Source organism: Actinophytocola sp. (genome assembly GCF_050699915.1).
Classification (GTDB): Bacteria; Actinomycetota; Actinomycetes; order Mycobacteriales; family Pseudonocardiaceae; genus Actinophytocola.
In genome coordinates, this window is record NZ_JBOHGA010000018.1 from 1 (window position 1) to 52,113 (window position 52,113).

Here is a 52,113-nt window from a genome sequence, read left to right on the forward strand (position 1 = left end):
GCCGGGACGCGCCCCGCCGCACCGGCCGCCGCTGCGGCGTCTTCACGGCGGCCACGGTCGCGGACTCCGGCTCCGAGGAATCCGCCTCGACAGGCTGTTCGGCCTGGTCGGGGACGGGCTCGGCGTCGGGAGTGCGGCCGTTCGCCTGCTCGGGCTCCCCGCCATTGTGGTCGCTCGACCGGGTGAAGCTCTCCGTGCCGGCCGGGACGGTCGACACGGCGGGCTCGGCCGGCTCGACCGCGGCGCTCGGCTCGCCGGCACTGCGACGCGAGCGGCGCCGGGACCGGTTGACCGGCGGCGCGGCCGGCTCCGAGGCCGACTCCGAGGCCGCTGACGACACGGCGTCGGAGTCGTCGGAGTCGTCGGTGTGCGAGTCGCCGTTGGCCTTGGTGGTCGCCTTGGCGATGTCGCGGACGGCCTTGGCCGCCTCCTTGGCCGCCGCCTCCTTCGCGGCGGCCTCCTTCGCCTCCTTCGCCTCCTTGTCCTCGCCGCGGCCGCGGGAGCGGCGCCCGCCACCCGAACCGCTCGAGCCGCCGGAGCCACCGGAGCCGTTGGCCCCGGCCGCCTTGCCCGCCGGCTCGGTGGACACGATCACGCCACGACCCTTGCAGTGCTCGCACGTGGTGCCGAACGCCTCGAGCAGGCCCGTACCGACCCGCTTGCGCGTCATCTGCACCAGGCCCAGCGAGGTGACCTCGGCGACCTGGTGGCGGGTGCGGTCGCGGCCCAGGCACTCGGTGAGCCGGCGCAGCACCAGGTCCCGGTTGGACTCCAGCACCATGTCGATGAAGTCGATCACGATGATGCCGCCGATGTCCCGCAGCCGCAGCTGGCGCACGATCTCCTCGGCGGACTCCAGATTGTTGCGGGTGACCGTCTCCTCGAGGTTGCCGCCCGACCCGGTGAACTTGCCGGTGTTGACGTCGATGACGGTCATCGCCTCGGTGCGGTCGATCACCAGGTACCCGCCCGAGGGCAGCCAGACCTTCCGGTCGAGCGCCTTGAGCAGCTGCTCCTCGATGCGGTACTCGGCGAACACGTCCTTCGAGCCGACGTGCTTGCGGACCCGGTCGGCCAGCTCCGGCGCGACGTGGCGGACGTAGGCGTCGACCGTCTCCCAGGCGCCCGCGCCCTCGATGACGAGGGCCGAGAAGTCCTCGGTGAACAGGTCACGGACGACCTTGACCAGCAGGTCCGGCTCCTCGTAGACCAGCGCGGGCGCGCTGACCCGCTTGGTGCCGTTGGTCCCCTGCGTCTTGTCCTGGATGACCTGCCACTGTGCCTGCAGACGGCGCACGTCGCGGCCGAGCTCGTCCTCGCTGATGCCCTCCGACGCGGTGCGGATGATCACGCCGGCGTCCTCGGGGACGACCCGCTTGAGCACGTCCTTGAGCCGCCGCCGCTCGTTCTCCGGCAGCTTGCGCGAGATGCCCGTCGCCCCGCCGCCCGGCACGTAGACCAGGAACCGGCCGGGCAGGGAGATCTGGGTGGTCAGCCGGGCGCCCTTGTGCCCGACCGGGTCCTTGGTCACCTGGACCAGGACGCTGTCGCCGGTGGACAGCGCCTGCTCGATCTTGCGGGCCTTGCCCTCGAGGCCGGCCGCGTCCCAGTCGACCTCGCCGGCGTACAGCACGGCGTTGCGGCCGCGCCCGATGTCCACGAACGCCGCCTCCATCGAGGGCAGCACGTTCTGCACGCGGCCGAGGTAGACGTTGCCGACCAGCGAGCCGGTGCCCGACGAGGTGACGAAGTGCTCGACCAGCACGCCGTCCTCGAGCACGCCGATCTGCACCCGGTCGCCGCGCTCGCGGACGACCATCGCCCGGTCGACCGCCTCGCGGCGGGCGAGGAACTCGGCCTCGGACAGGATCGGCGCTCGCCGACGGCCCGCCTCCCGGCCGTCGCGGCGCCGCTGGCGCTTGGCCTCCAGCCGGGTCGAGCCGCGCACGCTGCGCACCTCGTCGCGGCCGTCGGACTCCGGCTTGTCCTTGTCGTCGCGCGCCTCGCGGACGTGCACGACCGTGTTGGGCGGATCGCCCTCGGTCGGGCCGCCCTCGTCGTCCGCGCCGCCCTTGCGCCGCCGGCGCCGGCGGCGGCGCCTGCTCGCGGAGTCGGAGTCGTCGTTCTCGTCGGTGTCGTCCTCGGCGTCGGCCTCCTCGCTCTTCTCGGCCTTGCCCCTGCCGCGCCGGCGGTCGGACCTCTCGGACTTTTCGGGCTTGTCGGGCTTGTCGTCCTTTTCGGACTTTTCCGCCTTGCCCGGCTTGTCCGTGTCGTCGTCGGGACGGTCGTCGCCGTCGTCCTCGCCCTGGCCGCCCTTGCCCCGGCCTCGGCCCCGGCGGCCCCGCCTGCGGCGCGGCCGCGAGTCGTCGCCGTCGTCGTCGGTGTCCGCCGCGTCGTCTGTCGTGTCCTCGTCCTCGACGTCCTCTGGCTCGGCCCGACGCGGCGCGGGCGGCGGTGCCGCCGGCGGCTCGGGCGGGCGGAACAACGGCGCCGCGGACGCGAACACCGGCGTCGGCGGAATCGCGCGGGCCGACTGGGCGGACGCCTTCGCCGGCTCGGTGGCCGACTCCTCCTCGGCGGAGGCGGCGGGGACGCCGAACGACTCGGCGACCTTGAGCGCGACCTCCTTGTCGATGCTCGACTGCACGCTCCGGCCGGTCACCCCGGCCTCGGTCACCGCGGCCAGGACCTCGCGGCTGTTGCGGCCGAGCAGCTTGGCCAGCGCGTGGATGCGGATTCGGGCAGGCAGCTCGGCCAGTGCGGCGGAGATGGCTGCGGTGTCATCCCCGCCGGTCTTCCCGGCGGGGGTCGTCTTTTCCGACATGTAGCTCCTTCGCCCCCGGGCGCGTCCGCCAGGGTCGGTGGCAGGCACCGACCCTTCGCTGACGCGGCCGCACGAGGGCCTCGTTGTTCGGCTGCACCGTGCTCCTCCGGTGCCGCCAGTTGTCGTTCCGCCGCGGGGCGGCGGGAATCCTCGCCTCTCGCCGTGCGGCCGCCGGGCAGTGCTCGCCGGCCGGTCACGGCAGGTCAGTCTCAACGTCGCTCCGAGCGGTCCCGCTCCCCGAGCTTCCGTCCGAGCCGTCAGCCCGCCGGGTGATTCGCCCGGTCTGGGGCCAACGGGTCGGACAAACCTCCGCCGTCGTCGAGCCGTCCCTGGGCCATCCGGGTCGCCTTCGCGGGCACCGGCGGTTCCAGAGCGGCGACGACGCGAAGCGCACTCAGCACGTCGTCCGGGCGAACGGCAGGTGTTGTCTGCCGAACGACCACGTCGAGTATCCCACACGGCGGGGTGGCGGGTCCCGGGTCCGATAGGTGGGTCTCGTCGAGACCGGTGTCGCTCACCGTGGCGGACACGATCGCGGCACGCGCGTCGATCGTGCGCATACCGTGCTTGGTCAGGCGTTCCACCTCGACGACCGGCTCCGCGAGCGTGGGCTCGACCGCCGCGCGCAGCTGCGCCGGCGACACGCCCGGGAGCTCGATCCGCCACCGGCTCGCCTCGACGCGATCGGCCAGCGAGTCACCGCCGCCGGCCACGACCGCCTCGAGCACGTCCAGGCCGGTCGGCATGGCGCCGTCCAGCATCGCGACCAGCTCCGCCGGCTCGACGGCCTCGACCAGCTGGATCTCCACGTACTCGGCCTCGCTCGCCACCCCCGTCGGCGCGGCGCCGATCCAGGAGATCTTCGGGTGCGGGTTGAAGCCCTGCGAGTACGCCATGGGCACGTGCGCCCGGCGCAGCGCCCGCTCGAAGGCACGCGCGATGTCGCGATGGGACGTGAAGCGGAGCCGGCCACGCTTGGCGTAGCGCAGCCGCAGCTTGCGCACCGCGGGTGCGGACGGGTTGGGCCGGTCCTGCCTGGTCAGGATTACTCCTTCTGGTGGGTTGTGGCTACTCCGGTGGTGTTCGGACGCGCCTGCTGGCACGGTACCCGCAGGTCCAATTCCGCCTTCGCGCTTGTCTGGTCAGGACCTAGTGGCTACCGTCCGGACATTGGACTGCCGGTGTCCCGGACCGGCCGCCAAACAACTGGAGGTCACCCGTGCCTTCGCTGCGCCGAGTATCGGTGGCAGCGGTCATGGCGGTGGTGCTCGCTGCGAACCTGGTCACGACCGGCGTGGTGGCGAGCGCACAGCCGCCCGACGAACCGCCCGCGTGTTCCGACACCCTGCCGAAGCTGCGCTACCTGGTGTTGTTCGACACCGGGATCGCACAGCGCGCCGCGGGCAAGGAGATCTCTGCCGCGTGCGGTCGACTGTCCGGGTACTACCCCCAGATCGGCGTCGCGGTGGCCACATCCCGCGATTCCCGCTTCCCGCACCGGATCGGCACCGACCGGGCGTTCAGCGCGCAGCGGGTGATGCGCCTGCAGCAGGGGCCGCGCAAGTCCGACGAGACGGATTCCACGCAGGCACAGGTGACCGGGGACCCGACGGCGGTGTCCACCATGGACCGCACCGGTGAGCAGTGGGACATGGACCTGATCCACGCGGACCGCTCGCGGCGGATCGACAAGGGCAGCAAGGACGTCGTGGTCGGCGTGCTGGACTCCGGTGTGGACCCCAACCACCCGGACCTGCGCAAGGCACTGGATCCCGCGCTGTCGGCCGGTTGTCTGTCCGGAGTGGCCGTTCGGGCGCGCACGGCGTGGGAGCCGACCGGGTCGCCGCACGGCACGCACGTCGCGGGCACGATCGCGGCCGCCGACGACGGGCGTGGTGTCGCGGGCGTCGCGCCCGGCGTGCGGATCGCATCGGTCAAGGTGGTCGACGACGACGGGTTCATCTTCCCCGAGTACGCCGTGTGCGGGCTGATGTGGGCCACGGTCAACGAGATGGCCGTGACGAACAACAGCTACTTCGTCGACCCGTGGCTGATGACGTGCAACCGAAACAGCGAGCGCGTGGTGTTCGAAGCGGTGCGGCGCGCGGTCGACTACGCGACGCGGCAGGGCACGCTCACGGTCGCCGCGGCCACCAACGAGGGCGCGGACCTGTCCGACCCGAGTGGACAGACGGCCGGCGGTCCCAGCGCGTCCGGAATGGAGCGCCGCACGCTGGACGGAGGCTGCAAGGTCCTGCCGGCCGGGCTGCGCGGTGTGGTCGCGGTGTCGGCGACCGGCCCGGACAAGCTCAAGGCGGGCTACAGCTCCTACGGGCTCGGGGTGATCGACGTGACCGCGCCGGGCGGCGAGCCGCGCGGATCGTCGGCGCCCGGGGCGGCCCCGTCGGCGAAACCGGCGTGCGTGCTGTCGACCGTGCCGGGCGGGTACGACCGGTACTGCGGCACGTCGATGGCCACGCCGCACGTGTCTGGCGTGGCGGCCCTGCTCGCGGGCAAGCACCCGGAGGCGTCGCCGCCCGAGCTGACGCGGATGCTGACCGACCAGGCGGAGTCGGTCCCCTGCCCGGCCGACTACGACCTGGACGACACCGGCGCGCAGGACGCCTACTGCGACGGTTACGCGCCGTACAACGGGTTCTACGGGCACGGCATGGTCGACGCGGAGTCCGCGGTGTCCGAGGCCGCGTCCACCGAGTCCGCGTCCGAGTCGTCGGGGAACTAGGTCTGGCCGTGGAGGTCCTTCGGGCCTGCGGGTGATGAGAGTCCGGGGCCGACGGCGGATTTTACGGGCTCCGACTCACGCCTCAAGAGGTCGCATCTGTTCCGGCGCTGGTCCTTGTCGTTGGCGACCTCTTGACCCGCGAGCCTCCGTCGCCCTGAGGGCAGGGCATTGCGGGCAGGGGCTGGCGCCCCTGCCCTGATGTGTGGCCCGCCGCCGGCCCCGGACTCGTTCCTCGAATTTGGCCGGGCCGTGGCCGGGCTGTTGGGCGCGCGTCGGGCGGGCCGGGCGGCGAACCAGCGGCGCTAGACCGGGGTCAGCGGCAGGAGCTTGCGGCCTGTTGGGCCGATCTCTATGTCCGTGCCCATCGCCGGGCAGACGCCGCAGTCGAAGCACGGCGTCCAGCGGCAGTCCTCCAGCTCGCGGCCGTCCAGGGCGTCCTGCCAGTCGTCCCACAGCCAGGCCTTGTCCAGGCCCGAGTCGAGGTGGTCCCACGGCAGGACCTCGTCCTCGGCGCGCTCGCGGGTGGTGAACCACGCCAGGCTCACGCCCAGCGGCTCGAGCTCCGCGGCGGCCGCGGACGTCCAGCGCTCGTAGGAGAAGTGCTCGCTCCAGCCGTCGAAGCGGCCGCCCTCGCGCCAGACCCGCTCGATGACCCGGCCGACGCGCCGGTCGCCGCGGGAGAGCAGGCCTTCGATGAGGCTCGGCTTGCCGTCGTGGTAGCGCATGCCGATGTTGCGGCCGATCCGGCGGTCGGAGTTGACCGCCTCGCGGAGCTTGCGCAGCCGGTCGTCCACCGTGTCGGGGTCGCACTGGGCGGCCCACTGGAACGGCGTGTGCGGCTTGGGCACGAACCCGCCGATGGAGATCGTGCAGCGGATGTCCTTGCGGCCGCTGGCCTCCCGGCCGGCGCGGATGACCTCCTGGGCCATCGCGGCGATCTGCAGCACGTCGTCGTCGGTCTCGGTCGGCAGGCCGCACATGAAGTACAGCTTCACCTGCCGCCAGCCGCCCGCGTAGGCGGCGCTGACGGTGCGGATGAGGTCGGATTCGGACACCATCTTGTTGATGACGCGGCGAATCCGCTCGCTGCCGCCCTCCGGCGCGAATGTCAGCCCGGAGCGCCGGCCGTTGCGCGACAGCTCGTTCGCGAGGTCGATGTTGAACGCGTCGACCCGTGTCGACGGCAGCGACAGGCCGGTCTGCGAGCCCTCGTACCGGTCGGCGAGGCCCTTGGTGATCTCGGCGATCTCGGAGTGGTCCGCGCTGGACAGCGAGAGCAGGCCGACCTCCTCGAAGCCGCTCGCCTCGAGTCCCTTGTGGACCATCGCGCCGATGCCCTCGATGGACCGCTCGCGCACCGGCCGGGTGATCATGCCCGCCTGGCAGAACCGGCAACCCCGTGTGCAGCCGCGGAAGATCTCCACGCTCATCCGCTCGTGCACGCTCTCCGCGAGCGGCACCAGCGGCTGCTTCGGGTAGGGCCACGCGTCGAGGTCCATCGTGGTGCGCTTGGCGATCGTGGCGGGCACCCGGTCGCGGTTGGGCGTGACCGGGTCGAGCGCGCCGTCGGTGTAGCCGACGTCGTAGAACCGCGGCACGTACACGCCGCCGGTCTCCGCGAGTCGGGTCAGGATCTCGTCCCGGCCGCCCGGCGAGCCCTCCTGCTTCCACCGGCGCACCAGCTCGGTGATCTCGAGAACCGCCTCCTCTCCGTCGCCGAGCACGGCCGCGTCGACGAAGTCGGCGATCGGCTCGGGATTGAAGGCGGCGTGCCCGCCGGCGAGCACGATCGGGTGGTCCTCGGTGCGGTCGGCGGCGTGCAGCGGGATGCCGGCGAGGTCGAGCGCGGTGAGCAGGTTCGTGTAGCCGAGCTCGGTCGCGAGGCTGACCCCGAGCAGGTCGAACGCGCCGACCGGCCGGTGCCCGTCGACGGTGAACTGCGGCACGCCGTGCTCGCGCATGAGTGCCTCGAGGTCGGGCCAGACCGCGTAGGTGCGCTCGGCCAGCACGTCGGGCTGCTCGTTGAGCACCTCGTAGAGGATCATGACGCCCTGGTTGGGCAGGCCCACCTCGTACGCGTCGGGGTACATGAGAGCCCAGCGCACGGCGGCGGCGTCCCAGTCCTTGACGGTCGAGTTGAGCTCCCCGCCGACGTACTGGACCGGCTTGGACACCCTCGGCAGCAACGGCTCGAGCATCGGGAAGACGGACTCCATAGTGTCCCCAGCCTAACTCGCACGCCCTTCCGTCAGCGCAGCAGCAGCGCGCCCAGCCGGCGCGACGCCACGACCACCCCGATCGCCGCCATCACGACGAAGTACAGCAGGTGGCCCAGCATCGAGACGTCGACGAAGCCCGTGCACAGGCCGCGCATGATCTCGATCGCGTGGTAGAGCGGCAGGCACTGGACGACTACCTGCACCGGCTCCGGGTAGACGCTCAGCGGGAAGAACGTGGTGGAGAACAGGAACATCGGCAGCAGTGCGAGCTGAATCAGGTCGAAGTCCTGCCAGGAGCGCATGAAGGTCGTGCACGCCATGCCGATCGCCGCGAACGAGAAGGCGATCATCAGCGCCGCCGGCAGCGCGAGCAGCGCCCACGGGGAGGCGATCAGGCCCATGCCCAGCATCACCGTGAGGAAGCCGACCGCGTACATCCCGCCGCGCAGCAGCGCCCACGCGATCTCGCCGATCGCCACGTCCAGCGGGCCGAGCGGGGTGGCCAGCATCGCGTCGTAGAGCTTGGCGTACTTGAACTTGAAGAAGATGTTGAACGTCGCGTCGTACACCGCGCCGTTCATCGCCGACGCCGCCAGCAACGCGGGCGCCACGAACGCCACGTAGCCGATCGGCTCGCCGCCGGGCCCGGCCACCTCACCGACCAGCTTGCCGAACCCGACGCCCATCGCGAACAGGTAGAACACCGGCTCGAAGAACCCCGAGACGACGGCGAGCCACGCACGGCGGTTGACCAGCCACGATCGTTCGACGAGCACCCGCGCCCGGCCCGCGTACAGCCCGGTCGGCAGCACGCGCAGCAGCAGGCCCACCCGCGGCGTTGCCTCGACCGTCTCCAACGTGTCGGTCCGCGCCGACGATTCGCTCGCAAGCTCGCTCACGACTCCCCCTCGCAGGCTCGGTCGAGCCGCTCGCGGTCGCTCTGTGACATTGATTCGCTCGCAAGCTCGCTCTGTGACATTGATTCGCTCGCAAGCTCGCTCACCGGGCCAGCCTCCGACGGAAGTTGCGCACCGCGAACCACACCCCGATCGCCGTCACCGCGACCAGGAACGCGACGTGGCCGAGCGCCGGACCCCAGCTCAGCGAGCCGAACGCGGCGTCGCGACCGACCTCGGTGCCGTGCCAGATCGGCGTGACCCAGGCGAGCGGTCGCAGCCAGGCCGGCAGCTGCTCGATCGGAAAGAACGCGCCGGCGAACAGCGTCATCGGCATCACGACGAACCGGAAGATCGAGGGGAACTGCTGACCCTCGGTCTCGATCGTGGCCGAGTAGGCGACGACCGGAGCCGCGAAGGCCAGCCCGGTGAGCACCGAGATCACCAGGGTGAGCAGCACGCCTGGCCCCGTCAGCGTGCCGAGCAGGCCCGCGACCAGCAGGTACGCCGCGCCCGAGGTGAACAGCCGGATCGCGACCCAGCTGAGCTGGCCGGCGCAGATCTGGGCGGGCGAGATCGGTGACGCGGCGATCGCGAGATAGGTCTGCTGCCACTTGAACGCCGACAGCACGGGGTAGGTCGACTCGAACGCGGCGATCTGCACGGCCGTCACGACGAGCAGCGCGGGCGCCAGGTACACGACGTACTCCATGCCCCCGGTCGCCGCCGTCGGCTGGACCTGGGTGCCGAGCCCGTACCCGAGCGCGAGCAGGAACAGCACCGGCTGCACGACGCTGGACACCACCGTGGCCCGCCAGTTGCGCTTGTACCAGGTCCACATGCCCTCGACGACGATCAGCGCCGCCCGCACCGTGCCGAGCGCCTGACCGGTGCTCCGTACCGGAGTGTCCACTGTAGACATCAGTCCACCAACGTCCGTCCGGTCAGCCGCAGGAACACGTCCTCCAGCGTGCTGCGCCGCACCAGGCTCGACACCGGACGCACGCCCCGGGCGTGCGCGGCCGCGAGGACGGCCTCGCCGTCCCGGGCGTAGAGCAGGACGCGGTCGGGCAGGACCTCGATCCGGTCGGCGAGCCCGTCGAGCGGGTGTTCGGTGGTGTCTCCGGGCGGGAAGCGCAGCTCGAGGACCTCGCGGGTGGAGTAGCGGCCGATCAGCTCGGCCGGGCTGCCCTCGGCGACGATGCGGCCGCCGTCCATCACGACGAGGCGGTCGCAGAGCTGCTCGGCCTCGTCCATGTAGTGGGTGGTGACGATGAGCGTGACGCCGCGCTGCTTGAGCCGGAACAGGCGGTCCCACAGCAGGTGGCGGGCCTGCGGGTCGAGGCCGGTGGTCGGCTCGTCGAGCAGCATCAGCTCGGGGTCGTTGATCAGCGAGCGGGCGATCGTGAGCCGACGCTTCATGCCGCCCGACAGCGGCTCGACCTCGTCCTCGGCGCGCTCGGTGAGCTGGGCGAAGTCGAGCAGCTCGGCCGCCTTGGCGCGGACGTGGGACTTCGACAGGCCGAAGTAGCGGCCGTAGACGTGCAGGTTCTGCCGGACCGTCAGCTCGGAGTCGAGGTTGTCCTGCTGCGGGACCACCCCGAGCCGGGCACGGATCCGCGGCCCGTCCCGGTCGGGGTCCATGTCGAGCACGCGCAGCTCGCCGCCGGAGCGCGGGGACACGCAGCCGACCATGCGCATGGTCGAGGACTTCCCGGCGCCGTTGGGCCCCAGGAAGCCGAACGCCTCGCCGCGCCGCACCTCGACGTCGATGCCGCGGACCGCGGCGAAGTCGCCGAAGCGTTTTTCCAGGTCCTTCGCGTGTACCAGTGCGCCGTCGTCTCCCACGTCCGCAGACTAGAGGGACCCACCGACAACGCGAACGGGATTACGCACCCGGCGTGATGTCCAGGACTGCCGCGGTCCGGGTGACCGTCGCGACCTCGTCCGGCGTGGTGAAGACAGCCGTGACCTCGACGGGTCCGGCGGGCAGCCGGCCGGTGTCGAACGGCACGTCGCAGTGCGCCCGAAAGCCGGGCGGCACCGTGACGGCCTCTGCCACCGCGCCGCTGTCGTGACCGAACGTGACCCGGACCCGCGTACCCGCGCGGGCGAACACTCGCAGCGTGATCTCACTGCCACGCGGGACGGCCGCGGCGTTCTCCGGTGTGCCGAGCCACAGCCGGGGCTCGCCGTCGAGCGGTGGCAGGGCGGGGCGCAGCGCATCGAGCGTGTCCGCCATCTCGCCGGCGAGCGCCACCCAACTCCGGCGTGTACCCCGGTGGAACAGCGCCAGCATGCCCGCGCCGATCGCGACGCTGCCGCCCAGGATGCCGGCAGGCAGGAGGTACCACGCCGGTTCGCCGAGCACGACCGCGGCGGCGAGCGCGAACCCGGTAGTGCCGGCGATCCACGCGATCACGCCCACGAGGCCTCGCGCGTGCTCGGTGCGAAGCCACTCTGCCCGCGGCCGGCTCGGCAGCTCACGCAGCTCGGCCAGCCGGCGCGCCAGCTCGGTGTGCAGCCAGTGCACCTGGTCGCGGTGCTCGCGGCTGGCGTCGGCCTGCGGATCGGCCAGCTGTTCGCGCAGCACGGCCAGCCCCTGCCGGATCGAGGCCTCGTCGAGGGTGACCGGTCGGCTCGGCGGCCACAGCGACACGTCGGGCGGAAAGCGCAGGACGACGATGCCGACGGCCACGACCCCGAGCACGCAGGCGAGGGCCAGCATCAGCACCGATTCCGTTGGGTCGGACTGCCGCACGGCGAACGGGACGCCGAACAGCAGCAGGACCACCAGCGGCACGCCGAGCATGAGGACCAGGCCGAACAGGCGCCGGGCCGAGCCGTCGACCTGCAGAGCCCGGGTGGAGTGGCGCGAGGCCGCCAACACGGCGGGCCAGGCCGCGACGACGATCAAGCCGCTCACCGCGAAGATGACCGATACCAGGGCCAACGCCGCGAGCAGGTTGAACGCCGCCCCAGGGGCCACCGGATCGGCGACCACGGTCAGAACCGGCGGCAACGCCAGCCCGAGCAGCGCGACCAGCGCGCCGAGCAGGCGCATCCGGCCGGCCCAGATCGGCCGCCGGCGGTGCGGCGGCGGGTCCGGCGGCGGCTGCCAGGCGCGGGCGACCATGGTCTCCAGTGCCCGGATCAGGTAGGCCAGGTCCCGCTCGAACGTCCGCCACTGGATGCGACAGACCTGCCGCAGCAGCAGGCCGTGCAGCTGTTCGGGCAGGTCCACCTTGCCGGGCAGGATCGTATCGTTGAGCAGTACGGGAAGCACCGTGGTCCTGCCCGAGCCGAGCGCGGTCGCGATCTCCTCCCGCACCCAGTCTTGCTCCCCGGCGCGGGCGACAACCTCTTGCTCCCAGGTGGGATGGATGATCGCCAGCAGGACGTCGACGCCGGTCAGCCGCGCGCGCAGGGCACCCGGGTAAACCTCGCCGGGGCGCATCGACCGGGTGTCGAAGAAGACCTTGTCCTCGCCGAAGTGACGCGCCAACCGCTCCTGCAGCGCGGCGACGAACAGGGCGTGATCGACCTGCCGGTAATTGACGAAGATCCCGCCGTCAGGCCCCAACGCAATCTCGACGCCCTCCCTCGGCACGCCCATGGCGCGGTGCGAGGTCAGCTCACAGGCCCGGGAACCAGAGGTCGATCTCGCGCTTGGCCGACTCCGGGGAGTCCGAGCCGTGCACGATGTTGTACTGGACCTCGACCGCGAAGTCGCCGCGGATGCTGCCGGTGTTCGCCTGGACCGGGTTCGTGGCGCCGGCCAGCTGCCGGAACGCGGAGATCGCGTTCTCGCCCTCGACCACCATGGCCACCAGCGCACCGCCGGTGATGAACTCGAGCAGCGACTCGTAGAACGGCTTGCCGGCGTGCTCGGCGTAGTGCTGCTCGGCCACCGCGCGCTCGACGTTCCGCAGCTCGAGCGCGGCCAGCGTCAGGCCCTTGCGCTCGATCCGGGAGATGACCTCGCCGACCAGGCCACGGCTGACGCCGTCCGGCTTGACCAGGACCAACGTACGCTCGCTCACGACACTCCTCTGTTGAACCGGGGTTTCGGGCGCAGCCTAGCGTCCGCCAGGCGACCGCTACCGTGATGGCCGTGCCCGCCTCCCTGATCACGATCGACGCCGGCTCGTCGCTGCCCCCGTTCGAGCAGGTCCGCTCCCAGCTCGCCCGCCAGATCAGCGACCGCACGCTCGCCGTCGGCACCCGGCTGCCGACCGTCCGCGGGCTCGCCACCGAGCTCGGCCTCGCGGCCAACACGGTGGCTCGGGCCTATCGCGAGCTCGAGGAGGCCGGGTTGGTCGAGACTCGGGGTCGGGCGGGGACGTTCGTGAGTGCGCTGGGTGAGCGGAGTCGGGTGGCGCTTCGGCAGGCGGCCGCCGAGTACGCGGCTACCGCGCATGCGTTGGGCATCGGAGTCGGGGAGGCGCTGGACGTCGTCCGCGCCGCACTCAGGTAGCCCAGGCTTGGCCTCCGGCCCCCGATTTCCAGTCTACGGGCGGACACTGACGATTCTGGTGGGCGTGCGCCGCTCGGCGAATATCTGTGGATGGTCGAGCGAGTTGTGGACAACCGCGAGGGGTCCCCCTGTTTTCCAGTCTACCGGGTAGGACCGATGATTTCGGGCGCGCGGGGAGTCGCCTGTGGACAACTCGGCTGCCGCGGCGGTGGCGGTCAGTCCTCTGTGGACTTCGACGGGGAGTTCGGCGGCTCGGCCGGCTCTGGGGCCGCAACGGGCTCCGTGGGCTGCTGACTCGGTAGGCGGCCCTCGGCCATGCGTTTCGCGACGTCCCAGCGCATCCACAGCAGGATCGCCCACACCAGGCCGAACACCACGCCCACGACGCCCAGCGCCGGCAGCGCCACCCAGCACACGATCAGCGCCACCTGCAGCCCCGCGGCCACCCAGATCCCCCACGGCCGCCGCAGCACCGCGCACGTCAGCAGCAGCGCTACCGCGACCACGACGACCAGCACGCCCTGCCACGTCGCCATCCCGCTGCCCAGCTTCGCCACCACCGGGATCGACAGCAACACCACGATCATCTCGAGCAGCAGCGTCGCCGCCATCACCCCGGCGAACGACCGCAGCGGGTCGACCGGCCGGGACGTCACGCCGGGTCCTTGCCGAACAGAGCCCGCGCCTCGCCGGCGGTGACTACCGAGCCCGTGATCACCACGCCGACGCCCGACAGCGGCTCCCCCGCGTCCTCCTCGGCGAGCCCGATCGCGGCCTCGACGGCGTCGTCGAGCCGCGGGTACACGTTGACCCGATCGACGCCGAAGATCTCGGTCGCCGCGTCGGCCAGGTCGGCGGGGTCGAGCGCGCGCTCCGAGGAGTTCGTGGTGATCACGATCTCGTCCAGCACCGGCTCCAGCGCGGACAGGATGCCCGCCACGTCCTTGTCCCGCATGGTTCCCACCACACCGACGAGCCGGCGGAAGCCGAAGTCCGACTCGAGCGCCTCGGCGAGCGCACGCGCACCGTGCGGGTTGTGCGCGGCGTCGACGAACACCGTCGGCGCCGAGCGGACCCGTTCCAGCCGACCGGGCGCGGTCACCGACGCGAAGCCCTCGCGGATCGCCTCCGCGTCCAGCGAGCGCTGGGCGCCGGCACCGAAGAACGCCTCCACGGCAGCCAGCGCGAGGGCCGCGTTGGCCGCCTGGTGCGCGCCGTGCAGCGGCAGGAAGATCTCGTCGTACGCGCCGCCGAGCCCCTGCAGCTTCAGCAGCTGCCCGCCGACCGCGACGTCGCGGCGCAGCACGCCGAACTCCAGGCCGGCCCGCGCCACGGTGGCGTCCACCTCCGCGCACCGCTCCAGCAGCACCGCCGCGACCTCTGGCGGCTGCTCGGCCAACAGCGCGACCGAGCCCGGCTTGACGATGCCGGCCTTCTCGCGCGCGATGCCGGCGAGGTCCGAGCCGAGGTACTCGACGTGGTCGACGCCGATCGGGCCGACGACCGCGACCCGCGCGTCCGCCACGTTCGTCGCGTCCCACGTGCCGCCGAGACCGACCTCGAGCACGGCGGCGTCGACCGGCGCGTCCGCGAACGCCGCGAACGCCATCCCGGTGAGCACCTCGAACTTCGACAGCTGCACCTCGGCGCCGCGGTCGATCATCGCCACGTACGGCTCGACGTCGCGGTACACCTCGACGTAGCGCTCGGGTGCGATCGGCGCGGCGTCGACCGCGATCCGCTCGGTCACCACCTGCAGGTGCGGGCTGGTGAACCGGCCGACCCGCAGGCCGATCCGGGTGAGCAGCGCGTCGATCATCCGCGCCACCGACGTCTTGCCATTGGTGCCGGCGACGTGCAGCACGGGATAGGTCGTGTGCGGGTCACCGAGCAGGTCGACCAGCGCTGCGATCCGGGTCAGCGACGGCTCGATCTTCGTCTCGGGCCAGCGGGTGTCCAGCTCCGCCTCGACCTGACGGAGATCGTCCCAAACGGATTCCTCCACTGTGGACACTCAGACCTTCGGCAGGAGCTCGAGGCGCGCGGTGATCCGCTCGATCTCGCCCGCGGCGAGCTCGCGCCGGGCCTTGATCTTCGCGACCACCTCGGCCGGAGCCTTGTCGGTGAAGTTGGGGTTGCCCAGCTTCGCGTCGGTGCCGGACAACTCCTTCTCGGCCGCGGCGAGGTCCTTCGCGAGCCGCTTGCGCTCGGCGGCGAGGTCGACCGTGCCGGACAGGTCCAGCTCCACGTGCACCGTGCCGTCGGCCAGCGCCACCTCGACCGACGCGCTCGGCGTGAAGCCCTCGCCGGGATCCTCGAGCTTGGCGAGCGAGGCGACCGCCGGGGCGAGCGCCGACAGTCCTGCGGCGTCCACACCGGACAGTCGGGCCGGAACCCGCTGGCCCGGCCGCAGATCCTGGTCGGACCGGAAGCGGCGGATCTCCGTGACGAGCTTCTGCACGCCGGCGATCCGGCGAGCCGCGCCGGCGTCGGCCGCGTGCCCGTCCGCCTTCGGCCACTTCGCGACCACGAGCGACTCGCCGCCGGTCAGCGTTGTCCACAGCCGCTCGGTGACGAACGGGATCAGCGGGTGCAGCAGCCGCAGCACGATGTCGAACACGTGCCCCAACACTGCCCGCGTCGAGTCGGCCCGCTCGCCGCCCTCGGCCATCTGCACCTTGGCGAGCTCGAGGTACCAGTCGCACAGCTCGCCCCACGTGAAGTGGTAGAGCCCGTCGCAGAGCTTGGCGAACTGGTAGTCCTCGTACAGATCGTCCACTTCGGACACAAGAGCGTCGGTGAGGTCGAGGATCCAGCGGTCCGCGTCGGTGAGCGTCTCGCGCGCCGGCACCTCGCCCGCCGCGGTCGCCCCCTGCAGAAGCGCGAACCTGGTGGCGTTCCACAGCTTGTTGCCGAAGTTGCGCGAGCCGCCCGCCCACTCCTCGGAGATCGCCATGTCCGCGCCCGGATTGGCGCCGCGAGCCAGGGTGAACCGGGTGGCGTCGGCGCCGAAACGATCGAGCCAGTCGAGCGGGTCGATGACGTTGCCGCGCGACTTGGACATCTTCTTGCCCTTGGCGTCGCGCACCAGGCCGTGCAGGAAGACGTGGTCGAAGGGCTGGCGTCCGTCCATCGCGTAGAGCCCGAACATCATCATCCGGGCGACCCAGAAGAAGAGGATGTCGTAGCCGGTGACCAGCAGGTGGTTCGGGTAGAAGCGCTCGAGATCGGCGGTCTCGTCCGGCCAGCCCAGCGTCGAGAACGGGAACAGCGCGGAGGAGAACCACGTGTCCAACACGTCGGCGTCCTGACTCCAGCCCTCGCCCTGCGGCGGCTCCTCGTCCGGCCCCACGCAGACGACCTTGTCGTCCGGGCCGTACCAGACCGGGATCCGGTGCCCCCACCACAGCTGGCGCGAGATGCACCAGTCGTGCATGTTGTCGACCCAGTCGAAGTAGCGCTTGGCGAGCTCCGGCGGGTGGATCGTGGTCCGGCCGTCGCGCACCGCGTCGCCGGCCGCCTTGGCGAGCGGCGCGACCTTCACGAACCACTGCAACGACAGCCGCGGCTCGACCACCGTGCCGCAGCGCGTGCAGTGCCCGACCGCGTGGATGTAGGGCCGCTTCTCGGCGACGATGCGGCCCTGCGCGCGCAGCGCGGCGACGACCGCCGGCCGCGCCTCGAACCGGTCCAGCCCCTCGAACGGTCCGTGCGCGGTGATCACACCGCGCTCGTCCATGATCGTCAGCGCCGGCAGCTCGTGGCGGCGGCCGATCTCGAAGTCGTTGGGGTCGTGCGCGGGAGTGACCTTCACCGCGCCGGTGCCGAACTCGGGGTCGACGTGCTCGTCGCCGACGACCGGGATCATCCGGCCGGTCAGCGGCAGCTCGACCTCGGTGCCGATCAGGTGCCGGTAGCGCTCGTCGTCGGGATGGACGGCGACCGCGGTGTCGCCGAGCATCGTCTCGGCGCGGGTGGTGGCCACGATGATCGACTGGTCGCCGTGCCCGTAGCGGATCGAGACGAGCTCGCCCTCGTCGTCGGAGTGCTCGACCTCGATGTCGGACAGGGCGGTGTGGCAGCGCGGGCACCAGTTGATGATCCGCTCGGCGCGGTAGATCAGGCCGTCCTCGAAGAGCCGCTTGAAGATCGTCAGCACGGCCCGGGACAGCACCTCGTCCATGGTGAACCGCTCGCGGCTCCAGTCCACGCCGTCGCCGAGCCGACGCATCTGGTTGAGGATCTGGCCGCCGGACTTGGCCTTCCACTCCCAGACTCGGTCGACGAAGGCCTCCCGGCCCAGGTCGTGGCGGGACTTGCCCTCGTTGCCGAGCTCGCGCTCCACGACGTTCTGTGTGGCGATGCCGGCGTGGTCCATGCCGGGCAGCCACAGGGTCTCGTAACCCAGCATGCGGCGGCGGCGGGTCAGCGCGTCCATCAGGCTGTGTTCGAGGGCGTGTCCCATGTGGAGGCTGCCGGTGACGTTCGGCGGGGGGATGACGATGCAGAACGCCGGCTTCTCACTGTGCGGGTCCGCGCCGAAGTAACCGGCGTCCACCCACCGCTGGTACAGCTCCGCCTCTACCGCCGCCGGCTCCCAGGCCGGCGGGAGGTCGGTGGTCTGTCGCGATGCGGTGTTGGTCACGCTCGGGAGTCTACGAACCGCGCTGACCGGCTCGCATTCGAGTTCCCCCCAACAGCGGTTGTTAACACGGCGAACTGCCAAATCGATGTGCTGAATACCTGAGAAGTCTTGGGGTGACCTGGTTGATTCGTCAACCACGGCCCATTGGGGAGAAGGTGACCACTCGCCCGCCAGCCGCCGATCCGGCGGCCGACGACGCCGCCTGGACCGGCGCCGCACGTCGCGCGACCGCAAGCGCCGACGTGCGCATGCTGCTGCGCTCCGCGCGGCGGCGCCGGCACGCCCACTGGCTGGCGGCAGGGATGATCGCGCTCGCGCTCGGCGCCGGCGCCATCCTGGTGGTCCAGACCGGCACCATGGACCGGCTGATGGGTGCCGAGCCGACCACGAAGCCGCAGGTGGAGCCGCGAGTCGCGCCGAACCGTGGGCCCATGCTCGACGTCGAGAACCCGTACCGGTCGACCCCCGCGGCCGACTGGGCGGACGGCGCCGACGGGATCGCGCCGCCGACGGCCACCCCGGTCAACGGGTTCTCCGCCGAGCAGGTGTCGAACGCCACCGAGCAGGTGCGGGACGTCCTGGTGGCGAGCCGGGTGGACCGGCGGATGCTGATGGACCACGACCCGGAGGGGTTCCTGGCGAAGTTGGCGCCGGACGCGCGGCGTCAACTCGGGCCGCTGTTCGGCGGCGGGCGCGAGCCGGACGTGCAGTCGCTGGTCAGCATGGTGGCCAAGGGCAGCGTGCTGCTGCCGGTCGAGCCGAAGGTCGACGGCGAGATGGTCGTGCGCGCCGGTGACGCCGGCGAGCTCGTGGTCCGGACCAACTACGTGTTCGTGTACGCGTTCAAGCCGGAGGGCCCCACCCGGCTCGTGGACGCGATGAACGTGTTGGTCGTCGTGCGTGCCGACGTCGACTACGTGATCCGGGCCGGGGACCGGTGGACCGCGGGCAGCCAGGGCCTCTGGTACGGCGACGCCACCGGGTACGCCTACTCGATCGGCTGCGACGCCTACCGGCGCGGGTACCTGGCACCGGCCGTCACCGAGCGCACGGTCACCTCGAACCCGAACCGCGCGCCGGCGACGTACTTCGACCCGACGAGCCCGCTCCCGGCGACGAGCGGCTGCTCGCAGTGAGGTCCGTCACGCCGCGGGCATGACCCGGGGGTGTCATGCGTTATGCACCGTGGAACCTCCACCCACGGGAGCGCGCGATGACCCAGAAGCCGGGCAAGCTGACGATGTACTCGACCACCTGGTGCGGCTACTGCCGGCGCCTGAAGTCGCAGCTGGAGGGCGAGGGCATCGAGTACGCCGAGGTGGACATCGAGCGGACGCCGGGCGCGGCCGAGTTCGTGATGAGCGTGAACGGCGGCAACCAGACCGTGCCGACGGTGCACTTCCCGAACGGCGCGGCGCTGACCAACCCGACCCTCGCGCAGGTGAAGGCCCAGCTCGCCGCCTGACCGTCCACAGAGGACGCCGTAACGCCTCGGCGGCTGCACCCGCCCCGAGAAGGGCTAGCTCAGGACGGCCATCGCGGCGTTGTGGCCGGCGATGCCGCTCACGCCGCCGCCTCGTTGCGCGCCGCTGCCGCACAGCAGGAGGTTCGCCACGTCCGTCTCCACGCCCCACGGGCCCGTTTCGGTGCGGTACGGCCAGGCCAGGTCCCCGTGGAAGATGTGGCCGCCGGGCATCGCCAGCTCCTCCTCCAGGTCCAGCGGCGTACGCGCCTCGACGCACGGCCGGCCCTCGGCGTCGGTGGCCAGGCAGTCCTCGATCGGCTCCGCCAGATGGCGGTTCAGCGCGGCGAGGTAGCGCCGCGCCAGATCTTCGCGCAGGCCCGCGTTGTCGGCCTCGAACAGCGGCGCCGGCAGGTGCAAGCCGAACAGCGTGAGCGTGTGCAGTCCGGGATCCACAATGGACTCGTCGGTCAGCGTGTGGCAGTACATCTCGCCCGGCAGCAGATCCGGGACCGAGCCCGCCGCGCTCGCGGTGTACGCGTCCTCCAGCTCCACATAGGACTCGTCGAGGTGGAAGGTACCGGCGAACGCCGAGCGCGGGTCGACGCCGTCGCGCAGCCGGGGCAGCCGTCGCAACAGGATGTTGATTTTCAGCTGCGCGCCGGCGGGCGAGGCAGAAGCCTTGCCCCGCAGGCGATCCAGCACCGCGGGCGCGACTCCCGACAGGACGTGTCCGGCGGCGACCGTGACCTCCTCGCCGCCGTGGACGTACCGGACCTCGCCGCTCACCCCGTCCGCGTCGACCGACATCGCCTCGGCACCGGTCACGATCGTCGCCCCGGACTCGCGAGCGACGCGCGCCAGCTCACCGGTCACCGCGCCCATCCCGCCGACCGGCACGCGCCACTCGCCCGTGCCGTCGCCGATCAGGTGGTACAGGAAGCACCTGTTGGCCAGCAACGACTCCGAGCGCAGCGAGGTGTGCGTGCCGATCAACGCGTCGGTCGCGACCACCCCGCGCACCAGGTCGTGCACGAACGTCTCCTCGATCGCCTCGCCGATCGGGTGCTCGAACACCTGCTGCCACAACGACTCCCCGGCCGCGGAGACGACCAGCGAGCGCAGCGCGTCGCGCGACGGCAGCGGCGCGAGCATGGTCGGCGCCATCGCCTTCGCCATCGCGGCGAGCGAGGAGTACCAGGCCGACCAGTTCTCGAACTCCGTGTCCGAGCCGGTGAGCGCGCGGAACGACGCGGCCGTCGCCGGCCCGGGCTCGCGCTCGACGAGCAGCCCTGCGGCCCCCTCGACGGGCGTGTACGACGACACCGAGCGCGACCGCAGTGAGATCCGCAGCCCCAGGTCGGCGACGATCGCCGCGGGCAGCAGGCTCACCAGGTAGGAGTACCGAGAAAGCCGGGCGCCCATGCCGGCGAACGGTGTGGCGCTGACGGCCGCGCCGCCCACCCGCTCGAGCCGTTCGAGGACCAGGACAGAGCGGCCGGCACGGGCCAGGTAGGCGGCGGCGACCAGGCCATTGTGGCCGCCGCCGACCACCACCACGTCGTAGCGTTGCGTCACCCAGGCCACGCTACTAGGCGTCTGGGGCGCACGGAGCCTCCCTTCGGACGGGGTTGCGGGCACGGTTCGTCCGAACGATCGCGCGCGGCGCGGGCGGTACGCGCCGTCTCGGCCTCCTCGATGAGGTCCCGGCGACGGCTGCTGGCGATGATGTCGGCACTGAACGGATCCATGGCGAATCTCCTTCCGGGCAGGGTGAATAAGGCCAGCCGGGGTACCGGTGGCCGCGTCGTGAGCGAAGGTCAGTCGGGCTTGACGGTGGTGGAGAAGAACAGGTTGACCGAGCGGGCGCCTTCGGGCCGCTTGGCGGGGTCGGTCCGCCGCTCGCGGAAGCGGTCCATGAGGTCGCGCACCGCGCGGCGGAACTCCTCGACCTCGCCGGGAGTCAGGAACTCGTTGCCGTTGTCGATGCCGGTGGACTCCTGCCACTCGGCCGCTTCGAGGTGCAGGTGCAGCACCCGGTCGCGGATCAGCGCGAGCTCGTAGTCGAGGAACGCGCTGGATGCGGCCTGGGTGGCGAGCCGGGTGTCGACGTCGGCATCGCCGCCGGCGCCGAACCGCTGGCTGTCACCGACGAGACACCACGGCTTCTCCCGCCCCTGTCCGCCCTCGGCCTTCTCGACGTAGTCGTACCGGGCGAGCAGGTTGAGGTGGTACGAGCAGTTGGCCACGCTCTCGCCGGTCTCCTGCGCGCACTGCGTGGCCGTCGCCGACCCCTCGCGCCCCACGATCTCCAGCAGCTGCCAGCGCAACGGGTGCGCCAGCGCGCGGAGCGCCTTGGGATCGGTGATCTGCTTCTCGTCGGCCATGATGACAACATAGCTTGCTAAGCACTTCTTTAGCAAGAACTCTTTCTAAAGACTTCTTGTTAACGGCGATCGTAGGCTGTAGGCCATGGGACGGGTGACCGTGCGACGGCCGGTGCTGCGGATCTCCGAGGACGGCAGCAGCAGCCGCCAGGACGCGCTCGCGGCCGAGGAGCCGCTGGAGCTCAGGGTCGGCGGGAAGGCGCTCGCGGTCACGATGCGCACTCCCGGCCACGACGTCGAGCTGGCACACGGGTTCCTGCTCACCGAGGGCGTCATCGGCGCGGCAGGCGACGTGTCCACCGCGCGCTACTGCGACGGCCTGGACGACCAGGGCCGCAACACCTACAACGTGCGGCAAGGCGGCGCTGGACGCGGTGCGGCTGAAGACCCGGTTCTCTCCCCCCGCCGGCGACGACTGCCGGGTGCTGCCCGAGACCCTCTCGACCCTCCCCGACCGGCTGCGCGAGCAGCAGCGGGTGTACGAGTCCACCGGCGGTCTGCACGCGGCCGGCATCTTCACCACCGACGGCGAGCCGCTGGTCGTGCGCGAGGACGTGGGCCGGCACAACGCGGTCGACAAGGCCACCGGCTGGGCGCTGCTGGACGGCCGGGTCCCGCTGGGCGGCACCGTGCTGATGGTGTCCGGGCGGGCGTCGTTCGAGCTGGTACGGAAGGCCGCGATGGCCGGCACCCCGGAGCTCGCCGCGGTGTCGGCGCCGTCCTCGCTCGCGGCGGAGCTGGCCGCGGAGCAGGGCGTCACGCTGGTCGGCTTCCTGCGCGGCACCAGCATGAACGTCTACTCGCGGGCCGAGCGGATCACCGGTTCGTGACCATCCGGGTGTGCTTGTCGCGCACCCAGCCGAGGACCGCGGGCCAGGGACCGTAGCCGGCGTCGGTGTTCAGGTGCGCGCCGCCGGGGATCACGTCCAGGTCGACCTGCAGCCCGGCGGCCATCGCGACGGCGTCGTCGATCGTGCAGGCCTTGTCGTCGTCGCCGACCACCAGCTGGGTCCACGAGGCCGCGCGGCGCACGCCGGCGGGGTCGAGCGGGGCCGGGGTGAAGCCGTGCACGTCGGGGTGCTCGAAGCCCGGGCCGAGCGGCGAGACGAGCAGGACGCGGTCGAACCGCAGCGCCAGCTCGGCGTGGTCGCCGGTGAGCCGGGCGGCGTGGTGGAGCCAGAGCGCGGCGCCGGCGGAATGCGCCAGCAGGACGCGCTCGCCGCCGGCCGGGGCGGCGCCCAGATGCTGGCGCAGCTCGGCGAGCCAGACCTCCAGGTCGGGCCGGTCGGGGTCGGTGAGCTGGGGGACGTCGACGCCGCCGCCGGAGTTGGCGAGCTCGCCCGCGAGCCAGCTCTGCCAGTGCCTCGGCCCGGATCCGGTGTGCCCGTGCAGGAGCAGGACGTACGGCAGCATGGCTCATCCTTGCACCGACGAACGCCGATAGGGTTCGGCGTGCCCACTTTCCTCGCCGCGGACAACGCGTCGCTGCACTACGACGTGCACGGCGACGGCCCGCCCCTCGTCGTGCTGGCGGGTGGCGCCGCGCGGCACCCCAGCTACGTCGGCGACCTGGCCGGGCTCTCCGGCCGGCTGGTCGTGCCGCACCTACGCGGTGTCGGCCTCTCGCCCGCGCCGGCGGACCCCGAGACCGGCTCGTACTGGCGGCAGGCCGCGGACGTCGAGGCGCTACGCGAGCACCTCGGCCTCGAGCGGTTGGCGCTCGCCGCGCACTCGGCCGGCACGCGGCTCGCGATGGCCTACGCGGTCCAGTACCCGGACCGGGTGGCGCGACTGCTGCTGATCACGCCGCCGGCAGGAGACCTGGTCGACGTTCCGTCCGACGCAGACGCGCTCATCGCCGCCCGGCGGCACGAGCCGGAGGTCAGCGCGGCTCTAGCGGCGCGCGAGGCGGGACCGGATCTGGCGGACGAGGAGCGGTTCAACGACTGGCAGCGGGCCGTCGCCCCGCTCTGCTACGCGGCGTGGACGGTGGTCGAGGAGGAGCACGCGCGGACGGCGCACTACTACCTGGCCGCGGGGCTCGCGTACCTGAGCGTCGACCCGCCCGCCGACCTCGCCGAGCGGCTGTCGGCCGTGCGCGCACCCGTGCTGGTGCTGGGCGGGGCTCGGGACTGTGTCACCGGCATCGCACCGGTGACGGCGCTGGCCGGGCTGTTCCCGTCCGGGGACGTGGTGCTGCTCGAGCAGTGCGGGCACTACCCGTGGGTCGAGCGCCCGGCCGAGTTCCGCCAGGCCGCGGAAAGTTGGCTGGCCTGAGCTAGGCCGACTTCTCGCGGCGCTCGCGGCGGGACGGCTGGCGGGCGACGATCGTCGGGTTCACGTTCTCGCGGACGGTCTGCTCGGTGATGACGACCTTGGCGACGTCGGTGCGGCTCGGGATGTCGTACATCACCGGCTGCAGGACCTCTTCCATGATCGCGCGCAGGCCGCGAGCGCCGGTGCCGCGCAGGATCGCCTGGTCGGCGACCGCCTCGAGCGCGGTGTCGGTGAACTCCAGCTCGACGCCGTCCATCTCGAACAGCTTCTGGTACTGCTTGACCAGCGCGTTGCGCGGCGCGGTCAGGATCTGCACCAGCGACGGCTTGTCCAGGCTCGTCACGCTCGCCACGACGGGCAGGCGGCCGATGAACTCCGGGATCAGGCCGAACTTGATCAGGTCCTCCGGCATCGTGTCGGAGAAGAAGTCGGCCTCGTCGGTCTCGGCCTTGGAGCGGATCTCGGCGCCGAAGCCGAGGCCGCGGTGGCCGACCCGGTCCTGGATGATCCGCTCCAGGCCCGCGAACGCGCCGGCCACGATGAACAGCACGTTCGTCGTGTCGATCTGGATGAACTCCTGGTGGGGGTGCTTGCGGCCCCCCTGCGGCGGCACGCTCGCGGTGGTCCCCTCGAGGATCTTCAGCAGCGCCTGCTGCACGCCCTCGCCGGACACGTCGCGGGTGATCGACGGGTTCTCGCTCTTGCGGGCGATCTTGTCGACCTCGTCGATGTAGATGATCCCGGTCTCGGCCCGCTTGACGTCGTAGTCGGCCGCCTGGATGAGCTTGAGCAGGATGTTCTCGACGTCCTCGCCGACGTAGCCCGCCTCGGTGAGCGCGGTGGCGTCGGCGATCGCGAACGGCACGTTGAGCAGCTTCGCGAGCGTCTGGGCCAGGTACGTCTTGCCGCAGCCGGTGGGGCCGAGCAGCAGGATGTTGGACTTGGCCAGCTCGACGGTCTCGTCGCGGGACTCGCGGCCCTCACGCGCCTCCGGGCGGGCCCGGTCGCCCGCCTGGATGCGCTTGTAGTGGTTGTAGACCGCGACCGCCAGCGTGCGCTTGGCTTCGTCCTGGCCGATCACGTACTGGTCGAGGAATTCGTCGATCTCGGCCGGTTTGGGCAGCTCGTCGAGCTTGACGTCGCCGGCCTCGGCCAGCTCCTCCTCGATGATCTCGTTACAGAGGTCGATGCACTCGTCGCAGATGTATACGCCGGGGCCGGCGATGAGTTTCTTCACCTGCTTCTGGCTCTTCCCGCAGAAAGAACACTTCAGCAGGTCTCCGCCGTCACCGATACGCGCCATGACCGCTGACCTCTGTCCCCTCCGGCGTACCCGCAGCGCACGCCTGGATGTATGGCTGGAACGAACCTCGAGTGCAGTGTCGCGCACCACGCTCCAGGCCCGGTCGTGTGCCTGTTGCCTTCGACGGTACCTGCCAACCCCCACTCAATGGGAGAACCTACCCACCGAGTTGTCGGATTCGGCCGATCAGGTGGCCCACTCCCGTGGGACCCCGACCACCCTGCGAACAGGGCCCGGACAACGCCTCACGGCCTGGTGGCGGAGAGCTTCCGGTACTGCAACACCTCGTCGACGATGCCGTACTCCCGCGCCTCGTCGGCAGTGAGAATCTTGTCGCGCTCGATGTCGACTCGAATGTCGTCGGCTGACTTGTTCGTGTGCCGCGCCAGCGTCGACTCCATCAACCGGCGGACCCGCTGGATCTCGTTGGCCTGGATCTCCAGGTCGGAGACCTGACCGTAGACACCCTCCATCGCGGGCTGGTGGATCAGTATGCGGGCGTTGGGCAGGGCGAACCGCTTGCCCGGGGTGCCGGCCGAGAGCAGCACGGCCGCCGCCGAGGCCGCCTGGCCCAGGCAGTAGGTCTGCACGTCGGGGCGGGCGAACTGCATGGTGTCGTAGATCGCCATCAGCGAGGTGAAGGAGCCGCCCGGGGAGTTGATGTACATGATGATGTCGCGGTCCGGGTCGACCGACTCCAGGTAGAGCAGCTGGGCCATCACGTCGTTGGCCGACGCGTCGTCGATCTGCACGCCGACGAAGATGATCCGCTCCTCGAAGAGCTTGTTGTAGGGGTTGGACTCCTTGACCCCGTAGCTCGTCCGCTCCACGAAGGAGGGCAGCACGTACCGGGCCTGGGGGGCGTAGTCGCTCACTGTCAAGTCTCCTCGATCTGGCCCGGTCAGTTTCGGCTGCCGTTGGGGGAGTTCACCCGGGTCACCACGTGGTCCACGAACCCGTAGACGCGGGCCTCCTCAGCGGTGAACCAGCGGTCGCGGTCGGCGTCGGCGGTGATCCGCTCGACGGTCTGGCCGGTCTGGTCCGCGGTCAGCTCCGCCATCTCCAGCTTCCACTTGCCGAGGATCTCGGCGCGGATGGCGATGTCCGACGCGGTGCCGCCGACGCCGCCGGAGGGCTGGTGCATCATGATCCGCGCGTGCGGCAGGGCGTAGCGCTTGCCCGGGGTGCCGGACGAGAGCAGGAACTGGCCCATCGACGCGGCCATGCCCATCGCCCAGGTGGCCACGTCCGGCTCGATGAGTTCCATGGTGTCGTAGATCGCCATGCCCGCGGTGACCGACCCGCCCGGGGAGTTGATGTAGAAGGTGATCTCCTTCTCCGGGTCCTCGGCGGCCAGCAGCAGCAGCTGCGCGGTGATCCGGTTGGCGATGTCGTCGTCCACCTCGGAGCCGAGGAAGACGATGCGCTCCCGAAGCAGCCGCTCGTACACCGAGTCGTTCAGAGTGAGCCCTGCGGTCGCCGACCGCATCATGGGCGTCGTCCGCAGTGGTTGCGTCACGTGTGCCTGCTTTCGCTGGTTATGACCTGGGTTCGTGTCACGTCCGACATTAACGAAGGTGGGCATGGCGGCATGCCCGGGACGGGCCGCGTTCGCTCAGAGCGTCACTGGTCCGCACTTGCGGACGCGGGCTCCTCCTGCTGCTCGCGCGGGGCGAACAGCTCGTCGAGGTCCACGGTGTTGCCGGAGGCGTCGGTGACCGTCGCGAGGCGGACCACCGAGGCGAGCGCCTTGCCCCGGCGGACGTCGGCGAAGATCGCGCCGAGCTGGCCGGACTGCTGGGCACGCTGGACGTATTCGTCCGGGCTGACGCCGAAGCGCTGGGCCTGGTAGATGATCCGCTCGGTGAGCTCGTTGTCGTCGACCTGGACGTTCTCCGCGTCGGCGATCGAGTCGAGGACCAGCTGGGTCTTGACGGCCTTCTCGGCCTCCTCGCGGATGTCGGTGTCGAACTCCTCGCGGGTCTTGCCCTGTTCGGTAAGGAACTCGTTGAAGCGCTCGTCGTCGTGGTCGAAGGTGTGGACCGCGTCGTGCTGGCGGACCTCGACCTCGGACTCGACCACGCTCTCCGGCATCGGGACCTCGGTGACCTCGAGGAGGGCCTCGAGGACCTTGTCGCGGGCCTGGACGCCCTGCTGCATCCGCTTGACGCGGGTGAGGCGCTCGCGCAGGTCGGCCCGGAGCTCGTCGATCGTGTCGAACTCGCTCGCCAGCTGAGCGAACTCGTCGTCGGGCTCGGGGAGCTCGCGAACCTTGACGGTGTTGACCTTGACCGCGACATCGGCGTCGCGCCCGGCGTGCTCGCCGGCGACCAGCTTGGTCGTGAAGGTCTTCTCCTCGCCGGCGTTCGCGCCGATGATGGCGTCGTCGATGCCCTCGATCATCTCGCCGGAGCCGACCTCGTAGGACAGGCCGGCGGTGCGGGCCTCCTCGACCTCCTCGCCGTCGACCGTGGCGGACAGGTCGATCGAGACGAAGTCACCGTTCTCGGCCGCGCGCTCGACGCCGGTCAGCGTGCCGAAGCGGGCGCGCAGCTCGTTCAGCTGCTCGTCGACCTCGTCGTCGGTGAGCTCGACATCCTCGACGGTGACGGAGAGCTCCCCGAACGCCGGCACGGTGATGTCCGGACGGACGTCGACCTCGGCGGTGAACTCGAGGATCTCGCGGTCCTCCAGCTTGGTGACCTCGATCTCCGGGCGGCCCAGCACCCGGACCTCCCCCTCGGTGACCGCTTCGGAGTACTTGGCCGGGATGGCCTCGTTGACGACCTCGTCGAGGATGGGAGCCCGCCCGATGCGCTGCTCGATGACCCGCGCGGGCGCCTTGCCCGGCCGGAAACCGGGGATGCGCACCTGGCTCGCGAGCTTGCGGTAGGCGCGGTCGAAGTTGGGCTTGAGCTCGTCGAACGGCACCTCGACGTTGATCCGGACCCGCGTGGGGCTCAGGTGCTCGACGGTGCTCTTCAACGTGATCTCCTAGGAACTGGTGCGACGGACACGCCCACGGCCGGGCTCCCGCGAGTGTATGGAACTCGCCAGGTCGCGGGCGCGCCGGGGCGCCCGTGTGATGGTCGGGCTGACAGGATTTGAACCTGCGACCCTCCGCTCCCAAAGCGGATGCGCTACCAAGCTGCGCCACAGCCCGTCGACCCCACGGCCGGGGATCCGCCGACAGCGTATCGCGGCACGCTAGGCTGTTTCGGCACGGCGCCACCGCGGGTGTAGCTCAATGGCAGAGCCCCAGCCTTCCAAGCTGGTCATGCGGGTTCGATTCCCGTCACCCGCTCCACATGCAAACGCCCAGGTCACACAGTGTGCGCTGTGGACCTGGGCGTTCGTCATGGGGTGTCGAAATCCCCGTTCGTGCCAGATTCGTGCCAGATCAGGCGGCGGAGCCCTCCTCATTGGCCCCGTCGTCGGCCTCCTGGGCGGTCCTCCGGGCCTCGCGGATGAGGGCGTCCAGAGCGGCGGCGATCTCGTGGTCGCGCTTGCTCGTGGCGTGCTGGTAGATCAGTGCGGCACGGGTGCTGGCGTGGCCGATCCGCGACATGATCTCTTTGAGCGTGGCTCCCGTCTGCGCCGTGAGCGTCGCGCCAGCGTGCCGTAGGTCATGCAGGTGCAGGTCCGGGTTCGCCCCGGCCGCGCGTACGGCCGCCTTCCAGATGCCGTTGAAGTTGGTCCTCCGGGGTGTCGCCCCCTTGGGGCCACGGAACAGCCGCCCGTCCGGACCGGGGTCGGTGTACCCCGTCGCGGTGAGGTGCAGGCGCAGCTCCGGCAGGATCGCGGACGGCAGCGCCACGGTCCGGTGTCCGGCGTCGGACTTCGGTCCCTTGAGCTTCTGCTCTCCGCTATCGAGCTGCGCGAGTGCTCTATCCACCCGGAGCACTGGCGTCCCGTCATCGATCAGCGCGGCGGGATCGGTCCCGGCCGCGACCTCCTCCGCCGTCGCCTTCCTGCGCTTCGGCATGGTGAGGTCACCCCGACGCAGCGCGACCAGTTCCCCAAACCGCAGTTGCCCGAATGCGGCGAGGAGCACAAGCGCCCGATAGCGCGGCTGGATACTCGCCGCAATGCCGAACACCTCCTCAAGGGTCGCGCTCGGCCGTTCAGCCGCCGACTCCTGGCCAGCACCCTTAATGCGGCAGGGGTTCTTTCGGATCAGCTCATCGTCTACGGCCGTGTTGAGAACGGTGCGCAGGAACCGATAGGACTTCGCGACGGTGGATTCACCGACGCTTGCGTCCAGCAAGTCCTTACGCCAGGTGCGAATGCGCGGCGGCGATAGCTCCGACAGCGACATGCCACCAAGCTCAGGGCCGATGTGATTGCGCAGGTATCCGCTGTACAGCTCCCGCGTCCGGTCCTCCAGATCTCTCTCACTAATCCACTTGTCCGCGTATTCCTGGAAACTGACCTTTCCGGCATCGGGGTCAATCCACTCGCCCCGCCGCATTTCGGCTTCGAGGTCCACTAGATGTTGTTCGGCGGCCGTCTGAGTCGGGAACGTCTCTTCTGCCGTCCGCAGCAGACCGTCCGGCCCTAGATAGCGCGCCTGGAAACGGCCAGACGGCAGCTTTCGAACGCTACCGAATCGGCGCTTGCGACCTTTGTTGTTTCCACCCATTACGCAGCCCTCCTACCACGGACTGGCACCGTCTGCGATTCGATGAACTCGGCAAGGACACTCTCGGCGATACGCACGTGCCTACCAATGTGAACGAATTCGATCCGCCGCTCTTCGATCAGTCGACGCGGGAACCGCTCGGTTGTCCCGAGAATCTCGGCAACCTGCTTGACCGACAGAAACCTTCCGAGCAATTCCGCTCCCTCACTGGCGTTGTTCGAGTTGCGGTTCAGTGCTCCCATGACTCCCCCTCGGCGTCGGCGGAGTCATCCTCGGTCGGGAGGTACCGACTCCAGGCGTCATTCAGGCCCAGTTGGTTTGACGTGCCGTAGGTGACGTATCCCTTGGTGATTTGCCCGGCAGTGCGGAATGGCACCGGGGAAACGTGGTAGAGGGCGAGTTCTTTGGCCAATCGACGCGCGTCGATTGGTCGGCCAGGTCCGTTGATGTCGCCCCATGGGGATTCGTCGAGCATGACGAGGTTGGCGAGAATGTCTGTGGTCGACAGACGGTCTGTGTTGCGCTCGGAGAACACGGCGTGCAGGTCAGTCAGCAGTCGCACGCCAATGGTCACGGGTTGCCGGTCGGCTTCCCGGACGAAGTGCGCGCAAGCGCGGCGGGCGGTGTGTGGCCAGTGGCCACCGGCCGCGTCGGCGATGGCCAGGAGCGGTTCCCAGATCTCGCGGGCACGGTTGGCCACGCCGGGCGGCATCTCCGGCTCGGCCTCTCCGAGCGTCTCGGCGATGCTGTCCACCCACGCGGCGAGTGCGTCCCGAAGCGGTTCGGCGTCACGCTGGACGATCCGCTCGCGGAACTCTTCGACCGTTTCGGTGTTCTTCTTGCGGCGCATGTGGACGGTGACCGCACGAGTGGTGATGGTCGGCGGCATGCCTCCGGCCAAACCGACCAGCGCCACGGGCGAGTAGACCGGGAACCGCTGCACGCTGTGGCTGTCGCCGACACAGCGCACGACGCAGGCCGTGCGCTTGTATCCGGCGTTGAGCAGTGCCCGCAGGTCCTCATAGCCGCCCCCGCCGTTGTTGGTGAAGATGGCGTCTACCTCGTCCCACAGCAGGGTGATGGGACCGTTGTTGGCGACCATGCGGAACACGGCCGGGGTCGACGCGTTCATTGTCATTTCCGGCTTGGCCACGAGGTACTGACCAACCTCGATGACGAGAGTCTTGCCACTGCCCGGCTCCGCACTGGAGATCACCAGACGCGGAGTCACGTAGAACTGTGCAGCGGCGTGGGTGTGGGCGTACCAGAGCGCGAGCATCGGTGCGCAGTGCTCGTGAGGGAACACAATGAACCGGGAGACGAACTCGGTGATCGCGTCCAGCAGGGCGGCGCCGGTCAGGTGCTCGGTTTCCACGAGGCGAAGCGGGGTGCTCATGCTGCCCTCCGGTTGTTGGTGCGGGAGTGGGTGAGGAAGTCGCGGAACTTGGGTGCCGGGTGGGACTCGCGGTAGAGCGCGAGGTCGGTCGGGTAGCCGCCGGTGGCATGCTCGGCCGCGAGACGCCAGCACTCGGCCAGTTCCCGGAACGTGAGCACCAGGTCGGCGTGCTCGCGAGAGCACGGGTGCGGGCGGCATGGGCTCAGGGCTCGCGGGATCGTGCTCATGCGACCCTCCGGGGACGCTTGGCCCCGGCGCGCAGGCCGGAGGTGATGGTCAGGTGGGCTTGCCGCTCGGTGAATGTGGGGTCGGCCGCGATGTGGCCGGCAGCGGCGTTGATCAGCTCCGCGCGAACGTCCTGTTCGGACAGGGAGCCGCCCGCAACGAGCTGCCCGAGCGCCACGGCCGCGAGGTACAGCGCCCAATTCCGCTCACTCGTGGCGGACCTGACGCGCTCAACCTCGCCACGCACAGCGGCAGCGAGGAAGGCCCCACGGCGGCCAGGAAGCTGCGAAACCGGAGCGGCCGGGACGTTAGGTAGCGGAGCGGGCAACAAGCGCTCACAGAGCCACTGAGGCAGCGGCCGGGGTGCGCGGTCGTTCTCCACGGTGTAGGCGTGTCCGTCTACAACGGACCCGGCCGCGACGACGTGGCCGCCCCACGCGCGGGTGTCGACCTTCCAGCCGAGTCCGCGCCCACGGTCGCCTCCGGTGTTGCGCAGCTCCACCCCGTCCGGGGCGAGGAAGTAGAAGTGCGTGCCGCCGGAGGGGGTGCGGACGGTGTAGGTGTCCCACGGCACCGGCTGCCCGGCCTGCTTGCACACCGCGACGAACACGTCCAGCCCTTCCCTGATGCCCGGCAGGTTCCACGCGTCGGGCCGGGGCTTGTCGTCGGGCTTGGGGACGTCGAGGTCCACCACGAGCAGACCGGACGGCCCGGTCGCGATGGCGACGTTCCAGCCGCGCGCTGCCCACAGCTCGCGGTCGTGGTCGGTCAGGTGCGACACCGCGCGCTGTTCCGGGGTGCGGTGCCCGTCGTGGCAGTCCCCGGTCCGGGGGCAGCGGTCCGCCCCGTGCAGTGCGGGCAGCTTGCGCCCGGCCGCGAGCGGGAAGACCGACCAGCCGCGTTCGATCGCGGCCACGGCCGCGTCAAGCTGAGCTTGGTTCCTCATCGTCAGTTCCTCCACTGTGGACGCGAGTTCAGGACCGGCGGCAGGTGGCGAGCATCGCGGCGAGCGCGTCCCGCTCCGGGCGGTCGACGGACAGGCCGTAGGTGTGTTTGGTGGTCACGTAGGCGGTGGCGTAGCCACACCACGCGGCGCGGTCGGTGGGGCGCCAGCGGGCCGGGTCGTCGTCGCCCTTGCTGGTGTTGGAGTGGACAGACGCGGCCACGAGGTTGTTGCGGTCGTTGTAGAACCGCTCCCGCTGCGCACGGGTCCAGTCGGCCGCGCCGGAGCGGGCGGCCTCACCGAGCGGGACGCGGTGGTCGATCTGCACCCGCCTGGTGTCGCGGATGCGGGCACCGTCGTAGGGACTCGTCCAGCACGCCGGACCGGACGGCGGGCACACCGGACGGCAGCCGGAGCCGGGCTGGGTGCCGTGGCCCTGCTCGGTGAGCACGATCTCGCGGGTGTTGCACCCGTGGCCGTGGCTTGCCCAGTCGCCCCACTCGTCCCGGTCGTACGGGGCGGTGGTGTCCTCCGGACGGACCGGCAGCGCGGACAGCGACGCGGCGAGATCGGGCCGGGCCGACTGTGCCCCGGCGGCCGGGGTCGGCAGCGCTGCGGTCGGGTCGCACCCGCTGGCTGTGAGGACGGCGAGCGCAGCGAGCACCGTCATGGTCGTCGTGGTGGTCGTCGTGGTCCGCATGACGTTGATTCCTGTTCTGTCACTGTGTGTGACGGTGTGTGGGCGTGCGTGGTCGTGGCGAGGTCCCGCGCGGGGTGTCTCGTCGAGGGGTTTGCGGTTGTTTCCGGGGTTTCGCCTGGTCAGGCGCTAGGTGTTAGTTGCCTGGTGAGAGGTGGCGGAGGGCGCTAGCGGGGGTGCTAGGTCTAGCGGGTCTGGGTGCTAGAGCCAGCACCCGCGCTAGCCCTCCGATCCGATTACTCTCCGTTGACTTCGGCCGCCGTGTCGGTGGCGCGCTGGGTGGCGCGGTAGGCGTCGAGCACGTCCGCGCGAGCGATGCCCCGGCGGTTGCCGGACTTGCCATCCGGCCCGCTGCCCCAGGTCTGCGAGGTGGTGATGCCGTAGGGCTTGAGCGCGGCGGCGAGCTGGGTGGACTTGGTCTTGCCGTCCTGCTCTGCCCACGGCCCATAGATCTCCGGCCGCAGGTCGGCGAGACGGTCCACCACGGTTTCCGACCACACCTTGTCCTGACCGGCCGGCAACACCTCGCACAGGTCGGCGAGCAGGTTCGGACCGTCGTTGACGCTGGTCAGCGTCTCCTCACCGGCCGCGTAGCCGGTCAGCGTCCCGGCGGCGGCGCGCATCGCCCGTGCGCGGTCGGCGATCTTGTCCGCGTCCGGGCCGTCCACGTAGGCCGACCTGGTGATTTGCGGGTCGTCGGCGTTGCCCACGAGCAGGCCGATGCCCTTGTCCTTGTGCCCGAACATGGTGGCCCGGATGCCGTTCTTGTAGGCGCTGGTCCCGAGCACCATGTCGTTCGCGACCTGCCCCATCACCCGCAGGCAGAACCGCAACGCCATGTTGTCCGCCACGGCCGGGGGCAGCGACTTCGCGTCCGGCCGCTGGGTGGCCAGCACGAGCATGATCCCCAGCGCCGGGCCACGCTTGATGATCGGCACGCACAGGTCAGCGGCTTCCTGGCCCAGCTTGGGGTGGCTGAACAGTTCCTGGCACTCGTCGATCGCGAACACCACCGGATGCAGCCCCAAACCCTTGCGGCGCGCCAACTCTGGCGTGACCTTGTTCTCCGGGCACACCTCCCGGGGCAGTTCCCGGATGGTCTTCGCGCGGGTGTCCAGCTCGCGCTTGACCTCCCGCAACGACTCCAGGCATGCCTCCAGCGTGGCGTCATCGGCGCCCGTGCCGTAGTGGTGCGCGCACTTCTCACCCGGCCCGGACAGGTCCCCGGTGCCCTTGAGCTCGAAAATCCGCAGTTGCACGGACGGGTCCAGGGCGGCGGCCAACAGGACGATGCGCAGCGCGAACGTCTTGCCCTGCCGGGGCATCGCGCCAATCAAGAGGTTGGCGAACATGAGCAGGAACGACACCGCACGTCCGCGCTGGTCAGCACCGAACGGCACCGGCGCGAAGATGTCCGCTTTACCCGCCTTGGCCAGCGTCCAGGGCGCGGGCTTGGCCTGGCTCATGTCCTGGTCACCGACCCACAGCCGCAGCCGCCCGGCGTGTTCCTCGGACTCCGGCTCCGGCCACACGCACCCGAGCGGGCGACGCAGCCCGGACGCGAGCTTGTCCCGGCGCTCCATGATGTCGGTGACAACCACGCCGTACGGCAGGTCCACAGTGGCCAGCCAGCCGGGACCGTCGCGCACGATCGGGGCCGGGAAGGTGATCCCCGTGCCGCCCTTGGCGACGGCCTGGTTGATCTGGGCGATGCCCAGCGACGCCAGCGCCCGCACGACCACATCACTGGTGAGCTTCTGCGCCTTGGTGGTCACCACGGCACGCCCGGCGACGCGCTTGTCCGACGGGGTGCCCAACCACCCGAGCCCACCGAGTACGGCGGCCACGGCGAGCCACTGTGCCCACACCGGGCCGAACCCCCACAGCACGAGCACTCCGGCGATGGTGGCGATGGTCGCGAACACCACAACGCCGATGCGGCCACGTACGCGCTCGGAGCGTTCACGGGCGAGCTTGAGGTACAGCTCGCCGTCGCCCCGCCGTACGGCGTCCTGGCGCAGCGGGGAACCCTCGATGTCGAGCATCCACGCGCCGGTGTAGCCGATGGCCTTGCAGGCACCCCACGGGGCACGCAGCGCGAGCTTGGACGCGTACAGGGGCAGCCGCACCGTGTGGTACGCGGTGACATGCGTGGTGTGGTCGGCGGCCCACTTCGCGGTCTGGGTGAACTCGGTTCGCGAACGCAGCCACGGCGCGATCACCGAACGCCGCTGCCCGTTCGCCGCGTCCCGCACGCGAACGTCCAGCGAACGCGGCACCGAACGCTCCGGCAGATCCACCGGCAACGGTTCACGAACACCGTCCGCGTCGCCGTTCGTGTCGCTGTCGTCGGTCACGGGATCGGCGGCCGGGTCGGTCGCGTCGCGAACCTCGGTGAACTCACCGTCAACGACGGTCGGCTGTGACTCCGGGCCGTGCTCGCGTCGGGGCATCGGCACGATGGTCGCGTCAGGCATGCCGGTGTTGCTCTCCCTGCCGTCGTGGTGGCCGTGGCGGTGGTCGTGGTCGTCGTACGGGTCGGGGGTGTGCACGGTCGTGGTGGACATCAGGCAGCCCTCTCCTGCTCGGTGGCCTGGTCAGCGGGGGTCGGCGCCGGGTGCGGCACGGCGGTCGGTTGGGTGTGGTGGGACAGTTCGGCGTTGAGCAGGTCGGCGACGACCTTCGACGTGCCGCGCGAGATCTCCGGCACGGCCTCGCGCACCCACGCCGGGGTGATGACCACGCCCGGCCGGTACGCGGCGCGCGCACGGTCGGCGTACTCCTCGCGCGAGACCCGGCGCGGCTTGCCGGCCGTCGTGCTGCCCGTCCGGGGCGACGACTTGCGCGGCCGGGCGGTCTGCCGTTCGACGGTCGCCGGAGCGGTCGTGTCCGACGTGGACGGCGTGCCGTTCAGTGGCGCGGTGGTCGCATCGTTCGCCGTGGCGTTCAGCATGCGGGCGGCACACAGCACCGCTTCGGTGAGCCGATCACGCAGGATCGGGCCGGTCTCGGCGGCGAGGTAGACCATGGCCGGGGGCACGGAGTGCAGCACGATCCCGGCCACGTGCCCCTCACTCCAGGACTGCCAGGTGTTCATCGTGTAGGTAGCCAGGAACGCGAACACCTTGGTGCGCTTGACCCACGGGCCGGTACCGGCGGTGCGCATGTCCACCTGCCACCGCGCGGTGACCTGCTCCGCTCGCAGCACGGCGATGAGCACGAGGGAGACCATCGGGTCCAGCAGCCACGCGGCCACCCACGGCAGCGAGCCGACCGACGCGCCACCGGCGGCGAAGGTCTGAACGTTGACCATGGTGAACGCGAGTCCGAGCAGCAGACCGGCCCACATCAGACCGTCCACCTGCGACCGGGTGCGCTCCACTCGCAGCGCCACCACGTCCGGGTGTGTCTGCAACGCGCGCTTCTCGGCGGCGATGCGTGCGTCCTGGCGGAGCTTGTCCACCTCGGACAGCGGCACGTGCTGTGCGTCCTGCGGCTTGGTTGGGGTGTTCATCGGTGGCTACCTCCCCGGCGGCTGTAGACGACTTCGGTCACGGCGAACATGCGGGCGAGCTGGAACGCGCCGATCAGGGCCGGGACGGCCAGCGTCGGCACGATGACGCGGGGGTCGGTGGCGTAGTGCGTGACCAGCCACTGCACGCCGGTGATCACCCCGGCGAACAGGACCGTGCGGAACGCCATCGCGGTCAGCCGGTTGACCTCCCGCACACCCTTCGCGGCCTTCTTCGCGGCCCGGCGGGACGCGGTGATCCCGAACAGCACACCGAGCGCGGCGAGCCCGACCAGAACGAGCATCACGGTTGGGTTGTCAGTCATCACGCCACCTGCCGATCCGACGCGGCGGAAGCCTGGCGGCGCAGCATCTTCCGCTCTCGCTCGCTGGTGCCGCCCCAGATGCCCGACAGGTCCGAGCGGCCCAGCGCGTACGCCCGGCACTGGTCAATCACCGGGCACCCGGCGCACACAGCCTTGGCCGCGCGGACGTCGCTCCCCTTGCCGGGGAAGAACTCCTCCGGGTCGGTCTGTGCACACAGCCCGGCCCGCATCCAGTCGGTGTTGTCCGGTGAGCCCAGGTTCAGCAGGTCCCACAGAGAGGCCGCACCCTCCGTGCGACGGCCGCCCCTCACGCCGCACCGCCCACAACCGTGCGCAGCGCACGCGCCGCGTCACGCCGACGCGCCCGGCGCGCCGCACGCGCCAAAGCCACCTCGTCCACCGCCGGGCCGACGACCACACCCTGCCGGTGCGCGTCCATCGCGTCCTGCAGGGCGGATGCCAAAAGGTCCAGGTCAGAGAGGCCGTCCGCCCCGTAGAGAGCCTGGTTGCTGCTGTCCATCACCACTCCTCGTTAGTTCGCTAGCGAACTGGCTAGGTGGCGAACGTAGCCGACTGAGCGGCGGAGCGCAAGAGGTTCGCTAGCGAACCTGCGAACTATCTGGTTGACTGGCCCGCATGCAGCACGAACCGACCACCGGCACCGTTCCAGTGCACCTACAGATCGCGGACGCGCTTCGCGCGCGGATCACCTCGGGGGAGCTAGCTCCTGGTGATGCGATCCCGTCCGCAAGCTCCCTGGCCGACGAATGGGGTTGCTCCGTTGGCTCCGCTCGAAGCGCCATCGCTGTCCTGATGGAAGAAGGACGGCTATCGGGAGGGCGGGGAAAATCGGCGACGGTCCGGCAACCGCCCGTCAGGCGTTCGCTGACCTTGTCCTCGGACTGGAGTCAAGTGCAGAAGGATATGGTTCTGCGACCAATAGGCGAGCGCCGCAAGCGAGGTGCGGTCGAATTGATCGCTGGAATTCCGATCGACGACACGGACTCGTCTGCGTCCTATAATCGCGTTCTTGCAACACCGGAGATTGCGCAAGAGTTTGAGTTGCCTGTCGGCACGGAAATGCTCCAACGAACCTATGAGATGACGGACAAGGATTCCGGGGCGCGCATCGCGTGGAGCGTGTCGTATATTCCAGTCGAATACATCAAGGAAAACCCCGATCTACTTGATGAGACAAAAGAGCCGTGGCCGGGTGGTCATCAGCATCAACTCTTTACTGTGGGGATTGAAATTGACCGCTTTATGCGAAAAGTGACAGCGATACAGCCGACGCCGGGTGATAGGCAGAAGTGGCGCATGGAGCCAGGGGTACCGCTGTTGCATGTACGTAGCAAATCTATAGACATCTCCGAGAAAGTAGTAGAGATGTCAGATGCCACCTATCCGGTGGATAGGACGGAAATTGTGTATGTCGAGCAGCTAAAGCGGTGGACTCCGCAGGAGCTGGAGGCAGCGCATGACCATTGAGAAGGTCCACGCGCGCACTCTGGAACGAAGGTCCGCCAATATATCCGTTGTGATTCCGGCCCACAATGAAGCCGCGACTATCGCGAATGTGATTGAGGCGGCGAGAGCTGGACTGCGTCACATGGATACGCCAGGCGAAGTGATCGTGAGCGCTAGCGGATGCACGGACTCCACGGCAGAAGTTGCTCACGAGTGTGGCGCTGAGGTGATTATTGCACCGATCGGCAAGGGTGCGGCCATCAAGGAGGGAGTTAAAAAGGCTAATGGGGACATAGTCTGCCTGGTGGACGGTGATCTTGACTACTATGGGGCTGTGCCACTTGTCGCACTACTGGTGGAACCGCTATTGCAGGGCATCGCGGACGCCACAATTGCCGATCTCTACTGGCGGCCGATTTATCCGGACCAATGGTTGCATGCATTTTTTGCGCCCGTAGCGGGCCACCTGTTCCCCGAGTTGCTACCAAAGGCAGGATCAACGCCGTGGTCGGGACAACGCTCTGCGACGCGCGAGCTTTGGCCGGAATCGCTTCCGGACAATTTCACGGCGGACCTAGCGCTTGTATTGCATTGGAATGAGCACGCTGAACGGCTACGTCCTGTGCTGGCTGATGACTGGTTCAACCCGCTTCGTCCAAAGCCTGAGTTGTTGGCGATGGATTACGAGTTGCTTGCAACCAACGCCGTTGAACGTGGCCGACTTCTACCGGCTGCGCGCCCTCGCCTTGACGCGTGGTTTCGCGCGGTACAGGACTTGGTGGACGGCTATGACCCGCAGCAGCACGACCCACGGGAATACGAGCGGCGGGCGCTCAACGCTTCGATCACGGAGCTGCGAACCCGGCTTGGGCACCTGGCTTGACCCCCGGAAAGTCGGTTACATCGGTTACACCGGTAACACCGCAGGTCAGGGCATGTGCGACTCAGTTACCGACTCAGTTACTGCGGTTACATCTCACGGTCTCCCCCGGAAAGTCGGTTACATCGGTTACACCAGTAACGCCGCAGGTCAGGGCAGGTGTCCGACGGTTACCGGCCCGGTTACGTCGGTTACACCGCGAGGAAGAACGCTGCAACAGCCCGGCCCAGGCTGTTGCAGCGCTTGTGTTCCCAGCGGCAAGCAGGTGTAACCGCAGTAACCGGGCCGGTAACCGCGTCGCGACCCCTCTGACCAGGTATGTAACCGATGTAACCGATGTAACCGACTTCGGCGGGGTGAGGCGGCCGGCGGCACCTCGGTCGGTGCTGGCGCATGCCGGGCATGAAGAGATCGGCGAGCGGAGCGAGCACCGTTTGGGGCGTGCCAGATCCGTGCCAGATCCGTGCCAGACGGGGCGGGAATCTAAGGGGAATAGCGGGGACTCGCGGGCAGACTTAACAGGAACGTGCTGGTAGACGTTTCGCCTGGTCAACGTGCCTGCATGTCCCTCAACTTCCAAGCTGGTCATGCGGGTTCGATTCCCGTCACCCGCTCCACTCTTTTCCTGCAGGTCAACGGCTTGCGGACCCTCCTCTTTGGACGTCAATCGGCGTCCATTTCGGCCGTCGTGCCCCCCGCGTGCCCTCCGACACCTGATCACTCCTCAGATCTCCGCGGCAAGGCGTCGCAGGCAGCCGCGAGCAAGGCGGGAGCCTGTTTGCGATGGCGGGCTCTGCAGGTACGCCAACGAGGACGTCAACCCCGTTAGGACTCTGACGTACTCGTTTCGCTTGCTCCCATTGAGCTTAACGCAATCTGATCTTTTGTAGCGACCATGCACTCATTTACCCAGCTCACGAGACATGCCGGCGGTTGCAGGCAGCTCAACGACCCCCTGTGTAGCCGTGTCTACACTCCTTGTGATCTTGGTGCCCATACGTGTATGAAGCGGAGCGGGCCCCGAAGGTTCTCGCTTCATCTTGATCTTCAAGGTGGAGAAGGAGAGCCGGATGTGGCCCACGATCATCTTCAGTGCGTTCGCCGCACTGTCCGCCGTGCTCTCCATCGCAGCAGCGTCGGTCGGACTCCGTACCTCGTCCACCGATGCCCAGCGTGCCTTCGCGTGGAAGTTGTTTCGTGCGTCGTGGGCGTCCGGGACGGTGACCGTCACTGCCGGCATCATCAGACTCCACCAATCCGGGCTACTCAATTGGGCAGCCATCCCTCCTCCGTGAAGAGCGCAAGCGGGGCAGCAACATCACTTGCTTCTCGAAGGCCAAGGGCCGCACTCGATCGCCTACGGACATCACGCCTCGCCCTCCTTGACCTCCCCTCCGTGCCCCTTCTCCTTGCGGACCATGTCCTCGATGCCCTGCGCGATCGCCTGGTCACGCTCCTCTCGGGCGTGCAGATAGATCAGCGCAGCGCGGGTGGAGGCGTGACCCATCCGGACCATCAGCTCTTTGAGCGTCGCCCCGGTCTCGGCCGCCAGCGTGTTGCCGGTGTGCCGCAGGTCATGGAGATGCAGACCGGGGATGCCGGCCTTCTCGCGGGCCTTGGACCAGATCGTGTGAAAGTTGCCCCGCGTCAGGAGAGCGCCCTTCGGCCCGACGAACACCCAGGCCGACTTGGCCGGCCCGACCCACCGATCCAGGTGCTGGCGCATCTCCTAGACGACGAACGGCGGCACCGTGACCCGCCGCTTGCCCGCCTCCGACTTCGGGTCGGTGACGAGGATCTTCCCGCCGTTCGTCTGGATCGCCTGCCGCCGGACGTGCACGACACCCTTGACCAGGTCGAAGTCACCCCGCTGCAGCCCGATCATCTCGGCGAACCGCAGACTCGCGAACGTCGCCAGGAACACCATCAGCCGGTACCGCGGCTTGATCTCGTCAGCAGCCGTGAGCGCCTGTCCGATCGTCGCGATCGGCCGTTCCGGCGCGTCCTCCTTGCCCGCGCCCCTGATCCGGCACGGGTTCGCCTTCACCAGCTCGTCGTCGAGATGCGCGGTGTTCATCACGGCTTTGAGCAGCCGGTACGCCTTCGCCATCGTCGACGAGCTGGCGCCCGCGTCGAGCAGCTCCTTCCGCCACGTCCGCACCCGAGCCGGGGTGAGCTGGGCCAACATCACGTGCCCGATGTAGGGCTCGATGTGCAGCCGCAGCAGACCGCGGTACAGCTCCACAGTCCGGACCGCCAGCTCCGGCCGCTCCTCGATCCAGGTGGCGGCGTACTCCCCCAGCGGCACCATCCCGACCTCCGGATCCGCCCAGTCGCCGCGCCCGAGGTCCGTCTCAGCTGCCGACAACCACCGATCGGCGTCGCCCTTCCGCGCAAACGTCTGCGGCGCCGACCGCAGCTGACCGTCCGGCCCCGGATACCGCGCCTGCCACCGCCCCGACGGAAGTTGCCGAACTCTCCCGAACCTCCGCCGCGCACTCACGACGCCCGCCTGATGTGCCGCCGAACCGCCGACCGATCGAACGCCTCAACCCGACCGGCCTCCGCGAACGCGTCCAGGTCGTCGATCTTCAACCGCACGAATTTCCCGACCTTGTGGAACGGAATCCGCCGCTCAGCGATGATCCGCCGCACGAACCGCACGCCCGTTCCGAGGTACTCGGCCGCCTCGTCGACCGTCAGATACTTCTTCACCGTCGCCCCCTATGCCGCCGTTGCCGAAAGATCGCCCGCCGCGAGTAGCGCTCTGTCGTACTCGGCTCTCCACCGGATCCGCTCGGAGATCGCGTGCATGAGTAGGTGCGCTCTCGGTGGCACGTTGGGGTCTCCGGGCTGGACCTTGTGCCAGACCAGCCGGCGGGGCTCCTCGGCCGGCTTCTCGATGCCGACCTCTTTGAGCGCTTCCAGGACGAAGGCCCGCCGGTCGGCCTTGTGGTCGGCGAGTGTCTTGCCCGACCACTTCCGCGACACGAGCACTCGCCGGCCGGGGAGCCCGAGCGTGGTCCGCCGATGTGCCCGGCCCTTGCAGTGCCCCGGCGTCATCCTGGAGTTCACCCCTAGCGGCTGGATGCCGTAGAGCAGCCACACCGCGCACCGAGGCGAGCACGGCGTGACGGCCAGCTCGTCATGCAACCGGTCGTGGTGCGCCCGCTGTCGCTCCGAGTCGGCCTCGACGACCTCACCCAGGGACTTGGTTAGGTACTTCGTCAGGTAGCCGATGTGCCGGCCGGCCTCGTCGGAGCCGCCGAGGATGCCCTTGGAGTGCACCTGCCGTCCAAAGGAGACAACATGGGCCGGCTCCTCGATGTCGTCGAGTGCCTCTGTCCACGTGGTGACAGGTCGCCGAGTCTCCGGGTCGACAAATCGCTCACCGTCCCAGGTGGGCAGACGATCACCGCCGTAGACCAGTTCATCGTGGGCCGGCCACCACACCTGGTGGTAGGTCGCCGCGGTCACCTGGCGCAGCAGCTCGTGCGGAATCGACCCACGAATCGCCGCATGCAGGTGCGGAGCTACCCGCTTCTGTGGTTCGACGGTGGCGAAGTACTGCACATCCCAGCCCACGCAGCGGCGCAGGTTCTGCCACCAACGATCAGCGAGCGCGGCGAAGTGCACAGCGTCCCGCGCAGCCCGCCGATAGTCGTATGTAGACGGATCAACGGGAGTCCCGTCCTGGCGCACCCGCCCGTAGCTGTCACAGGTGAGCGTGACGAACATCGAGGGCCGGAACCGCCCAGCGAACTCCCGGCCCACGGTCCGCCGCTCGACCCGCTTGCGGGGCAGATCCGGTGCGTCCTGTCGACGCTTGGTCGACCGCTTCGGCGCGACCTTCTCCGGCAGATCCGGGGAGGGCAGCCGGCCACGCATGCCGAGCTGCCGAAGCTCCTCATCGACCGAGCGGATCTCCTCCCGTAGCTCGTCCACGTCGGCCCCGTCGGCAGCCCGGTACCCAGCCACGAGGTCCGCGCGCAGCGTGAGCAGCGCCTTGTGGTCCTCCGAGGGTGGCTTCGATGTGAAGTCCGGCTCCTCGGTGAGATGCCATCCCTCGCGACACTGTGCGATTCGCAGCGCCCGCGCCTTCCGCGCGCAGGGCCCACACTGCGTCTCCACTGTGGACCCGCACGGCACGGCGATGTGGCGGAGTTCGCCGGTGTCGAGGTCGCCCACTTCCATGGTGAACGGCCGCACACACACGCCATGCTGCTCGGCCGCCGCGGTGACGACGTCGATCGCGAGCGGCATCGCCATGCGGTCAGCTCGGGTCCGCCCGCTCATCGGCCCACCAGTCCGACCGCCCATACGGCCAGCTCCTCGAACGGCAGTGACACCCGCTCGCCGGGCTGCAGGCCGGCGCCGATCAGCGGCTCGTCGTAGGGCGCTTCGCCCCAGACCTCGACGAGGGTGTTGTCGGTGTCGAGGTGCCCGGACACGCCCAGGTGCAGGGTCATGCCGTCGGTGGTGCGCGAGGCGAAGATGTCTCCCTCGGCGAGGGTGCGCTGCCACTCCAGGAGCCCCCGCGCGGTGGTGGTCAGGTCGGTCTCGGCGAGCTGCACCAGCACCGCCGGCCGCTCCGAGGTCTCGACGTTGACCTCGATCGAGCACATGTCGGCGTGGATTGGGTAGTCGCGCAGCAGGGTGTGCAGCGAGTCGAGCAGGGGCAGGAAGTTGGCTGAGCTGTTCATGCGGCACCTCCGGTGCGCTCGGTCTGATGGGTGTTCGGGAAGGCGACGACCTCAGCCGACGACTGCACCGCGGTGCGTCCGGTGAGGAAGGTGACGAGTTGGGCGAGGTGGGTGTCGGTGACGTGGAAGACCCGAGCCCGTACCGGCTCCCGCTTGCCGTCTTCCTTCACCCAGGCCACTCCGGGCGTGTTCTCCGATATCTCATGCGCGGCCGCACCTCGCTGGCGCACCCCGTCACCGAGCACCATGTCCACTTGGGCCGGCTCATCGAGCCGCATGGCGATCCGGGTCGAGAACAGGTGCCGGAAAGCGATGATCTCCTTGCGCGGATCTTGGAGCAGCCCGAGAACACAGACACCCGGCGCGCGTCCTTGCGAGGTGATCGCCTGCACGGCCCGCGTCGCGCGATCACGGAGGCTGCGGTCGGTTTGGTAGGCGATCACGTCGGCCAGCTCGTCGACCACCAGCAGCAGGAACGGGTCTCCGGACTCTGCTGTCCACATGCGACGCCTACCTCGGTAGGACTCGGCCCGGCGCTTGACCTCCTGCGCGAGCGATTCCAGCAGGGTCACCGCGCGGGAGCCGTTGTCGTAGACGACCTGCTCGAACACCTCCGGGGCCTGACCGAGCTCCATCCCACCCTTCGGATCGATCCCGAACATGCGGACGTGCCCGGCCTTGATCGCCGGAGCCAACGCACAGGCCACCGCCCAGAGCAGCGAGCCCTTACCGGCACCGGAGACCCCGCAGGTGAGCACGTGCGTGCCGAGCAGTTGTAGCCGCAGGGGCTTGCCGGCCTCGGTCCGCCCGATCGCCACTCGCCGCAGATCCACCCCGGCCGTGTCCTCGGCCAGAGCCGGCACCGGGATCGAGAAGGCCAGCGGGTCGGAGTGGATGAAGTCCAGCTCCAGCCGGGCCGGCTTCACGACCCGCACCCGACACGACTGCGCGCCGAACGAGTGCGCCAGGCCGGAGGCGTGCAGCTCCCACTGCTCGGGTGCCTGGCCGCGGATCATCCGCACCCGCACGACATCACGCCAGCCCTCGGCACGAACCCGCCCGAGCGTCGGGCGGTACTCCTTCCCGCGCTTGTCCTTGGCCAACTCCGAGAGCCGCATCACCGTGCGCCACTCCCAGGCATAGACGAACAGCCGGCGGAACTCCGTCCGGATCCGCCGCAGCGCGAACCGCTCAAACGAGGACCGGTGCCGCCACCACCACAGGCCCAGCGCCGTCAACACCAGGACGAGCAACGCGCATACCCACCAGACGCCGAGCCCGGAGTAGGACCACCAGCCGGCCGCGAGCAACGCGAGCGAGAGCGGGTACCGGTACACGACCCGCCCGGCCTGCCAGACCAGCCAGCACACCAGCCACACCACGACAGCCGGCGAGATCACGAACTTGACCCATCCCGGCAGCAAGGTCCACCACGGCAACCGCGGCCGCGACACCTCCAACGGCGCCGGATCCACCCACCGCGAATCCTTCGGTCGGCCCATCACCGACCACCCCGCCCGAACTCCAGCGGAAGCACACCCCGGCACCGATCACACCGAGACTCGCCAGGCGACAGCCGAGCGAACCGCTTGCACGCCGCACAGCGCGGGCGGACCCGGACTGGCGTGACGGACTGGTTTCGTTCTAGCCTTGTCATTGTTCATTCCCTTGGGATGGACAGCGCAGGAGCGGACAAGGTTGGTAGCCAGCGTTCCGCTTCTGCGTCTACGGATTCCTTGCAGCACAACAAAGACGTGCGTCATCGCCACACGTCCCCTGCGTGCGTTTCTTGTGTCTATTCAGGACTTAGTGAGCTAGTTGCTGGATGAACGCCCGCGTCTCCTCGACAGGCAACGCCGCTGCAGTGATCGAGTCGAAGACCCGCCGCACACTGGCGACCCGCTCCTCACCCTCCTCTCGCAGCACACCGACAGCCGATTCCAGGAACACCACCGGAAGATCGTCCGGGTGATCGAAGTCGAGCAGCCGGAAGCCGCCCGCACGCATCTGCGCCCCCGCCGCAGCGGGAAGCACCCGCAGTGACACACCCGCCACGGCCGAGCACTCGGCAAGCCGATCGAGCTGTGCCCGCATCACCATGCGGTCACCGACCTGGTTGTGCAGCGCCGCTTCGTCTACCACCACCGACATCGCCAGCCGACCGGCCGCACCAGTCAGTTGGCCTTGACGGATGTGCCGTGCCGCCAGCTCCGCGCGCAGATCCTCGGAGTCGGTCAGCAGTGCGCGGGCGTAGTCCTCGGTCTGCACCAGCTCCGGCACACGGGCCACGGCGAACTCCCAAACCTGAGAGGCCCCAGCCTCCCAAGCCACGTAGTCCACGTCGGTGATCCGGTAGCCGTGCCACCACCCACGCCGACGAGCCGCCCGCACCGTGTCCAGCAGCTCCGGCGAGTACTGGTCGTAGAGATCCATCATGCTGCGCACCAGATGCACACTCACCTGCGAACCACCGGACTCCGCCCGATGCAACGCACTGCGAGTCAGATCCAGCCGTGGCGCCGCCTCGTCCAAGGTCAGCCGGGCGTGCTCACGCATGACGCGAACCTGCCGGGCTACCCTGCGGCGGGCCACGGCCGGACTGATGGCTCCCAGGTCAGTCACTGTTGATGTCACCGGGTCCTCAACGCGTGCCGAGGACCCAGTTCGCCGGCCGGGTCGATCTCAGCGGCGAACCGGGCTGCCTCCCGAGCCAGGTCCCGGCAGAACCGAGCCAGTTCGGGAGCGCCGACGTGGGTTGGCGGGCACTGGATGGTCATGTTCACCGGGTCCAGGTATACGACCAGCACCGGCAGACCTTCCGGCATCCGCAACATTGCGGCCGTCGCCTCCGGTCCGGGCGCGCAGGCAACCTGGTAGGCGGTGCTGTACTCGGTCATGCCGCCGACTTCCCCGACTCGTTCGCCTTCGCCGAGCCGCGATTCGGCGTCGAGGCCTGTACCGCACGCAGGCCAGTAGCTCGGACCACCCACGTGATCCACTTCGCCTGACCGGATGTCTCGGCCCGCGGCTGAACCGTCAGGCCCTCCAGCACCACCGGGCGGAACGGCAGGCTGCCCACTGCCTCGGGCGGCACCGGCTGCACATCGGCCGCGATCTCCACCGCGATCGACTTGTCGCGCTCCTTCTCGGCAGCCGGATCGGCGATCGTCGCTCGGTAGAGCCGGCGCCCGGTCTGCTCGTCGATCCGAGGCCGAACAGGACGGTTGCGCGCTTTGTCCTCTTGGGACTGGTACTCGGTCAGCGGCTGGATGTCGCCCATCAAGTAGGCGCCCTGCGGAAACATCACGTCGAACGGGATCTCAAACCGCATGCCATGCGGGACAGCCATTGCTTGCACCTCTGCTTCCTCGAACTCGCTTCTCGCCACGCCCACTGGGGCCACGAGTTCAAGGTACCCGCACTTCTAGTACTGGTCAACATTCGTAGTGCGAGTTCCGCAGAAAAAGTGCGGGTCAATGAGTCAGGTTCAGATCCTCCGCAAGTCGTTGCAGGTCAGCGTGGTCACCATGGCCAGCTCGGAGCGCATCAGTGACGAGCTCGCGGACAATCTGATGTCCATGCACCTGCTCCGGTGCGATCGCCTCCGCCTGCCGCAAGGTGGCGACCATGGCGTCAGGTTGACGACGTTGCGCATGTGCCCGCGCCACGTCGATGAGAAGACGGCATCGACGCTCCGGCGACAGCCGGCGAGTGTCCGCCTTCTCGGCGATACGCAGCGCGAATCCGGCGTCGCCAAGCTCCACCGCCACGTTGACCTCGTGCAACAACACGTTGGTCGGACCGAACTCAGTGTTGTAGTCGTTGCGGTCGACGCCTAACTGGCTCGCGGCTTCCTTCGCCCTGCGTAGGTACTCGTAGGCCGTATCGCCATCGTTGGTCTTGGCCGAGGCGACCGCCAGCTGGAGATGAAGCGCACCGCGCAACGCGACGGCTTCCTCCTCGCCGACGTCGACAAGCCTGCCGAGCGCCTCCGCCGCCGTCTCGGCCGTTCTGATCGCCAGGTCGAAGCGCCGCGACCCCTGAAAGACGATGGAGAGCCGGAACGCGCCTTCGGCCATCAGTAAGGGATCGTCAGCTTCCTCAGCCGCGGAGATCGCGCGATCTACCGCCACCCAAGCTGCCGCCGGCTCGTTGAGCTTGGAGAGCATGCCGCCCGCGGCGTGATAGGCCTTGGCCTTCGCCACGCAGACCCGCTGCTTGTCCACTCCCGTGGTCTTGCGAGCCGCGTACTCGAGTTCAGGGATGAGCCTGTCGAGGAGCTTGCCAAGGTCGTCGTACTGCGCACCGTGCACGAAGTCCCAAGCCTTCACTGCCTCATCACCCAGGCGGTCGACGTCAACCGGTTCACTGTCGGACAGCACAGCCCGCAGCGCGTCACTGGAGGAGAGGGCGAGACTCAGAGTGTTGGCAGCTCGCGGCCGCTGAGTTGTCGCCGCGACGACGTTCGACTCTGGCGCCAGTTCGCCGACCGGCACCTCCAGAGCGTCGGCCAACGTCTCCAGCACCGACATGCGATCGATCGTGCGAGCCCCTCGCTCGACCTGACTCACCCAGCTCTCAGAGCGGCTGATCCGCGCGCCGAGCTCCTTCTGCGACAGCCCCCGCTTGTTGCGATGGAACGCAACCCGTCGCCCCAGCGCCTTCGAGTCACCGGGCAACATCGCTCACACGCCCTTGCCGGTTGGCGGTTCCAGAAACTCGACACGAGCTCCAGTCAGGTACTGCTCACGTTCGGCGAGGAACTTCTTCGTGTGCTCCTGCTGCTCGTGCGCGTCGAACGCCTCCCGGCTCTCGTACAGCTCGTAGAACACCCTGGACAGCGGCGCATCCTTCACCCTGTGTACCGCGTAGATCAACGTCCCAGGCTCCTCAGACTGGATCTTGGGAGCCGTCTCGGCAACCAGCTCATCGAAGCCCGCCGCTGCCTCCTCGTCACGAAGGTAGAACCGTACAACCAGCGCAAACATGTGTCTCCTAGTGCTATCACGTGTCGACCAAGACTAATAGTACTAGCTGACACTCCGAGTGCGACAGGTCAAGCCTGGGGTGGTGCCCGCAACCCCGTTCGCGCCGGCCCGCCCTCGACGTGATCGCAGAATCGTGCTTGACCGAACAACCCGGAGGGAGCGAGTGGATGCCGGACACCCCTATGCACTCTGTCAGCGTCGCTGGCATCGTCGTGGACGACCAAGATCGCGTTCTCTTGATCCAACGTCGCGACAACGGCAACTGGGAGCCGCCCGGCGGAGTCCTGGAGCTGGGCGAGACGTTCGAGGAGGGCGTCAAGCGCGAAGTTCTCGAAGAGACAGGCGTGCTCGTCGAAGTTGATCGCCTAACCGGCGTGTACAAGAACATGAGGCGAGGGGTCGTCGCACTGGTATTCAGATGCTCACAGGTCGCCGGCAGTCCTCGGGAAACAGCGGAGGCAGCGAGCGTCGCATGGGTCGTGCCGTCAGCTGCCACCGCGCTGATGAGCGAGGCCTACGCAGTGCGAGTCACAGACGCGTTGACCGATGGGTGCAAGACTCGCCATCACGACGGATCCGCGCTCACCTAAGCGACTGGCCGACGCTTCTGGACGCCCGATTCTGGTTCGTCAAGGGGACGGCCCACGTCGATCACTTCCACAGCTCGGACGCTACTGCGGCGAACAGAATCGTGGTCACCGTTAGAACGGAGCGCTGGCTGTGTCTCAGCCGGTCGACCTACATCGTGTGATGGTGCGCCTACTCAACTATTCCCGAATGGTGTCCGCTCCGAAGTCTGGCGCTGGCTTTATCGGGCGGAATTTGCGCCTTTCTATCACTCGCAACGTCACTGCATTCTCCTCATATTCGCGTAGAATCTCACGAATGAACTGACGTTCATCGGACGCCAACAACGCAGCCAGGCCAAGCACGCGTCGTTCGTGTGGATGGTCGGCATGTGGTAACACCGCCCGGATCACTTCCCTTGCCTTTTCGGCATCCCATGACGCGAGCCGCTGCGCCGCCAACGCAAACAACGGAAGCGACGGTCCTGACATAAGAAAGTCGGCCATCGCTTCATGGATGTCATCTCGCACACCGCCTCGAGAAGGAAACATCGCTCCCAGACTGGCAACGCTCCACTCGATTGACCAAGGCCCTCGATAATATTCAAGATACCAATCCTGTAGTTCGCGCCACAATTTCAAGTCGCGAAACGCGCGTGCAAGGTGATCTGCGGCATGCGGCATGCGATGCGCTGTCTCGATTAGCTCTTCCTGCCGTGTCACCAGCTTTTGATCGCGCATCCTAGTGAGCGCAAAGTGAATCGATGTTCTATCAGCACGCTCTGGGTCCGCTACGATCTTGTCAATCAATTCCTCCAGAGGGGCGAAATCAGGATCATCATCATCCAACGCGTCATCGACTGCGCTATGTTGGATACTCAACGCGACATTCTGCAACTCCTCCCCATCAAGTACTTCCGTTTTGCCCATATTCATCTCAAGGCCTGCATCACGAGCCGCCTTCTGAACATCCAGCTGCACAGACCGCAGGTCCCCGTGATCTGATCCGAAGATCCAAAGATCATCCATCCAGCGCGTAACACCACCAGAAGCTGACAGAACGGAGAACATTCCAGTCGATGGATGTGTCAATTCATGCTCTCGCAGAACCCGATCAATTCTTTGGAGATACATGTTTGCCAAGGTTGCAGATGCTTTGGATCGTTGCGGGAGCCCGCGACGGCCTGGTATGCCATCAAAGGCCTCAAGCATGTCGCTCAGCCGACCAGTTACTTCATTTCCCCCAGCCACACGTTCAATATCCTCGATGACCCGCTCGATCGAGATCGAAGCAAAACATGACACAATGTCCGTCTTGAGGCCAACATCATTAAAGATCACGAAATCGCTCAGCGCGCTTCGATACAGTCCCCACTCGGTTCTGTTAGGGGAGTATCGTCCGGCCGACGGCTCAGATCTAGGCAAGCGCCAGCCAAACACCCACGTATTCAAAGAACCGATTAGACTCTTGCTTTGGCGGTCAGCGAGTGCTTGATAAAGTACTCGGTCAACGGCTTCCATTATCATGGCCGGACGAATTGCGAAATTCTCTTTCGGGACATCAATTTGCGAGACGCGCCGCACACCTTCCGCCCTCGCTCGCCGAACCAGAATGCTCCAGTCATCCTGGCTCAAACTGTCGTACTCAGGCCAGTTCCACGGATCCTTGTACCAGTCGCCAACTAGATCTTTCCGAACGTTCGAAAGAGCTTGTTCGAAGTCCAGCGCGTTGAGCCAATCCATTGCGCAAGCTCCATAGTTTTCGGGCTACCGGCATAACGCGCCTTCAGTAGCCATTTTAGATCCGATCTCGGTAGCAGATTATGTGCCTCACGTAAACGACAAGCAGCAACAGGCTTGTCGCGCCCAACGGAATCGTTAGGGCGAGCGGATCGCGATGCGGCCAAGCTAACGCAAAACTCACCATCGCCGGTGCGACAGTTATCAAAATCAATGGCAGATGGTACGACAACACTCTATGCCTGAACTGAACGCGAAACTTCGTCCGTCCACCATGCCACCCAATACTTGCCGGGTACCTCTTCGCCAGACCCGTTTCGATTTCGTCCCTCACATACATTGATAATTCCCCAATCTGCAAGTTGTGGTGCACAACGAGCAGACCGAGAAGTACTGATACTAGTGGTGCGACCAAAAGCAAGGGCCCACTCATACGTTCGACACCGAAGCCGATGATGGCCGAACTGACCGTTATCGAAGAGACAATCAACGCTGTTCGATTGTCCATCTTCTTCAGAATCTCGTCCCTAAGACTCTTGTACTCCGCCAAGCTAATGTCGACCGCAATTCGATCAGCGCTCTCCACGTCGACTTTCGGTTTGCCGGCTCCGATGGGACTGGCGTCCGGTTGGCCTGTTCCTTTATCTTGAGCCACCAACGCACCTCCCAGCCGCGACACTTGACACTGCAGAAATTGGCTCTATGGGATCAAGGCGCGCCGCCGGCGGCGGCGCGCTGTGCCCGTCGCCCTGGCAACGTGGACCGCATCCATCGCGGCACGGCCGGCTGCCGCTCC

50 protein-coding genes, 2 tRNA genes and 1 pseudogene are annotated in these 52,113 nt (G+C 68.8%); 10 read left to right on the plus strand and 43 right to left on the minus strand.

Going from position 1 to position 52,113, the window contains the following annotated elements:
• Window positions 1-2,824, minus strand: a 2,824-nt coding sequence (locus ACRDSK_RS05450; protein ID WP_431438819.1) for a translation initiation factor IF-2 N-terminal domain-containing protein, incomplete at its 3' end; no start/stop codon positions are given.
• A 257-nt stretch (window positions 2,825-3,081) separates the two neighbouring features.
• The gene (locus tag ACRDSK_RS05455; RefSeq protein WP_431438821.1) at window positions 3,082-3,828 is read right to left on the minus strand and encodes a TIGR03936 family radical SAM-associated protein; all 747 of its coding nucleotides are present in this window, start codon (window positions 3,826-3,828) and stop codon (window positions 3,082-3,084) included.
• 251 nt (window positions 3,829-4,079) lie between these two features.
• Here ACRDSK_RS05455 and ACRDSK_RS05460 point away from each other — a divergent pair, with 251 nt between their 5' ends.
• Complete coding sequence (locus ACRDSK_RS05460) at window positions 4,080-5,567, plus strand: S8 family peptidase (protein ID WP_431438871.1); 1,488 nt, start codon at window positions 4,080-4,082, stop codon at window positions 5,565-5,567.
• 302 nt (window positions 5,568-5,869) lie between these two features.
• Here ACRDSK_RS05460 and ACRDSK_RS05465 read toward each other — a convergent pair whose 3' ends face one another.
• From ACRDSK_RS05465 to ndk, 6 genes are all read right to left on the minus strand, one after another.
• Window positions 5,870-7,783, minus strand: a complete 1,914-nt coding sequence (locus tag ACRDSK_RS05465) for a TIGR03960 family B12-binding radical SAM protein (RefSeq protein WP_431438822.1) — start codon at window positions 7,781-7,783, stop codon at window positions 5,870-5,872.
• Between the two features lie 32 nt (window positions 7,784-7,815).
• Window positions 7,816-8,643: an ABC transporter permease gene (locus tag ACRDSK_RS05470; RefSeq protein ID WP_431438872.1), complete on the minus strand. Its 828-nt coding sequence runs from the start codon at window positions 8,641-8,643 to the stop codon at window positions 7,816-7,818.
• 142 nt (window positions 8,644-8,785) lie between these two features.
• Entirely contained in the window at window positions 8,786-9,604 is an 819-nt protein-coding gene (locus ACRDSK_RS05475) for an ABC transporter permease (RefSeq protein WP_431438823.1), read from the minus strand.
• Entirely contained in the window at window positions 9,604-10,530 is a 927-nt protein-coding gene (locus tag ACRDSK_RS05480; protein WP_431438824.1) for an ABC transporter ATP-binding protein, read from the minus strand. Before ACRDSK_RS05480 ends, ACRDSK_RS05475 begins: the two co-directional genes overlap by 1 nt.
• A 40-nt stretch (window positions 10,531-10,570) precedes the next feature.
• Window positions 10,571-12,298, minus strand: a complete 1,728-nt coding sequence (locus ACRDSK_RS05485) for a toll/interleukin-1 receptor domain-containing protein (RefSeq protein WP_431438825.1) — start codon at window positions 12,296-12,298, stop codon at window positions 10,571-10,573.
• A gap of 19 nt (window positions 12,299-12,317) precedes the next feature.
• Entirely contained in the window at window positions 12,318-12,725 is a 408-nt protein-coding gene (gene ndk, locus ACRDSK_RS05490) for a nucleoside-diphosphate kinase (protein ID WP_431438826.1), read from the minus strand.
• Window positions 12,726-12,796: 71 nt separating this feature from the next.
• Between ndk and ACRDSK_RS05495 the strand changes: the two genes are divergently transcribed.
• Window positions 12,797-13,159 carry a GntR family transcriptional regulator gene (locus tag ACRDSK_RS05495; RefSeq protein ID WP_431438827.1) on the plus strand — a complete coding sequence of 121 codons (363 nt, stop codon included), beginning with the start codon at window positions 12,797-12,799 and terminating at the stop codon, window positions 13,157-13,159.
• Between the two features lie 215 nt (window positions 13,160-13,374).
• Here the strand turns inward: ACRDSK_RS05495 and ACRDSK_RS05500 are convergent, their stop codons facing one another.
• Genes ACRDSK_RS05500 through ACRDSK_RS05510 form a run of 3 tightly spaced genes read right to left on the minus strand, consistent with a single transcriptional unit; the run spans window position 13,375 to window position 17,804 of the window.
• On the minus strand, window positions 13,375-13,815 hold the full coding sequence (locus ACRDSK_RS05500) for a DUF4233 domain-containing protein (protein ID WP_431438828.1): 441 nt from the start codon (window positions 13,813-13,815) through the stop codon (window positions 13,375-13,377).
• The gene (gene folC, locus ACRDSK_RS05505) at window positions 13,812-15,173 is read right to left on the minus strand and encodes a bifunctional tetrahydrofolate synthase/dihydrofolate synthase (RefSeq protein ID WP_431438829.1); all 1,362 of its coding nucleotides are present in this window, start codon (window positions 15,171-15,173) and stop codon (window positions 13,812-13,814) included. The genes ACRDSK_RS05500 and folC overlap by 4 nt, the downstream gene beginning before the upstream one ends.
• Window positions 15,174-17,804 carry a valine--tRNA ligase gene (locus ACRDSK_RS05510; protein WP_431438830.1) on the minus strand — a complete coding sequence of 877 codons (2,631 nt, stop codon included), beginning with the start codon at window positions 17,802-17,804 and terminating at the stop codon, window positions 15,174-15,176.
• A gap of 155 nt (window positions 17,805-17,959) precedes the next feature.
• Between ACRDSK_RS05510 and ACRDSK_RS05515 the strand changes: the two genes are divergently transcribed.
• Window positions 17,960-18,940, plus strand: a complete 981-nt coding sequence (locus ACRDSK_RS05515; RefSeq protein ID WP_431438831.1) for a hypothetical protein — start codon at window positions 17,960-17,962, stop codon at window positions 18,938-18,940.
• Between the two features lie 77 nt (window positions 18,941-19,017).
• Window positions 19,018-19,269 (plus strand): mycoredoxin, encoded by a 252-nt coding sequence (locus ACRDSK_RS05520; protein WP_431438832.1) that lies wholly within the window; start codon window positions 19,018-19,020, stop codon window positions 19,267-19,269.
• Window positions 19,270-19,323: 54 nt separating this feature from the next.
• Here ACRDSK_RS05520 and ACRDSK_RS05525 read toward each other — a convergent pair whose 3' ends face one another.
• The gene (locus ACRDSK_RS05525; protein ID WP_431438833.1) at window positions 19,324-20,844 is read right to left on the minus strand and encodes a phytoene desaturase family protein; all 1,521 of its coding nucleotides are present in this window, start codon (window positions 20,842-20,844) and stop codon (window positions 19,324-19,326) included.
• A 242-nt stretch (window positions 20,845-21,086) separates the two neighbouring features.
• A complete protein-coding gene (locus ACRDSK_RS05530; RefSeq protein WP_431438834.1) occupies window positions 21,087-21,653 on the minus strand; it encodes a winged helix-turn-helix domain-containing protein in 567 nt (188 codons plus the stop codon).
• 85 nt (window positions 21,654-21,738) lie between these two features.
• Between ACRDSK_RS05530 and fdhD the strand changes: the two are divergent.
• Window positions 21,739-22,483, plus strand: a pseudogene (gene fdhD, locus ACRDSK_RS05535) (formate dehydrogenase accessory sulfurtransferase FdhD).
• Here the strand turns inward: fdhD and ACRDSK_RS05540 are convergent.
• Window positions 22,470-23,066 carry an RBBP9/YdeN family alpha/beta hydrolase gene (locus tag ACRDSK_RS05540; RefSeq protein WP_431438835.1) on the minus strand — a complete coding sequence of 199 codons (597 nt, stop codon included), beginning with the start codon at window positions 23,064-23,066 and terminating at the stop codon, window positions 22,470-22,472. The pseudogene fdhD and the gene ACRDSK_RS05540 overlap by 14 nt on opposite strands.
• Before the next feature lie 39 nt (window positions 23,067-23,105).
• Here ACRDSK_RS05540 and ACRDSK_RS05545 point away from each other — a divergent pair, with 39 nt between their 5' ends.
• Window positions 23,106-23,930: an alpha/beta fold hydrolase gene (locus ACRDSK_RS05545; RefSeq protein WP_431438837.1), complete on the plus strand. Its 825-nt coding sequence runs from the start codon at window positions 23,106-23,108 to the stop codon at window positions 23,928-23,930.
• A 1-nt stretch (window position 23,931) separates the two neighbouring features.
• Here ACRDSK_RS05545 and clpX read toward each other — a convergent pair whose 3' ends face one another.
• From clpX to ACRDSK_RS05570, 5 genes are all read right to left on the minus strand, one after another.
• Complete coding sequence (clpX, locus tag ACRDSK_RS05550; RefSeq protein ID WP_431438839.1) at window positions 23,932-25,233, minus strand: ATP-dependent Clp protease ATP-binding subunit ClpX; 1,302 nt, start codon at window positions 25,231-25,233, stop codon at window positions 23,932-23,934.
• 245 nt (window positions 25,234-25,478) lie between these two features.
• A complete protein-coding gene (locus ACRDSK_RS05555; protein ID WP_431438840.1) occupies window positions 25,479-26,108 on the minus strand; it encodes an ATP-dependent Clp protease proteolytic subunit in 630 nt (209 codons plus the stop codon).
• 26 nt (window positions 26,109-26,134) lie between these two features.
• A complete protein-coding gene (locus ACRDSK_RS05560) occupies window positions 26,135-26,725 on the minus strand; it encodes an ATP-dependent Clp protease proteolytic subunit (protein ID WP_431438873.1) in 591 nt (196 codons plus the stop codon).
• Between the two features lie 131 nt (window positions 26,726-26,856).
• Entirely contained in the window at window positions 26,857-28,218 is a 1,362-nt protein-coding gene (tig, locus tag ACRDSK_RS05565; RefSeq protein ID WP_431438841.1) for a trigger factor, read from the minus strand.
• Window positions 28,219-28,319: 101 nt separating this feature from the next.
• Window positions 28,320-28,396 (minus strand) — tRNA-Pro (locus tag ACRDSK_RS05570).
• 70 nt (window positions 28,397-28,466) lie between these two features.
• On the opposite strand from ACRDSK_RS05570, the gene ACRDSK_RS05575 reads away from it, so the two are divergent.
• Window positions 28,467-28,540 (plus strand) — tRNA-Gly (locus ACRDSK_RS05575).
• Between the two features lie 93 nt (window positions 28,541-28,633).
• Here ACRDSK_RS05575 and ACRDSK_RS05580 read toward each other — a convergent pair.
• From ACRDSK_RS05580 to ACRDSK_RS05630, 11 genes are all read right to left on the minus strand, one after another.
• Window positions 28,634-29,875, minus strand: coding sequence for a tyrosine-type recombinase/integrase (locus ACRDSK_RS05580; protein ID WP_431438842.1), 1,242 nt, complete (start codon window positions 29,873-29,875; stop codon window positions 28,634-28,636).
• A complete protein-coding gene (locus tag ACRDSK_RS05585; RefSeq protein WP_431438843.1) occupies window positions 29,875-30,117 on the minus strand; it encodes a helix-turn-helix domain-containing protein in 243 nt (80 codons plus the stop codon). The genes ACRDSK_RS05580 and ACRDSK_RS05585 overlap by 1 nt, the downstream gene beginning before the upstream one ends.
• Entirely contained in the window at window positions 30,105-31,271 is a 1,167-nt protein-coding gene (locus ACRDSK_RS05590; protein WP_431438844.1) for a DUF3631 domain-containing protein, read from the minus strand. Before ACRDSK_RS05590 ends, ACRDSK_RS05585 begins: the two co-directional genes overlap by 13 nt.
• Entirely contained in the window at window positions 31,268-31,498 is a 231-nt protein-coding gene (locus ACRDSK_RS05595) for a hypothetical protein (protein ID WP_431438845.1), read from the minus strand. The genes ACRDSK_RS05590 and ACRDSK_RS05595 overlap by 4 nt, the downstream gene beginning before the upstream one ends.
• Window positions 31,495-32,442 (minus strand): bifunctional DNA primase/polymerase, encoded by a 948-nt coding sequence (locus tag ACRDSK_RS05600; RefSeq protein ID WP_431438846.1) that lies wholly within the window; start codon window positions 32,440-32,442, stop codon window positions 31,495-31,497. Before ACRDSK_RS05600 ends, ACRDSK_RS05595 begins: the two co-directional genes overlap by 4 nt.
• 28 nt (window positions 32,443-32,470) lie before the next feature.
• Window positions 32,471-33,139: an HNH endonuclease family protein gene (locus tag ACRDSK_RS05605; protein ID WP_431438847.1), complete on the minus strand. Its 669-nt coding sequence runs from the start codon at window positions 33,137-33,139 to the stop codon at window positions 32,471-32,473.
• A 233-nt stretch (window positions 33,140-33,372) separates the two neighbouring features.
• On the minus strand, window positions 33,373-35,703 hold the full coding sequence (locus tag ACRDSK_RS05610) for a cell division protein FtsK (protein WP_431438849.1): 2,331 nt from the start codon (window positions 35,701-35,703) through the stop codon (window positions 33,373-33,375).
• Window positions 35,703-36,650 (minus strand): hypothetical protein, encoded by a 948-nt coding sequence (locus ACRDSK_RS05615; protein ID WP_431438850.1) that lies wholly within the window; start codon window positions 36,648-36,650, stop codon window positions 35,703-35,705. Before ACRDSK_RS05615 ends, ACRDSK_RS05610 begins: the two co-directional genes overlap by 1 nt.
• Window positions 36,647-36,973, minus strand: a complete 327-nt coding sequence (locus ACRDSK_RS05620) for a hypothetical protein (RefSeq protein ID WP_431438852.1) — start codon at window positions 36,971-36,973, stop codon at window positions 36,647-36,649. Before ACRDSK_RS05620 ends, ACRDSK_RS05615 begins: the two co-directional genes overlap by 4 nt.
• Complete coding sequence (locus ACRDSK_RS05625) at window positions 36,973-37,284, minus strand: WhiB family transcriptional regulator (RefSeq protein WP_431438853.1); 312 nt, start codon at window positions 37,282-37,284, stop codon at window positions 36,973-36,975. Before ACRDSK_RS05625 ends, ACRDSK_RS05620 begins: the two co-directional genes overlap by 1 nt.
• Complete coding sequence (locus ACRDSK_RS05630) at window positions 37,281-37,493, minus strand: hypothetical protein (protein WP_431438854.1); 213 nt, start codon at window positions 37,491-37,493, stop codon at window positions 37,281-37,283. The genes ACRDSK_RS05625 and ACRDSK_RS05630 overlap by 4 nt, the downstream gene beginning before the upstream one ends.
• A gap of 116 nt (window positions 37,494-37,609) precedes the next feature.
• Here ACRDSK_RS05630 and ACRDSK_RS05635 point away from each other — a divergent pair, with 116 nt between their 5' ends.
• Both ACRDSK_RS05635 and ACRDSK_RS05640 read left to right on the plus strand, forming a co-directional pair.
• Entirely contained in the window at window positions 37,610-38,461 is an 852-nt protein-coding gene (locus tag ACRDSK_RS05635) for a GntR family transcriptional regulator (RefSeq protein WP_431438855.1), read from the plus strand.
• Window positions 38,451-39,323, plus strand: a complete 873-nt coding sequence (locus ACRDSK_RS05640) for a glycosyltransferase (RefSeq protein ID WP_431438856.1) — start codon at window positions 38,451-38,453, stop codon at window positions 39,321-39,323. Before ACRDSK_RS05635 ends, ACRDSK_RS05640 begins: the two co-directional genes overlap by 11 nt.
• Window positions 39,324-40,221: 898 nt before the next feature.
• Here the strand turns inward: ACRDSK_RS05640 and ACRDSK_RS05645 are convergent.
• The 12 genes from ACRDSK_RS05645 to ACRDSK_RS05700 form a co-directional block, all read right to left on the minus strand.
• Complete coding sequence (locus ACRDSK_RS05645; RefSeq protein ID WP_431438857.1) at window positions 40,222-40,602, minus strand: hypothetical protein; 381 nt, start codon at window positions 40,600-40,602, stop codon at window positions 40,222-40,224.
• A gap of 84 nt (window positions 40,603-40,686) precedes the next feature.
• On the minus strand, window positions 40,687-41,046 hold the full coding sequence (locus ACRDSK_RS05650; RefSeq protein ID WP_431438858.1) for a tyrosine-type recombinase/integrase: 360 nt from the start codon (window positions 41,044-41,046) through the stop codon (window positions 40,687-40,689).
• A 3-nt stretch (window positions 41,047-41,049) separates the two neighbouring features.
• Window positions 41,050-41,688 (minus strand): site-specific integrase, encoded by a 639-nt coding sequence (locus tag ACRDSK_RS05655; protein WP_431438859.1) that lies wholly within the window; start codon window positions 41,686-41,688, stop codon window positions 41,050-41,052.
• A 131-nt stretch (window positions 41,689-41,819) separates the two neighbouring features.
• Window positions 41,820-42,035, minus strand: a complete 216-nt coding sequence (locus ACRDSK_RS05660; protein WP_431438860.1) for a helix-turn-helix domain-containing protein — start codon at window positions 42,033-42,035, stop codon at window positions 41,820-41,822.
• A 9-nt stretch (window positions 42,036-42,044) separates the two neighbouring features.
• A complete protein-coding gene (locus ACRDSK_RS05665) occupies window positions 42,045-43,616 on the minus strand; it encodes a replication initiator (RefSeq protein ID WP_431438861.1) in 1,572 nt (523 codons plus the stop codon).
• The gene (locus tag ACRDSK_RS05670; protein ID WP_431438862.1) at window positions 43,613-44,023 is read right to left on the minus strand and encodes a hypothetical protein; all 411 of its coding nucleotides are present in this window, start codon (window positions 44,021-44,023) and stop codon (window positions 43,613-43,615) included. The genes ACRDSK_RS05665 and ACRDSK_RS05670 overlap by 4 nt, the downstream gene beginning before the upstream one ends.
• On the minus strand, window positions 44,020-45,498 hold the full coding sequence (locus ACRDSK_RS05675; RefSeq protein WP_431438863.1) for an FtsK/SpoIIIE domain-containing protein: 1,479 nt from the start codon (window positions 45,496-45,498) through the stop codon (window positions 44,020-44,022). The genes ACRDSK_RS05670 and ACRDSK_RS05675 overlap by 4 nt, the downstream gene beginning before the upstream one ends.
• Window positions 45,499-45,829: 331 nt before the next feature.
• Window positions 45,830-46,657, minus strand: a complete 828-nt coding sequence (locus ACRDSK_RS05680) for a DUF5753 domain-containing protein (RefSeq protein ID WP_431438864.1) — start codon at window positions 46,655-46,657, stop codon at window positions 45,830-45,832.
• Complete coding sequence (locus tag ACRDSK_RS05685) at window positions 46,654-46,920, minus strand: hypothetical protein (protein WP_431438865.1); 267 nt, start codon at window positions 46,918-46,920, stop codon at window positions 46,654-46,656. The genes ACRDSK_RS05680 and ACRDSK_RS05685 overlap by 4 nt, the downstream gene beginning before the upstream one ends.
• A complete protein-coding gene (locus ACRDSK_RS05690; protein ID WP_431438866.1) occupies window positions 46,917-47,372 on the minus strand; it encodes a hypothetical protein in 456 nt (151 codons plus the stop codon). Before ACRDSK_RS05690 ends, ACRDSK_RS05685 begins: the two co-directional genes overlap by 4 nt.
• A gap of 124 nt (window positions 47,373-47,496) precedes the next feature.
• The gene (locus ACRDSK_RS05695) at window positions 47,497-48,705 is read right to left on the minus strand and encodes a helix-turn-helix domain-containing protein (RefSeq protein ID WP_431438867.1); all 1,209 of its coding nucleotides are present in this window, start codon (window positions 48,703-48,705) and stop codon (window positions 47,497-47,499) included.
• Between the two features lie 3 nt (window positions 48,706-48,708).
• The gene (locus ACRDSK_RS05700; RefSeq protein WP_431438868.1) at window positions 48,709-49,011 is read right to left on the minus strand and encodes a putative quinol monooxygenase; all 303 of its coding nucleotides are present in this window, start codon (window positions 49,009-49,011) and stop codon (window positions 48,709-48,711) included.
• Window positions 49,012-49,178: 167 nt separating this feature from the next.
• Between ACRDSK_RS05700 and ACRDSK_RS05705 the strand changes: the two genes are divergently transcribed.
• A complete protein-coding gene (locus tag ACRDSK_RS05705; RefSeq protein ID WP_431438869.1) occupies window positions 49,179-49,601 on the plus strand; it encodes an NUDIX hydrolase in 423 nt (140 codons plus the stop codon).
• 177 nt (window positions 49,602-49,778) lie between these two features.
• Here ACRDSK_RS05705 and ACRDSK_RS05710 read toward each other — a convergent pair whose 3' ends face one another.
• Window positions 49,779-51,320: an RNA-directed DNA polymerase gene (locus ACRDSK_RS05710; RefSeq protein WP_431438870.1), complete on the minus strand. Its 1,542-nt coding sequence runs from the start codon at window positions 51,318-51,320 to the stop codon at window positions 49,779-49,781.
• Between the last annotated feature and the right edge of the window lie 793 nt (window positions 51,321-52,113).

Excerpts from the sequence above, each read along its gene's own strand:
- ACRDSK_RS05460 (WP_431438871.1), top strand. The coding sequence starts at position 4,080 with ATGGCGGTGGTGCTCGCTGCGAACCTGGTCACGACCGGCGTGGTGGCG.
- ACRDSK_RS05465 (WP_431438822.1), bottom strand. The coding sequence starts at position 7,783 with ATGGAGTCCGTCTTCCCGATGCTCGAGCCGTTGCTGCCGAGGGTGTCC.
- ACRDSK_RS05475 (WP_431438823.1), bottom strand. The coding sequence starts at position 9,604 with ATGTCTACAGTGGACACTCCGGTACGGAGCACCGGTCAGGCGCTCGGC.
- ACRDSK_RS05485 (WP_431438825.1), bottom strand. The coding sequence starts at position 12,298 with ATGGGCGTGCCGAGGGAGGGCGTCGAGATTGCGTTGGGGCCTGACGGC.
- ACRDSK_RS05520 (WP_431438832.1), top strand. The coding sequence starts at position 19,018 with ATGACCCAGAAGCCGGGCAAGCTGACGATGTACTCGACCACCTGGTGC.
- ACRDSK_RS05530 (WP_431438834.1), bottom strand. The coding sequence starts at position 21,653 with ATGGCCGACGAGAAGCAGATCACCGATCCCAAGGCGCTCCGCGCGCTG.
- ACRDSK_RS05540 (WP_431438835.1), bottom strand. The coding sequence starts at position 23,066 with ATGCTGCCGTACGTCCTGCTCCTGCACGGGCACACCGGATCCGGGCCG.
- clpX (WP_431438839.1), bottom strand. The coding sequence starts at position 25,233 with ATGGCGCGTATCGGTGACGGCGGAGACCTGCTGAAGTGTTCTTTCTGC.
- ACRDSK_RS05560 (WP_431438873.1), bottom strand. The coding sequence starts at position 26,725 with ATGATGCGGTCGGCGACCGCAGGGCTCACTCTGAACGACTCGGTGTAC.
- ACRDSK_RS05580 (WP_431438842.1), bottom strand. The coding sequence starts at position 29,875 with ATGGGTGGAAACAACAAAGGTCGCAAGCGCCGATTCGGTAGCGTTCGA.
- ACRDSK_RS05585 (WP_431438843.1), bottom strand. The coding sequence starts at position 30,117 with ATGGGAGCACTGAACCGCAACTCGAACAACGCCAGTGAGGGAGCGGAA.
- ACRDSK_RS05590 (WP_431438844.1), bottom strand. The coding sequence starts at position 31,271 with ATGAGCACCCCGCTTCGCCTCGTGGAAACCGAGCACCTGACCGGCGCC.
- ACRDSK_RS05595 (WP_431438845.1), bottom strand. The coding sequence starts at position 31,498 with ATGAGCACGATCCCGCGAGCCCTGAGCCCATGCCGCCCGCACCCGTGC.
- ACRDSK_RS05600 (WP_431438846.1), bottom strand. The coding sequence starts at position 32,442 with ATGAGGAACCAAGCTCAGCTTGACGCGGCCGTGGCCGCGATCGAACGC.
- ACRDSK_RS05605 (WP_431438847.1), bottom strand. The coding sequence starts at position 33,139 with ATGCGGACCACGACGACCACCACGACGACCATGACGGTGCTCGCTGCG.
- ACRDSK_RS05610 (WP_431438849.1), bottom strand. The coding sequence starts at position 35,703 with ATGTCCACCACGACCGTGCACACCCCCGACCCGTACGACGACCACGAC.
- ACRDSK_RS05615 (WP_431438850.1), bottom strand. The coding sequence starts at position 36,650 with ATGAACACCCCAACCAAGCCGCAGGACGCACAGCACGTGCCGCTGTCC.
- ACRDSK_RS05620 (WP_431438852.1), bottom strand. The coding sequence starts at position 36,973 with ATGACTGACAACCCAACCGTGATGCTCGTTCTGGTCGGGCTCGCCGCG.
- ACRDSK_RS05630 (WP_431438854.1), bottom strand. The coding sequence starts at position 37,493 with ATGGACAGCAGCAACCAGGCTCTCTACGGGGCGGACGGCCTCTCTGAC.
- ACRDSK_RS05635 (WP_431438855.1), top strand. The coding sequence starts at position 37,610 with ATGCAGCACGAACCGACCACCGGCACCGTTCCAGTGCACCTACAGATC.
- ACRDSK_RS05640 (WP_431438856.1), top strand. The coding sequence starts at position 38,451 with ATGACCATTGAGAAGGTCCACGCGCGCACTCTGGAACGAAGGTCCGCC.
- ACRDSK_RS05645 (WP_431438857.1), bottom strand. The coding sequence starts at position 40,602 with ATGGCTGCCCAATTGAGTAGCCCGGATTGGTGGAGTCTGATGATGCCG.
- ACRDSK_RS05650 (WP_431438858.1), bottom strand. The coding sequence starts at position 41,046 with ATGCGCCAGCACCTGGATCGGTGGGTCGGGCCGGCCAAGTCGGCCTGG.
- ACRDSK_RS05665 (WP_431438861.1), bottom strand. The coding sequence starts at position 43,616 with ATGAGCGGGCGGACCCGAGCTGACCGCATGGCGATGCCGCTCGCGATC.
- ACRDSK_RS05670 (WP_431438862.1), bottom strand. The coding sequence starts at position 44,023 with ATGAACAGCTCAGCCAACTTCCTGCCCCTGCTCGACTCGCTGCACACC.
- ACRDSK_RS05685 (WP_431438865.1), bottom strand. The coding sequence starts at position 46,920 with ATGACCGAGTACAGCACCGCCTACCAGGTTGCCTGCGCGCCCGGACCG.
- ACRDSK_RS05690 (WP_431438866.1), bottom strand. The coding sequence starts at position 47,372 with ATGGCTGTCCCGCATGGCATGCGGTTTGAGATCCCGTTCGACGTGATG.
- ACRDSK_RS05695 (WP_431438867.1), bottom strand. The coding sequence starts at position 48,705 with ATGTTGCCCGGTGACTCGAAGGCGCTGGGGCGACGGGTTGCGTTCCAT.
- ACRDSK_RS05700 (WP_431438868.1), bottom strand. The coding sequence starts at position 49,011 with ATGTTTGCGCTGGTTGTACGGTTCTACCTTCGTGACGAGGAGGCAGCG.
- ACRDSK_RS05705 (WP_431438869.1), top strand. The coding sequence starts at position 49,179 with ATGCCGGACACCCCTATGCACTCTGTCAGCGTCGCTGGCATCGTCGTG.
- ACRDSK_RS05710 (WP_431438870.1), bottom strand. The coding sequence starts at position 51,320 with ATGGATTGGCTCAACGCGCTGGACTTCGAACAAGCTCTTTCGAACGTT.